General features: G+C 69.8%; 56 protein-coding genes (1 of these 56 cut by a window edge). 18 read left to right on the top strand and 38 right to left on the bottom strand.

Features of this window, described 5'->3' with window-relative positions:
• From AC1RU4_RS22585 to AC1RU4_RS22550, 8 genes are all read right to left on the bottom strand, one after another.
• Positions 1–812, bottom strand: the 5' portion of a protein-coding gene (locus AC1RU4_RS22585; RefSeq protein WP_492893441.1) for an ABC transporter substrate-binding protein. It extends 319 nt beyond the left edge of the window; only the first 812 of its 1131 coding nucleotides appear in the window; the start codon lies at positions 810–812; the stop codon falls past the left edge of the window.
• A 212-nt stretch (positions 813–1024) separates the two neighbouring features.
• Positions 1025–1474, bottom strand: a complete 450-nt coding sequence (locus tag AC1RU4_RS22580) for an Lrp/AsnC family transcriptional regulator (protein ID WP_492893439.1) — start codon at positions 1472–1474, stop codon at positions 1025–1027.
• 69 nt (positions 1475–1543) lie between these two features.
• Positions 1544–2404, bottom strand: a complete 861-nt coding sequence (locus AC1RU4_RS22575; protein ID WP_492893437.1) for a nitroreductase family protein — start codon at positions 2402–2404, stop codon at positions 1544–1546.
• Between the two features lie 20 nt (positions 2405–2424).
• The gene (locus tag AC1RU4_RS22570) at positions 2425–3927 is read right to left on the bottom strand and encodes an FAD/NAD(P)-binding protein (RefSeq protein ID WP_492893435.1); all 1503 of its coding nucleotides are present in this window, start codon (positions 3925–3927) and stop codon (positions 2425–2427) included.
• An 11-nt stretch (positions 3928–3938) separates the two neighbouring features.
• Positions 3939–5291, bottom strand: a complete 1353-nt coding sequence (locus tag AC1RU4_RS22565; protein WP_492893433.1) for an LLM class flavin-dependent oxidoreductase — start codon at positions 5289–5291, stop codon at positions 3939–3941.
• A 96-nt stretch (positions 5292–5387) separates the two neighbouring features.
• Entirely contained in the window at positions 5388–6485 is a 1098-nt protein-coding gene (locus AC1RU4_RS22560) for a cytochrome-c peroxidase (RefSeq protein ID WP_492893431.1), read from the bottom strand.
• Positions 6482–7042, bottom strand: coding sequence for an SCO family protein (locus tag AC1RU4_RS22555; RefSeq protein WP_492893429.1), 561 nt, complete (start codon positions 7040–7042; stop codon positions 6482–6484). The genes AC1RU4_RS22560 and AC1RU4_RS22555 overlap by 4 nt, the downstream gene beginning before the upstream one ends.
• On the bottom strand, positions 7039–7848 hold the full coding sequence (locus AC1RU4_RS22550; protein ID WP_492893427.1) for a type 2 periplasmic-binding domain-containing protein: 810 nt from the start codon (positions 7846–7848) through the stop codon (positions 7039–7041). Before AC1RU4_RS22550 ends, AC1RU4_RS22555 begins: the two co-directional genes overlap by 4 nt.
• Before the next feature lie 260 nt (positions 7849–8108).
• Here AC1RU4_RS22550 and AC1RU4_RS22545 point away from each other — a divergent pair, with 260 nt between their 5' ends.
• The gene (locus AC1RU4_RS22545) at positions 8109–9779 is read left to right on the top strand and encodes a rhodanese-like domain-containing protein (RefSeq protein WP_492893425.1); all 1671 of its coding nucleotides are present in this window, start codon (positions 8109–8111) and stop codon (positions 9777–9779) included.
• 70 nt (positions 9780–9849) lie between these two features.
• Here the strand turns inward: AC1RU4_RS22545 and AC1RU4_RS22540 are convergent, their stop codons facing one another.
• Entirely contained in the window at positions 9850–11064 is a 1215-nt protein-coding gene (locus AC1RU4_RS22540) for an MFS transporter (protein ID WP_492893423.1), read from the bottom strand.
• Between the two features lie 83 nt (positions 11065–11147).
• On the opposite strand from AC1RU4_RS22540, the gene AC1RU4_RS22535 reads away from it, so the two are divergent.
• Positions 11148–12176: an AraC family transcriptional regulator gene (locus AC1RU4_RS22535; RefSeq protein ID WP_492893421.1), complete on the top strand. Its 1029-nt coding sequence runs from the start codon at positions 11148–11150 to the stop codon at positions 12174–12176.
• Position 12177: 1 nt separating this feature from the next.
• Here AC1RU4_RS22535 and arsH read toward each other — a convergent pair whose 3' ends face one another.
• The 9 genes from arsH to AC1RU4_RS22490 all read right to left on the bottom strand — a co-directional run bounded on the left by arsH (position 12178) and on the right by AC1RU4_RS22490 (position 18453).
• Entirely contained in the window at positions 12178–12888 is a 711-nt protein-coding gene (gene arsH, locus AC1RU4_RS22530) for an arsenical resistance protein ArsH (RefSeq protein ID WP_492893419.1), read from the bottom strand.
• The gene (gene arsB, locus AC1RU4_RS22525; protein ID WP_492893417.1) at positions 12888–13943 is read right to left on the bottom strand and encodes an ACR3 family arsenite efflux transporter; all 1056 of its coding nucleotides are present in this window, start codon (positions 13941–13943) and stop codon (positions 12888–12890) included. The genes arsH and arsB overlap by 1 nt, the downstream gene beginning before the upstream one ends.
• A gap of 9 nt (positions 13944–13952) precedes the next feature.
• Positions 13953–14378, bottom strand: a complete 426-nt coding sequence (gene arsC / locus AC1RU4_RS22520; RefSeq protein WP_492893415.1) for an arsenate reductase (glutaredoxin) — start codon at positions 14376–14378, stop codon at positions 13953–13955.
• 26 nt (positions 14379–14404) lie between these two features.
• Positions 14405–14932: an arsenate reductase ArsC gene (locus AC1RU4_RS22515; protein ID WP_492893413.1), complete on the bottom strand. Its 528-nt coding sequence runs from the start codon at positions 14930–14932 to the stop codon at positions 14405–14407.
• The gene (locus tag AC1RU4_RS22510; RefSeq protein ID WP_492893411.1) at positions 14925–15296 is read right to left on the bottom strand and encodes an ArsR/SmtB family transcription factor; all 372 of its coding nucleotides are present in this window, start codon (positions 15294–15296) and stop codon (positions 14925–14927) included. The genes AC1RU4_RS22515 and AC1RU4_RS22510 overlap by 8 nt, the downstream gene beginning before the upstream one ends.
• 74 nt (positions 15297–15370) lie before the next feature.
• Positions 15371–16036 (bottom strand): amino acid ABC transporter permease, encoded by a 666-nt coding sequence (locus AC1RU4_RS22505; RefSeq protein ID WP_492893545.1) that lies wholly within the window; start codon positions 16034–16036, stop codon positions 15371–15373.
• A gap of 17 nt (positions 16037–16053) precedes the next feature.
• Positions 16054–16725 (bottom strand): amino acid ABC transporter permease, encoded by a 672-nt coding sequence (locus AC1RU4_RS22500; RefSeq protein WP_492893409.1) that lies wholly within the window; start codon positions 16723–16725, stop codon positions 16054–16056.
• A gap of 13 nt (positions 16726–16738) precedes the next feature.
• Positions 16739–17515, bottom strand: coding sequence for an amino acid ABC transporter ATP-binding protein (locus AC1RU4_RS22495; RefSeq protein WP_492893407.1), 777 nt, complete (start codon positions 17513–17515; stop codon positions 16739–16741).
• Positions 17516–17598: 83 nt separating this feature from the next.
• Positions 17599–18453 carry a substrate-binding periplasmic protein gene (locus AC1RU4_RS22490; RefSeq protein ID WP_492893405.1) on the bottom strand — a complete coding sequence of 285 codons (855 nt, stop codon included), beginning with the start codon at positions 18451–18453 and terminating at the stop codon, positions 17599–17601.
• 314 nt (positions 18454–18767) lie between these two features.
• Here AC1RU4_RS22490 and AC1RU4_RS22485 point away from each other — a divergent pair, with 314 nt between their 5' ends.
• From AC1RU4_RS22485 to AC1RU4_RS22475, 3 genes are read left to right on the top strand one after another with little or no spacing between them, the layout of a single operon-like run.
• Positions 18768–19538: an SDR family NAD(P)-dependent oxidoreductase gene (locus AC1RU4_RS22485; protein ID WP_492893403.1), complete on the top strand. Its 771-nt coding sequence runs from the start codon at positions 18768–18770 to the stop codon at positions 19536–19538.
• Positions 19539–19598: 60 nt separating this feature from the next.
• Positions 19599–19988, top strand: a complete 390-nt coding sequence (locus tag AC1RU4_RS22480) for a Rid family hydrolase (RefSeq protein ID WP_492893401.1) — start codon at positions 19599–19601, stop codon at positions 19986–19988.
• 10 nt (positions 19989–19998) lie between these two features.
• Positions 19999–20526, top strand: coding sequence for a hypothetical protein (locus AC1RU4_RS22475; RefSeq protein WP_492893399.1), 528 nt, complete (start codon positions 19999–20001; stop codon positions 20524–20526).
• A 75-nt stretch (positions 20527–20601) separates the two neighbouring features.
• On the opposite strand, the gene AC1RU4_RS22470 is transcribed toward AC1RU4_RS22475, so the two are convergent.
• The 9 genes from AC1RU4_RS22470 to AC1RU4_RS22430 form a co-directional block, all read right to left on the bottom strand.
• Entirely contained in the window at positions 20602–21489 is an 888-nt protein-coding gene (locus AC1RU4_RS22470; RefSeq protein WP_492893397.1) for a hypothetical protein, read from the bottom strand.
• A gap of 5 nt (positions 21490–21494) precedes the next feature.
• Positions 21495–22232, bottom strand: coding sequence for an SDR family oxidoreductase (locus AC1RU4_RS22465; protein ID WP_492893395.1), 738 nt, complete (start codon positions 22230–22232; stop codon positions 21495–21497).
• Between the two features lie 39 nt (positions 22233–22271).
• Complete coding sequence (locus AC1RU4_RS22460) at positions 22272–23573, bottom strand: acetoin dehydrogenase dihydrolipoyllysine-residue acetyltransferase subunit (protein ID WP_492893393.1); 1302 nt, start codon at positions 23571–23573, stop codon at positions 22272–22274.
• 30 nt (positions 23574–23603) lie between these two features.
• Positions 23604–24578 (bottom strand): alpha-ketoacid dehydrogenase subunit beta, encoded by a 975-nt coding sequence (locus AC1RU4_RS22455; protein ID WP_492893391.1) that lies wholly within the window; start codon positions 24576–24578, stop codon positions 23604–23606.
• A gap of 1 nt (position 24579) precedes the next feature.
• Positions 24580–25572 (bottom strand): thiamine pyrophosphate-dependent dehydrogenase E1 component subunit alpha, encoded by a 993-nt coding sequence (locus AC1RU4_RS22450; RefSeq protein ID WP_492893389.1) that lies wholly within the window; start codon positions 25570–25572, stop codon positions 24580–24582.
• Positions 25573–25666: 94 nt separating this feature from the next.
• A complete protein-coding gene (locus AC1RU4_RS22445) occupies positions 25667–26563 on the bottom strand; it encodes an ornithine cyclodeaminase family protein (RefSeq protein ID WP_492893387.1) in 897 nt (298 codons plus the stop codon).
• 8 nt (positions 26564–26571) lie between these two features.
• Positions 26572–27819: an NAD(P)/FAD-dependent oxidoreductase gene (locus AC1RU4_RS22440; protein WP_492893385.1), complete on the bottom strand. Its 1248-nt coding sequence runs from the start codon at positions 27817–27819 to the stop codon at positions 26572–26574.
• 36 nt (positions 27820–27855) lie between these two features.
• Complete coding sequence (locus AC1RU4_RS22435) at positions 27856–28608, bottom strand: SDR family oxidoreductase (RefSeq protein WP_492893383.1); 753 nt, start codon at positions 28606–28608, stop codon at positions 27856–27858.
• Between the two features lie 239 nt (positions 28609–28847).
• Positions 28848–29528: a GntR family transcriptional regulator gene (locus AC1RU4_RS22430; protein WP_492893381.1), complete on the bottom strand. Its 681-nt coding sequence runs from the start codon at positions 29526–29528 to the stop codon at positions 28848–28850.
• Positions 29529–29715: 187 nt separating this feature from the next.
• On the opposite strand from AC1RU4_RS22430, the gene AC1RU4_RS22425 reads away from it, so the two are divergent.
• The 4 genes from AC1RU4_RS22425 to AC1RU4_RS22410 are packed head-to-tail and all read left to right on the top strand — an operon-like array spanning position 29716 to position 34495.
• Positions 29716–30504, top strand: coding sequence for an aspartate/glutamate racemase family protein (locus tag AC1RU4_RS22425; protein WP_492893379.1), 789 nt, complete (start codon positions 29716–29718; stop codon positions 30502–30504).
• Between the two features lie 35 nt (positions 30505–30539).
• Entirely contained in the window at positions 30540–31862 is a 1323-nt protein-coding gene (locus AC1RU4_RS22420) for an NAD(P)/FAD-dependent oxidoreductase (RefSeq protein ID WP_492893377.1), read from the top strand.
• 36 nt (positions 31863–31898) lie between these two features.
• On the top strand, positions 31899–33944 hold the full coding sequence (locus tag AC1RU4_RS22415) for an oxidoreductase (RefSeq protein WP_492893375.1): 2046 nt from the start codon (positions 31899–31901) through the stop codon (positions 33942–33944).
• 14 nt (positions 33945–33958) lie between these two features.
• Positions 33959–34495 carry a hypothetical protein gene (locus AC1RU4_RS22410; protein WP_492893373.1) on the top strand — a complete coding sequence of 179 codons (537 nt, stop codon included), beginning with the start codon at positions 33959–33961 and terminating at the stop codon, positions 34493–34495.
• A 31-nt stretch (positions 34496–34526) separates the two neighbouring features.
• Here the strand turns inward: AC1RU4_RS22410 and AC1RU4_RS22405 are convergent, their stop codons facing one another.
• The 3 genes from AC1RU4_RS22405 to AC1RU4_RS22395 form a co-directional block, all read right to left on the bottom strand.
• Positions 34527–35456, bottom strand: a complete 930-nt coding sequence (locus tag AC1RU4_RS22405; protein WP_492893371.1) for a DMT family transporter — start codon at positions 35454–35456, stop codon at positions 34527–34529.
• Positions 35457–35549: 93 nt separating this feature from the next.
• The gene (proC, locus tag AC1RU4_RS22400; protein ID WP_492893369.1) at positions 35550–36389 is read right to left on the bottom strand and encodes a pyrroline-5-carboxylate reductase; all 840 of its coding nucleotides are present in this window, start codon (positions 36387–36389) and stop codon (positions 35550–35552) included.
• A 138-nt stretch (positions 36390–36527) separates the two neighbouring features.
• Positions 36528–37685 carry an ROK family protein gene (locus tag AC1RU4_RS22395; protein ID WP_492893367.1) on the bottom strand — a complete coding sequence of 386 codons (1158 nt, stop codon included), beginning with the start codon at positions 37683–37685 and terminating at the stop codon, positions 36528–36530.
• Positions 37686–37916: 231 nt separating this feature from the next.
• On the opposite strand from AC1RU4_RS22395, the gene AC1RU4_RS22390 reads away from it, so the two are divergent.
• Positions 37917–39152, top strand: coding sequence for an NAD(P)/FAD-dependent oxidoreductase (locus AC1RU4_RS22390; RefSeq protein ID WP_492893365.1), 1236 nt, complete (start codon positions 37917–37919; stop codon positions 39150–39152).
• 10 nt (positions 39153–39162) lie between these two features.
• Here the strand turns inward: AC1RU4_RS22390 and larB are convergent, their stop codons facing one another.
• From larB to AC1RU4_RS22350, 8 genes are all read right to left on the bottom strand, one after another.
• Positions 39163–39837 carry a nickel pincer cofactor biosynthesis protein LarB gene (gene larB / locus AC1RU4_RS22385; protein WP_492893364.1) on the bottom strand — a complete coding sequence of 225 codons (675 nt, stop codon included), beginning with the start codon at positions 39835–39837 and terminating at the stop codon, positions 39163–39165.
• Positions 39834–40649, bottom strand: a complete 816-nt coding sequence (gene larE, locus AC1RU4_RS22380; protein ID WP_492893363.1) for an ATP-dependent sacrificial sulfur transferase LarE — start codon at positions 40647–40649, stop codon at positions 39834–39836. The genes larB and larE overlap by 4 nt, the downstream gene beginning before the upstream one ends.
• The gene (larC, locus tag AC1RU4_RS22375) at positions 40650–41840 is read right to left on the bottom strand and encodes a nickel pincer cofactor biosynthesis protein LarC (RefSeq protein ID WP_492893362.1); all 1191 of its coding nucleotides are present in this window, start codon (positions 41838–41840) and stop codon (positions 40650–40652) included.
• Between the two features lie 12 nt (positions 41841–41852).
• The gene (locus AC1RU4_RS22370; protein ID WP_492893361.1) at positions 41853–43193 is read right to left on the bottom strand and encodes a nickel pincer cofactor-dependent isomerase, group 22; all 1341 of its coding nucleotides are present in this window, start codon (positions 43191–43193) and stop codon (positions 41853–41855) included.
• A 5-nt stretch (positions 43194–43198) separates the two neighbouring features.
• Positions 43199–44698, bottom strand: coding sequence for a tripartite tricarboxylate transporter permease (locus tag AC1RU4_RS22365; RefSeq protein WP_492893360.1), 1500 nt, complete (start codon positions 44696–44698; stop codon positions 43199–43201).
• Positions 44699–44750: 52 nt separating this feature from the next.
• Entirely contained in the window at positions 44751–45221 is a 471-nt protein-coding gene (locus tag AC1RU4_RS22360) for a tripartite tricarboxylate transporter TctB family protein (RefSeq protein ID WP_492893359.1), read from the bottom strand.
• A 127-nt stretch (positions 45222–45348) separates the two neighbouring features.
• The gene (locus AC1RU4_RS22355) at positions 45349–46335 is read right to left on the bottom strand and encodes a Bug family tripartite tricarboxylate transporter substrate binding protein (RefSeq protein WP_492893358.1); all 987 of its coding nucleotides are present in this window, start codon (positions 46333–46335) and stop codon (positions 45349–45351) included.
• A 207-nt stretch (positions 46336–46542) separates the two neighbouring features.
• Positions 46543–47337 carry a FadR/GntR family transcriptional regulator gene (locus tag AC1RU4_RS22350; RefSeq protein ID WP_492893357.1) on the bottom strand — a complete coding sequence of 265 codons (795 nt, stop codon included), beginning with the start codon at positions 47335–47337 and terminating at the stop codon, positions 46543–46545.
• Between the two features lie 354 nt (positions 47338–47691).
• On the opposite strand from AC1RU4_RS22350, the gene AC1RU4_RS22345 reads away from it, so the two are divergent.
• The 8 genes from AC1RU4_RS22345 to AC1RU4_RS22310 all read left to right on the top strand — a co-directional run bounded on the left by AC1RU4_RS22345 (position 47692) and on the right by AC1RU4_RS22310 (position 55460).
• Positions 47692–48849, top strand: coding sequence for a four-carbon acid sugar kinase family protein (locus AC1RU4_RS22345; RefSeq protein ID WP_492893356.1), 1158 nt, complete (start codon positions 47692–47694; stop codon positions 48847–48849).
• Entirely contained in the window at positions 48846–49904 is a 1059-nt protein-coding gene (gene pdxA, locus AC1RU4_RS22340; protein WP_492893355.1) for a 4-hydroxythreonine-4-phosphate dehydrogenase PdxA, read from the top strand. The genes AC1RU4_RS22345 and pdxA overlap by 4 nt, the downstream gene beginning before the upstream one ends.
• Positions 49905–49914: 10 nt before the next feature.
• Entirely contained in the window at positions 49915–51048 is a 1134-nt protein-coding gene (locus tag AC1RU4_RS22335) for an iron-containing alcohol dehydrogenase (RefSeq protein WP_492893354.1), read from the top strand.
• A 37-nt stretch (positions 51049–51085) separates the two neighbouring features.
• Positions 51086–52021, top strand: a complete 936-nt coding sequence (locus tag AC1RU4_RS22330; protein WP_492893353.1) for a dihydrodipicolinate synthase family protein — start codon at positions 51086–51088, stop codon at positions 52019–52021.
• Positions 52022–52031: 10 nt separating this feature from the next.
• Positions 52032–52997, top strand: coding sequence for a hydroxyacid dehydrogenase (locus AC1RU4_RS22325; RefSeq protein ID WP_492893352.1), 966 nt, complete (start codon positions 52032–52034; stop codon positions 52995–52997).
• Positions 52998–53132: 135 nt separating this feature from the next.
• The gene (locus AC1RU4_RS22320) at positions 53133–54071 is read left to right on the top strand and encodes an SMP-30/gluconolactonase/LRE family protein (protein WP_492893351.1); all 939 of its coding nucleotides are present in this window, start codon (positions 53133–53135) and stop codon (positions 54069–54071) included.
• Positions 54072–54111: 40 nt separating this feature from the next.
• A complete protein-coding gene (locus AC1RU4_RS22315; RefSeq protein WP_492893350.1) occupies positions 54112–54795 on the top strand; it encodes an amino acid ABC transporter permease in 684 nt (227 codons plus the stop codon).
• Positions 54796–54806: 11 nt separating this feature from the next.
• Positions 54807–55460 carry an amino acid ABC transporter permease gene (locus AC1RU4_RS22310; protein ID WP_492893349.1) on the top strand — a complete coding sequence of 218 codons (654 nt, stop codon included), beginning with the start codon at positions 54807–54809 and terminating at the stop codon, positions 55458–55460.
• The last annotated feature ends 47 nt before the right edge of the window (positions 55461–55507 follow it).

Raw genomic sequence — 55507 nt, 5'->3', positions numbered from 1 at the left:
GCTTCCGGGTAGGCCTCGGCGAAGTCGCGCATGGCGAAGAAGGAGACGCGGCCGGCGCCGTTCTCGTAGACGCCCTTCTCCACCGTGCGGCCGACGATCTTCACCTTGCCGGAGAGATAGAGCGCGGCGCCGGAATTGTTGCCGATATGGGTGGCGAGGCCGTCCACCGCGCCGCTCAGCAGCGCGGCGTTGCGCGCGCCGTTGTTCTCAACGCCCTGGTAGCGGATCTTGCCCTGCTTCAGGCGGGTGTCGAGCGGCAGGCCGGCGGAATCGAAGGACTCGAACACCGAAGTGTAGGAGCAGCCGATGCGGTTCGAGCCATAGACCTTGCCCTCCATGTCGGCGATGGTGTTGACCTTGTCGTTGTCGGCGCGGGCGAGCAGCGGCGTGCGGTACTTGTTGGAGGCTTCCGACACCCACACCACCACTGCGTCGAGCCCGTTCGCCTTATGGGCGGTGGCGGGATAGAGCATGCGCTGGGCGATGGCGATGGAGCCGCGGTTGAGGCCGGCCGACTCGGCGCCGGACAATTCGGCGGCGCCCGAGGCGATCAGGTTGACCTCCTTGACGCCGATCTTGTCGAATTCCTCCTTGAAGATCCCCTTCTCCTGGGCGACCACGGCCCAGGGATTGAGCTGCAGGTTGATGAAGGTCAGCGGCTCCTTCGCCGCCGCCGGCCCCGCCGGGCTCAGCACGGCCAGTGCCGCCGCCGCCAGCGCGGCCAGCACCGTCGCTTTGCCGAGGCGCGCGCCGCCTCGCAAGAAATGGCCTTGTGAGATCTTGCCGCCCTTGAAGTCCGCGGCTGAACCCAACCCGTTTTCCACGTCCGTCTCCCGTCATTTAACGTCGCAATAGAAATGATGCCACGACGTTACGGAGGAGAATGACGAACGGGAACGTTGCTTCATCCAATCTGTTCGGCGATTTCAGAAATTTATACTCAAGATCACCGAAAGCGGAGACACACTCTCCTCGAAAATGCCGTAGAGTTTCGACACGAATGGAGTGGAGGCAGCAGCGACGGCTAGAAGGGCAGCACGGTGCGCGAGGACAGCACTTCCATGGAGAAGCGCGACGTCACGTTCTTGGGCGAGGCGCCCTCGATGAGGCGGTTGTAGAACTCGTCATAGGCCTGCATGTCGGGCACCACGACGCGCAGCAGATAGTCGATGTCGCCGGCCATGCGGTAGGATTCCATCACCTCCGGCATGGACTGCACCAGGCGGCGGAAATTGGCCGCCCATTCGCGGGTGTGGTTGATCGCCTCCACCGCCACGAAGGCGGTGAGACCGAGGCCGACCTTGCGCGAATCCACCAGCGCCACCCGGCCCTTGATGATGCCCTCGGTCTCCATCTTGCGGATGCGGTTCCAGCACGGCGTCTGCGACAGGTTCACCAGCCGCGCGATCTCGGCGATCGGCTTGGAAGCATCCTCCTGCAGGATGCGAAGGATCTTCTGGTCGATCTTGTCCATGTTCCCTCCCCCGTCGCCTCCCGCCATCCCCGCCCCCTCGCCCACGCGGACGCGGGGGGCGGGTCACGCTCACCGGAACGGAAAGCCCAGCGTCTCGAGCTGGCGGCGCAGCACGTGGCGCCCCTTCAGCGACGCCACCGCGTGCAGCCGCTCCAGGGCGAGCCGCGTCCACGGCGTGGCGTCGAGCCCCTGCTCGGCGCGGAAGGCGAGCGCGTGCTGGTCCGCGCGAGCCAGCGCCTCGTCCTCGCCGGCGGTGGAATAGACGTCGCGGTGCAGGATCGCCGCCTGCGGGATGCGCGGCTTCACGTCGGTCGCCACCGCCGGGTCGGGCCGGCCGATGGCGAGGCCGACCACCGCATAGGCGCGCGGCGGCAGCTTCAGCGCCTCGGCGACCGCGGCGGCATCGTTGCGCAGCGCTCCGATATAGACCGCGCCGAGGCCGAGCGATTCCGCCGCCGCCAAGGCGTTCTGCGCCGCGAAGCCGGCGTCGAGCGAGGCGATGAGGAAGCTCTCGGTATAGTCGAGGCCGTCCGAGCTCAGCCCCTCGCGCTCGGCGAGCCGCTGCACCCGCGACAGGTCGGCGACGAACACCAGGAACAGGCTGGCCCGCTCGATATGCTTCTGCCCGCCGGCGATCCGCGCCAGCCTGGCCCGCAGCGCCTTGTCCTCCACCGCCACCACGCTCCAGGCCTGCACGTTGGACGAGCTCGGCGCCGATTGCGCCGCCGCCACCAGCACCTCCAGCGTGCCCTCGGCGAGCGGCTCGTCGGTGAAGGCGCGCACCGAACGGTGGTTCAGCAGCGTGGCGACGGTGCCGCTCCACGGCAGATCGCCTTCCGTCACCGGCTCGCGGTAGCGCCGCTCCAGCGCCGCCGGCGGCGAGGTGGCCTCGGCGTCGCGGAACTGGGCCGTGCTGGTGATCTCGTTCATGGTTCTGTCTCCGAAAGAGTTCAGGCGAATTGCGTTTCGGCAGGATCGGCCTCGGCAGGATCGGCCTCGGCAAGGTCCGCCTCGGCTGGGGCGGCGATGGACCGGACGGCCGGGCCGGCGAGGAAGGCGGCGAGCCGGCCGGCCTGGGCCAGTTGCTCGTTGATCGAGCTCGCCTCCCATGCCTGCCCGCGCAGCGGATGGCCGACGGCGAACAGCGCCTCGGACACCCGCCCGTCGGCACCGATCAGCGCCAGCGTATCGACATCGGCCCGCAGGCCGATGCCGGCCGGATGCGGCGCGACCAGCCCCCGCCGCAGCAGGTTGCGGGCCAGCGGATCGTCGAGGCGGGTCCAGTCGAATTCATAGCCGAGACTGCTCACCACCAGATCGGCGTCAATGGAGACCGTGGCGGATCCGCCCTTCGGCCGCAGGGTGGCGCGCAGCGCGGCGCCGTACGGCTCCAGCCGCGTCACCGTGCCGGCGAGGCTGCGCAGCCGCCCATCGCGTCGCACGCGGTCGAGGAAGCCATGCGAGGCCGGCGCGGCGCGGTGCATGGCGAGGTTCCAGAACGGCAGCAGCCGGCGCAGCAATCGCCGGCGCGCCCGGTCGTCGAGCCCCGCCCATATGGCCGGCGTGCGCTGGCGGAACAGCGGCGGCAGGCTTTGCCAGTCGCGCCCGGCGGCACGCACGGCGCGCCGCTCGCGCTGGATCCAGCGCAGCACTTCGGCGGCATCGCGCGGCAGGACCGCGCTCTCGGGGGGTCCCGGCCAAGGCTCGCCCGGCCAGGGCTCGGCCTCGCGGCGCGGCGCCACGGTGAGGCCGCTGCGCGAGACCACGGTGTAGTCGCCGCGAAAGCCGTGCTTCTCCAGGCCGATCACCGCATCCAGCATGGTGAGCCCGGCGCCGAGCAGCAGCACGTGCGAGGCCCGCTCCGCGCCGTCCAGCGCCCCCGGCGCGAACAGGTCGGACACATAAGCGGGATGCCCCCCGGCCGGAACGGCGAGCGGCGGCGCGCGGCGGAACAGGCCGATGGCGAGGACCAGCCGGCGCGCCGCCAGCCGGCCGCCGGAGGCGAGCGTCAGCGTCGCGCCGTCGAAATCGACCGCCCGGTCGCGCACATGCGCAAGGCGCACGCGGCCCGCCGCCTGCCGCACCGCCCGGTTCAGCTCCTCCTCGACATAGGCGCCGCACAGGGCGCGCGGCGGCGAGACCTGCGCAAGGTCGACGCCGTCCGGCGGCGTGTAACGGCCGGCCCGCACCTGCGCGCCCAGCCAGCCGAGGAAATGTCCCGGCCGGTCCGGGTGCAGCGCGAAGCCGCCGGCGAGGCCGTTGACGACATGGTCGGGATCGTCGGTGGCATAGGCGATGCCGCGGCCGAGCCGTTCGGCGGGCTCGACGATGGTCAGGTCGAACGGGCCGCCGCCGGCCTCGACGAGCCGCAGCGCCGTCACCGCACCGGCAAAGCCGCCGCCGACGATGGTGATGGCGCGGAGATCCTGGATCGGCATGTCGTGGATCGGCATGGCGGTCCCGCTCAGGCGCTGGCGCGCAGGCCGGCGCCCTCTCGGACGGCGAAGCGGCTCTCCGGGCGCGGCAGGCCGTAATGGTCGCGCAGGGTGGGGCCTGCATATTCGCTGCGGAACAGGCCGCGCGCGCGCAGCAGCGGCACCACCTCGTCGGCGAACACATCGAAGCCGCCCGGCAGCCAGGGCGGCATGATGTTGAAGCCGTCCGCCGCGCCGCCCTCGAACCACAGCTGGATTTCGTCGGCGATGCGCTCCGGCGTGCCGGCGACGACGAAATGGCCGCGCGCGCCGGCGAGCCGGTTGATCAGCTGGCGAATGGTCGGCTGCTCGCGGTCGACGATATCGAGCACCAGCTGGAAGCGGCTGGCGCTGGCCGCCGGGCCCCTCAGGTCCAGCAGGTGGCGCGGGAACGGACCGTCGAGGTCGTGGCCGCGCAGGTCGAGGCCGATGATGCGCTTGAGCTGGTCGAGCGAATATTCCGGCTGGACCAGTTCGTTGAACTCGTCCTCCAGAAGGTCGGCCTCCCGTTGCGTGCTGCCGATGAAGGGGCTCAGCCCCGGCAGCACCTTGATATGGTCGGGATGGCGGCCGAGACCGGCGGCGCGGCGCTTGATGTCGGCATAGAAGGCCTGCGCGCTCGCCAGCGTCTGGTGGGCGGTGAAGATCGCCTCGGCATGGAGCGCGGCGAAGGAGCGCCCGTCCTCGGAGGAGCCGGCCTGCACGTAGACCGGCCGGCCCTGCGGGGAGCGCGGCGTGTTCAGCGCGCCCTTCACCCGGAAATGCCGGCCGATATGCTCGATGGGGTGGATCTTCGCATCGTCGGCGAAGATGCCGCTCGCCGGATCGGCGAGCACGGCGTCGTCCTCCCAGCTGTCCCACAGCTTGGTGACCACCTCGACGAATTCGCGGGCGCGCTCATAGCGCTCGGCATGGACCGGGTGCTCGCTGAGCCCGAAATTCTGCGCCGCCTGCGCCACCGAGGTGGTGACGATGTTCCAGCCGGCGCGGCCATGGCTGAGATGATCGAGCGAGGCGAACAGGCGGGCGAGGTTGTAGGGCTCGAAATAGCTGGTCGAGGCGGTGGCGATCAGCCCGATATGCGAGGTCGCCGCCGCGATGGCGGACAGCCAGGTGATCGGCTCGACGCGGAAGCGCGAGGCGTAGCGGATATTGTCGGCGAGCGCCGGGCCGTCGGCGAAGAACAGCGCGTCGAAGCGCGCCGCCTCGGCGCGGCGGGCGAGGTCCTGGTAGAAGCCGATATCGAGCAGATCGCCGGCATCGCTGCCCTTGTAGCGCCAGCCGGCCTCGTGATGGCCGCCGGGATAGACGAACAGGTTGAGGGACAGCTGGCGGTGGCTCATGGCGCTTCACTCGTCGGAAAGGTCGGTGTCCGGTCGGACGGGCATCTAAGTCGCCATTGCCGGGATCGATTGTCAATAGTCTATCAATTTAATATATTATAGTGCCCGCAAAAAGGCGGCGAGCGCGGCACGCTCGGCGGCATCGAGCTCGCGCGGGCGCAGCAGCCCGTCGCGCCGCGCCGCCTCGCGGTAGAGCGGCCGGCGCGTCTCCGCCTCGTTGCGCGCCCACACCTCGCCGCCGCCGCGCGCATAGAAATTCACCACGCCCTCCAGCGTCGGGAACAGGCCGTCATGCATGTAGGGCGCGGTGCGCCCGACATGGCGCAGGCTCGGCGTGCGGAACCGGCCGGCATCGTCCGGGCGGCCGGTGACGCGATGGCGTCCGAGATCCTCGCGCGGCTCGCCGAAGGCCGAGAGCCCGAGATTGTGGATGCCGCCATCGGTGAGCGTCGGGCCGAAATGGCAATTGGCGCAGCCCGCCTTGGTGCGGAACAGGTGCAGGCCGCGGATCTCCTCGTCGTCGAGGCGGCCATGATCGCCACCGAGGAAGGCGTCGAACCGGGTCGGCTCGTCCAGCCCTTCGACATAGGCGGCAAGTGCAGCACCGATCTGCGCCGCGCCGATCTCCGCAGCGCCGAACGCGCGGTCCTCTCGTTTCGCCACCCGCGCGGCCACCGTCGCGAGATCCGCATTGGCCATCTCGTCGGGATGGGTGAGCGGGCGCAGCGACTGGGCGGCGAGCGAGGTGCCGGCGCCGTCCCAGCCGAGCGCCGGGCGGCGGCCGACCCCCAGCAGCGAGGGCGCGTCGCGCATCGGCCCGGCAAGGCCGCGGGCGGGCCGCTCGGGGCGGGCGTCGGCGAAGCCGTGCGCCGGCTGGTGGCAGCTAGCGCAGCTCATGGTGCCGGAGGCCGACAGCGAGGGATCCTCGAACAGCCGGGCGCCGAGCCGGGCGAGCGCCGGATCCGCCGCCGGCAGCGGTGCCGGCAGGCCCATCTCGACGAAGGCGACACCCGGCTCCAGCGCGGGCGGCGGCCATTGCGCCGGCGGGCGGGCATAGAGCGCGCGCAGCGCGGCGGCTTCGGTCGGCGCGCCGCCGTCATCCCCGTCATCCCCCCGGGCCATGGCGAGCGCGACGCCGAGCGCGAGGCCGAGCAGCAGGGCGACGGCCCACAGCCGATACGCGGTGCGGCTCACGGCGATGCCAGCAGGCGCCGCAGCTTCGCCACCTGCTCGTCATGCGGGGCGCGATAATCCACCCTGTCGGCGATCTCGCCCTGCCGGTCGACCAGGAACAGCACCGCGGTGTGCTCCATCGTGTAGTCGCCGTTCGGCTGCGGCACCCGACGATAGGTCGCCTTGAAGGCGCCGGCCGCCGCCGCGGTCTCCCCGGCGCTGCCGCGCAGGCCGACGATACGCGGATCGAAGCCGCCGAGATAGGCGGCGAGCTGCTCGGCCGTGTCGCGGTCCGGGTCGACGGTGACGAACAGCACCTTGAGCGCATCGGCCTGCGGCCCCAGCTCCGCCAGCACCAACGACAATTCATAGAGCGCGGTGGGACAGACTTCCGGGCATTGGGTGAAGCCGAAGAAGATCACATAGGGCCGGCCGCGCAGCTCGGCCTCGTCGAGCCGCCGCCCGTCCGGGGTGGCGAGGGCGAAGCGCCCCGGCGCCGGCTGGGCCAGAGCCGGGCCGGGACCGAGATCGGCGAGCGCGAGGAAGAAGGCGAGGACCATGGCGGCGATGCCGATCAATGGCAGTCCGGCGCGTCCTGTTCGAGATAGACTTCGAGCGCGACGTTCCTTGCCCATTCCCGGCTGCGCCGCTCCCAGAAGGCCGGCTCGGCGAGCGGGGCCAGCGCCGCGCGCGACACCGCGGCGCTCGCCGCCGCCGGCAGCGCCACCACGAGGCGCGCCGGATCGCGCGGCGGCAGGGTGGCGGAAAACTTCGTCCATTCGGCTTCTCCAAAAAGGCGCCGCAGCACGGCCTCGTCGTGGATGGCGGCGTCGCATTCGCCGGTGCGCACGCGCATCAGTGCCAGCGCCGGCACCGGCTGGATGACGGGATCGGCCCCGAGGGTCCGGGCGAGGACGCGCGCGCGCTCGTTGGACGCCACCACGCAGACGCGCCGGCCGGCGAGCGCCTCCCACGAGCGGATGTCGGTGTCCGAACGCATGGCGACCGTCAGGCCCGATTGATAGCCGCTCGGCACGATGTCGAGGCCCGCGACATCCGGCGCGCCGGCGTCGTCATGCGCCACCAGCGCGTCGATGCGGCCGGCGGCGAGCGCGGCGGCCCCCTCCTCGCGGCCAAGCTCGACCAGCGTCACCTTGCGGCCGAGGCGGCGCCCGATCTCGGCGGCAAGATCGAGCTCGAAGCCGTCCTGCGTATAGAGCCGCGCCGCCGGTATGTCCGCCGACGGCGGCAGGTGGGCGACGCCGATCCGCAGCGCCGCCGGATCGGTCCCGGCGGAGATCGGCGCCGGCGCCGCCACGCATGCGAGAACCACCGTCCCCAGAGCGAGGCGCCGGAGCCCTTCCACGATCGCTGATGGTTTCACGCACGCGCCTCCCGCCGGTCCGGTTTCGATGGGCACGAGCCTGCCCCGGCGGGCGGAGAAAAATCCTCTCTCTGCTTCGGCAAATTCAGCCGGCGCATCCAAATCGCGGGACCAAGAGCGAAATCTCACCCGCGGATTCTCCCTAGGCTGAAGGCTGAACCCCAGGGCGCGAACATGAGGCGCCCTGCCCGATCGACCTTGCCCGATCGACCCGGATTTCGACCCGGATTTCGACCCAGATTCCGACCCAGGAGACGACGATGACGGTCCATTCCTCCGCGAAAGGATTCACCCCCTCCGACGATGCCCTGCCTGACGATGCCCGGCCCGTCGTCGCCATTTCGCCGGCCGCTCTCCACGCGGCGGTGCGCGACGCGCGGGAGACCGGCCGGGAGATCGCCGTCGTCGACGTGCGCGAGGGCGGCCGGTATGAGGCCGGGCACATCTCCGTCGCCGTGCCGCTGCCGCTCAGCGAGATCGAGCTCAGGGTCGAGCCGCTGCTGCCGCGCAAGGCCATCCGGCTGGTGGTGAGCGATGCCGATGGCGGCGGCCTCGGGCGCCGCGCCGTGCGCCGCCTCGCCGCGCTGGGCTATTCCGACGTGTGGCTGCTGGAGGGCGGGGTGCAGGCCTGGGGCGCCGCCGGCTACGAGCTGATCACCGGCCAGTATTCGCTCAGCAAGGCGCTCGGCGAATTCGTCGAGCGCCGCTACCACACGCCGAAGATCGGCGTCGACGAGCTGCGGCAGCGGATCGAGGCCGGCGGCGACCTCGCGGTGTTCGACACCCGCCCGCTGGAGGAATACGCGCATGTCAGCATTCCCGGCGGCGTGGCGGCGCCGGGCGTGGAATTGATCTACCGCATCTTCGACGCCGTCCCCTCCCCCGACACGCCGGTGGTGATCAACTGCGCCGGCCGCACGCGGGCGATACTCGGCGCGCAGGTGCTCATCAATGCCGGCTTCCCCAACCCGGTGGTCTCGCTGGAGAACGGCACCGCGGCCTGGATCCTCGCCGGGCTGGAGCCCGCCCATGGCGCCTATGCCGTGCTGCCCGCGCCGAGCGAGCAGGGCCTCGCCCGCGCCAGGGCGGCGGCGGAGCGGATCGCCGCGCGCTTCGGCGTCCGGCGCATCGACGCCGAGGAACTGGCGAGGCTGCGGGCGCAGAGCGACCTCGACACGCTCTATCTGTTCGACGTGCGCTCTCCCGACGAATATCTCGCCGGCCATGTGCCGGGAGCCGTCTCGGCGCCCGGCGGCCAATTGGTGCAGACCACCGACAGCTTCATCGGCACGCGGGAGGGCGGGATCGTGCTCGTCGATGCCGAGGACGCGGTGCGCGCGACGCTCACGGCGTCGTGGCTGATCCAGCTCGGCTTCGACAACGTGTTCGTCTATGCGGCGCCGGCTTCGGCGCTCAGGGACAGCGGCCCGGCGCGCACGCGCATTGCCGGCGGCGACCCGGTGGTGGCGAAGGTGACGCCGGCGGAGGTGGAAGTCCTGATCCGCGACGGCGCCGTGGTGCTGGATCTCGAGCCCGCCCCGCCCTATTTCCGCCCGCGCCACACCCTGCCCGGCTCCTTCGTCGCCCGCCGCTCGACCCTGGACGCCAGCTTCGCCCATGTGCCGGGCACCGGGCCGATCGTGCTCACCTCGGCCGACGGCCGGCTCGCCGCCCTCGCCGCCGCCGAGCTCGACAAGCTCACCGCGCGGCGCGTGGTGGCGCTCGACGGCGGCACCGACGCCTGGGTGGAGGCCGGCCTGCCGCACCGCACCGGCCTCGACCAGCCGGCGCTGCTGCCGGACGAGGCGCTGCCGCCGGTGCCGACGCTGGAGGAGCGCCGGGCCTGGCTCGACGCCTATGTGCGCTGGGGCGACACCATCACCGCGCAGCTGGAGCGCGACGGCCTCGTGCGCTTCCGCGCCTTCGACTGAACGACGCCGCCTCCCCGGCCCGATGACGGCCGGGGAGGCGGCACCGGCCGGGGAGAACCCGGCCGCCGGCTCAGGCCATCGCCGTCCGCCGCGTGCGCACCCCGATCAGGATGATGAACGCGGCGATCAGCAACACCAGGCTGGCGGCGGAGAACACTCCCGCCGCCCCGTCGAGCGCGAAGACGAGGCCGCCGCCGGCCGCGCCGACCGAGATCGCCAGCTGGACGGCGGCGACGAGCAGGCCGCCGGCGGTCTCCGCCTGGTCGGGCACGGTGCGGGTGAGCCAGGTGGACCAGGCGACCGGCACGCCGCCGAAGGCGAAGCCCCACAGCGCGATCAGCGCCGCATGCCCCATCGGCGTGCCGTGCAGCGTGACGAGGCCGATGCCGAGCGCGCCCATCAGCAGCGGCATCACCAGCAGCGCGACCTTCAGGCTGCGCTCGATCAGCGGTCCGGCGACCAGCGTGCCGACGAAATTGGCAAGGCCGAAGCCGAGCAGCATGCCCGACACCGCGCTGATGCCGACGCCGGTGACCGTCTCCAGGAACGGCCGGATATAGGTGAAGACCGCGAAATGACCGGCGAAGGCCAGCATGGCGGCGAACATGCCGATGCCGATGCCGGGACGGCGCAGCACGTCGACCAGCGTGCGCAGCCGCGCCGACCCGGTCGGCGCCATGCGCGGCAGCGTGGCGAACTGGGCGACGATGGTGACGAGGCCGAGCACCGCCGCCAGCAGGAAGACGCTGCGCCAGCCGATCAGATGGCCGAGATAGCTGCCGACCGGCGCGGCGAAGATGGTCGCGGCCGAGACGCCGCTGAAGATCATCGACAGCGCGCGCGGCACCAGCGCCTCCGGCACCAGCCGCATGGCGAGCGCCGCCGACATCGCCCAGAAGCCGCCCAGCGCGATGCCGAGCAGCACGCGCCCGACGATCAGCACCGGCAGGCCCGGCGCGAAGGCGACCAGCAGGTTGGAGACCACCAGCAGGATCGAGAACGCGATCAGCAGGTGCCGCCGATCGATGTTCCGCGTCACCGCGGCGACCAGCAGGCTGGCGACCAGCGCCACCAGCGCGGTGGCGGTGACCGCCTGGCCGGCGGTGGCCTCGGTGATGCCGAGCTCGGCCGCCATCGGGGTGAGCAGGCTGGCCGGAAGGAATTCGGCCGTCACCAGCCCGAACACCCCCAGCGTCAGCGAGCCGACGGCGGCCCAGGCCGGCGCCTCGCGCGCCGCGTCCGCCCCGGCAGGCGCCGCCTCGTCGAGCGTGAGCGATTCAGTCATCCATCGAACCTTTCAAGGGAGTGATGTTGCATTGCACCACGCTAGGCTGGATTCCCCGGACGATCTATGACAGTCTGTCCGAAATGCTTGATCATTCGTCCTATACCGCATCTTCGCACCCCGCCGCGCCGGCCTCGTCCGACGTGGTAAGCGAACTGCTCGCCGGCATGCGGCTGGTCGGGCTGCGATATCGGCGCATCCAGATCTCGCCGCCGTTCGGGCTGCGCTTCGGCGGCGAGGAAGGCTGGGCGCAGTTCCATTTCGTGGCGCGCGGCACCGTCCATCTGCGGCGTCCGGGCGAGGCGGCGCAGAGGCTGGAGGCGGGATCGGCGGTGCTGCTGCCGCATGGCGGCCTGCACGACCTCGTCTCCGAGCCGGACATGCCGTGCCAGGAAGTGACGGCTTTCGACGCCGCCCCGCTCTGCGGCACCGTCGGCGACATCAAGGCCTGCGCCGACGGCATCCGCCGCAGCGAGGACGCGCTGATCTTCAGCGGCTGCATGGGCTTCGAGTTCGGCAGCATGAACCCGCTGGTGGCGCTGATGCCGGCGGTGATGTCGGTCGAGACCCTGCTCGACCGCTACCCCGAGATCCTGCCGATGCTGGAGGCGATGGAGCGCGAGACCCGCGGCGACCGCGCCGGCTTCGCCGGCATTCTCGCCCGGCTGGCGGAAGTGGTCTCGGCCTTCATCGTGCGGGCCTGGGTGGAATGCGGCTGCGGCGCGGCGACCGGCTGGGTGGCGGCGCTGCGCGATCCTCGCCTCGGCCGCGTCATCGCGGCGGTGCATCGCGATCCCGGACGCGACTGGACCGTCGCCGAACTGGCCGGCGAGATGGGCAGCTCCCGCTCGGTCTTCGCCGAGCGCTTCCTCGCGGTGACCGGCGTGACGCCGCTGCGCTACCTCACCGAGCTGCGCATGCGGCTCGCGGCGCAATGGATCGCGCAGGACCACGTGCCGATCGAGGCCGCCGCGCATCGGCTCGGCTACGGGTCGCAGGCAGCCTTCAGCCGGGCGTTCAAGCGCATCATGGGATATGCGCCAGGGGCGCTGGGGCGCGGCCGGGTCAAGGCGCCCGGCGTCGCGCACCCCGGCCTCGCGCACGACGACTGAATCAGATCGCCGCCAGCCTCACGCGCTCGGACAGCTTGTCGGCCGCTTCCTTGCGCTCGCTGTAGCGGTCGGTGAGATAGGCGGAGAGGTCGCGGGTGAGAAGGGTGAACTTGACCAGTTCCTCCATCACGTCCACCACCCGGTCGTAATAGGCGGACGGCTTCATCCGTCCCGCCTCGTCGAACTCCTCGTAAGCCTTGGCGACGGAGGACTGGTTGGGGATGGTCACCATCCGCATCCAGCGGCCGAGCACCCGCATCTGGTTGACGGCGTTGAAGCTCTGCGAGCCGCCCGACACCTGCATGACCGCCAGCGTGCGGCCCTGCGTCGGCCGCACCGCGCCGACCGAGAGCGGGATCCAGTCGATCTGCGCCTTCATCACCGCGCTCATCGCGCCGTGCCGCTCCGGGCTGGTCCAGACCTGGCCTTCCGACCAGAGCGACAGCTCCCGCAATTCCTGCACCTTCGGGTGATCGGCCGCCGCGCCATCCGGCAAGGGCAGGCCATGCGGATCGAAGACGCGGGTTTCGGCGCCGAAATGCCTGAGCAGGCGCGCGGCCTCCAGCGTCAGGAACCGGCTGTAGGAGCGCTCGCGCAGCGACCCGTAGAGCAGCAGGAGGCGCGGCGGATGCGTCGAGGGCGTCGCGCGCAGCCGCTCGATGGCCGGCACGTCGAGGCAGTCGGCGCTGACGTTCGGCAGGTCGTCCGGCATCAGCGGCTTGCCTCCGCGGCGGCCGCGGGCTTGTCGCGGCGCTCGTACCAGCCCCTGGAGCGGTTGACGATCCAGACGACGGTGAGCATGACCGGCACTTCGATCAGCACGCCGACCACGGTGGCGAGCGCCGCCCCCGAATGGAAGCCGAACAGGCTGATGGCGGCGGCTACCGCCAGCTCGAAGAAATTCGACGCGCCGATCAGCGCCGAGGGACCGGCGACGCAATGCTGCTCGCCCGCCATGCGGTTGAGGATATAGGCCAGCCCGGCATTGAAATAGACCTGGATCAGGATCGGCACCGCGAGCAGCCCGATCACCAGCGGCTGCGCGATGATCTCGCCGCCCTGGAAGCCGAACAGCAGCACCAGCGTCGCCAGCAGCGCCACCAGCGAGACCGGGCCGAGCCGGCCCAGCAGCCGGTCGAGCGCGGCCTGTCCGCCGGTCGCCAGCAGCCGGCGGCGCAGGAGCTGCGCGACGATCACCGGGATGACGATGTACAGCACCACCGACATCACCAGCGTGCCCCATGGCACGGTGATCGCCGAGAGCCCGAGCAGCAGGCCGACGATCGGCGCAAAGGCCACCACCATGATCGCATCGTTGAGCGCCACCTGGCTCAGGGTGAAATGCGGCTCGCCCCTGGTCAGGTTCGACCAGACGAACACCATCGCCGTGCACGGCGCCGCCGCGAGGATGATGAGCCCGGCGATGTAGCTGTCGATCTGGTCGGCCGGCAGCAGCGGCCGGAACAGCCAGCCGACGAACAGCCAGCCGAGCAGCGCCATCGAGAACGGCTTCACCGCCCAGTTGACGAACAGCGTCACGCCGATGCCGCGCCAGTGGCGGCCGACCTCGCCGAGCGCGGCGAAGTCGATCCTGAGCAGCATCGGGATCACCATCAGCCAGATCAGCACCGCGACCGGCAGATTGACCCTGGCGATCTCGGCGGCGCCAACCAGCTGGAACGCGCCCGGCATGACGTGCCCGAGCGCGATTCCGGCGACGATGCACAGGGCGACCCAGAGGGTGAGATAGCGTTCAAAGGCGGACATGGCTCTCCCTCACGCCGTCGCGACGCGGCGGCCGTGCTCGTCCACCACGCGCTCGCCGTCCTCCTTGGCGAACGCGCCCGATTGCGGCGGCAGCAGGTCGAGAACCTCTTCGGACGGCCGGCACAGCCGCACGCCCCTGGGGCTGACGACGATCGGGCGGTTGATCAGGATCGGATGCGCCAGCATGGCATCGAGAAGCTGATCGTCGGTGAGAGCGGGATCGCCGAGGCCGAGCTCGGCATAGGGCGTGCCCTTCTCGCGGACGAGGTCGCGGACGGCGATCCCCATCCGCGCCACCAGCCGGGCCAGCATGACGCGCGACGGCGGCGTCTTCAGATAGTCGATCACATGCGGCTCGACGCCGGCATTGCGGATCAGCGCCAGCGTGTTGCGCGAGGTGCCGCAATCGGGGTTGTGATAGATGACGACATCCATGACCTTACCTCATCCATGGCCTTGCCTCACGCCGCGCTGTTTCGGGGCGAGGTCGCCGCTTCGGATTGACCGATCTCCATGAGCCTGGCCCGGAGCGACACCCTGTCGAGGCTGGCGACCGGCAAGGCCGCGAAGACCGAAATCCGGTTCCTGAGATGACGGAAGGCGGCGACGAAGGCGGCCTGCTTCTGGATGTCGTTGCCGTCGACCGCGGCGGGATCCTCGATGCCCCAATGCGCGGTCATCGGCTGGCCCGGCCATACCGGGCAGGTCTCGCCGGCGGCGTTGTCGCAGACGGTGAACACGAAATCCATCACCGGGGCGTCAGGCCCCGCAAACTCTTCCCAGCTCTTCGAGCGCAAGCCCTCGGCCGGATAGTCGAAGCTCTGCAGCACCTTCAGCGCGAGCGGATTGACGGCGCCCTTCGGCTGGCTGCCGGCGGAGAAGGCGCGGAAGCGGCCCGCGCCGTCCTTGCCGAGAAGGCTCTCGGCCATGATCGAGCGGGCGGAATTGCCGGTGCAGAGGAAGAGCACGTTATCGATGCGGTCAACCATCGGCGCGTTCCTTGGCAGCGTCGTTCCGGGGCGTGCAGCAGGGCGAAAGCCCGGCGACCAGCGGCGCGCAGATTTCCGGCCGTCCGCCGCAGCAATCCTTGACGAGGTAGAAGGCGAGCTCCCGCACCGCGTCGAGCCTCGCGCGGTAGACGATCGACCGGCTGTGCCGCTCGGCTTCGATCAGCCCGGCGCGGGCGAGGACCGCGAGATGCGTCGACATGGTGTTGTGGGGCACCGCCATGTGCCGCGCGATGTCCCCGGCCGGCAGGCCGTCCGGCTCATGCGCGATCAATAGCCGGAACACGTCGAGCCGCGTCGACTGGGCAAGCGCCGCGAAGGCGAGGAGAGCCTGTTCTGATTCCATATGTCGAGAATAACCGACACATGGAAGGCCGTCAACGCCGCGCCGCCGCGGACGCCCTCGCCGACCGCCGCGGGCTAGAGACGCAGCCGGGCGAGATAGCTCTGCTCGTAGAAGGTGACGATGCGGGTCACCGAGAAGGCGATGACGAAATAGATCAGCGCCGTCGCGGTGAGGATCTCGATCGGGCGGGCGGTCGAGTCGGCGATCATCTGCCCCTGGTACATCAGGTCGGCCATGCCGACCGCCGAGACCAGCGCGCTTTCCTTGAACAGGGTGACGCAGTTGGACAGCAGCGTCGGCACCGCGCGCATCACCGTCTGCGGCAGGATGACATAGGGAACGCTGACCCGGCTCGGCAGGCCGAGCGCGACGCAGGCATCGCGCTGCTCGGAGCCGATGGACTTCAGCGCGGCGCGGAAGCTCTCGCTGGAGATCGCCCCCATATAGAGCGACAGCGTCATCACCGTGGAGGTGAAATTGCCGAGATCGACCCCGAGCAGCGCCGGCAGGCAGAAGAAGAACCAGAACAGCTGGATCAGCACCGGCGTGCCGCGGAAGATCTCGACATAGGCGGTGGCGATCATCTTCAGCACCGGATGCCCGGCATGCCGCACGACGCTGACGACGAAGCCGATCGTGAGGCCGATGGCGAGGCCGAGCGCGGTGAAGTACAGCGTGTTGCCGAGGCCGGTGAGCAGGGCCTGCCGGTAGTCGTACAGGAAGGCCAGCGACTTCATGATGTCCATCGGTCGCTTCCTCAGGCCAGCCGCGAGCGGAGACGCTTCTCGCACAGGCCGACAACCTGCGAGAGCGGCAGCGAGAACAGGAAATAGATGGCCGCCACCGTCGTGTAGATCTCGATCGGCCGGTAGGTCTGGGTGGCGAGGCTCTTGCCCTCGTACATGAGGTCGGCGATCGCCACGATGGCGACGAGCGAGGTCTGCTGCAGCAGGCCGATGGTGTTGGTGAGCAGTACCGGCGTCGCCATCAGCAGCGCCTGCGGCAGGATGACGAAGACCGTCTTCTTGAAGGGCGACAGGCCGAGCGCGGTGCTGGCATCGTAATGCGAGGAGGGTATCGCCTGGATCGCCGCCCGGTACGCCTCGGCGTTGAAGGCGGTGACGTTCATGCCCAGCGCCAGGATCGCCATCAGGAACGGATCGAGGAACACGCCGAAGAAGATCGGCACGCAGTAGAAGATCCAGATGATCTGCACCAGCGCCGGCGTGCAGCGGAACAGCTCGATGAAGGCGACGGCGACCCAGCGCAGCGGCGCGATGCGGCTCATCGCCATGAGGCAGACGAGGAACCCGCCGACGAGGCCGATGACCATGCAGATCGCCGTGAGTTCCAGCGTGACCGCGAGGCCCCGCGCGAGCTGCGGCCAGCTGCTCCAGATGACGGAGAAATCCCAGTTGTAAGCGCCCATCTCCCCGCCCCCCTCACGCGACCGTTTCGACGTGCAGGACCTTCTTGAGAAAGTCCGCCGTGCGCGGCTCCTTGGGATGCGAGAAGAGCTGCGCGGGCGGGCCGTCCTCGATGATGCGGCCCTCGGCGGAGAAGATCACCCGCGTAGCGATGCGCTTGGCGAACCACATGTCGTGGGTGACGATCATCATCGACATCTTCTGCTCCGCCAGTTCGAGCATGAGCCCCTCGACCTCGGCGACCAGCTCGGGGTCGAGCGCGGAGGTCACCTCGTCGAACAGCATGATCTTCGGATCGAGCAGCAGGGCGCGGGCGATGGCGACGCGCTGCTTCTGGCCGCCCGACAGCATGCCGGGATAGGCGTCGGCGCGATTGTCGAGGCCGAGCCGATGCAGCAGCTGCATGGCGCGCTCGGTGGCGACGGCGCGGCTTTCGCCGCGGGCGCGGATCGGCGCGAGAACGAGATTGCCGAGCACGGTCAGATGCGGGAACAGCGTGTAGTGCTGGAACACCATGCCGACCTTGTCGCGTACCCTTGTGTCGACGAGGTTGTCCTTGCGGCCGTTCGGGTGCGCCTCGATGTAGCGCGCGCCTTCGAATTCGATACGTCCGCTCTCGATCTTCTCCAGCCCCATCACGCAGCGCAGCAGGGTGCTCTTGCCGCTGCCGCTCGGACCGATGATGACCACGCGTTCGCCGGCATCCATCTTGAAATTGATGTCGCGCAGGACAACGACGTGCCCGCCATAGGATTTGCGCAGGTTCTGCACGCTCAAGAAGCAGGACGACATGCCGACACCTTCCTTTTGTTCACAAGGGCGGACATGGCATGAACCATATCCGCCCCGGCAGGGTTTGGCTCGCTCGAGCGCGGCTACTTGGCGCCGGCCAGATAGACCTCGCTCCAGTGCTTCAGGCTGGCATCCACCGCGCCGAGCGCCACTTTCTCCTCGATGAAGATGTTCAGCACGTCAATGTCGCGCTGGGCGATGGCCGGCGGCAGGCCGAAGCTGATGCCCTGCTTCATCAGCGCGGGATGCGCCTCGACGATGCCGACCTTGTCGGCATTGGCGGTCTGCAGCAGCAGGTTGGTGGTGGAATCGGCGCCGGCGACGTCGACGCGGCCCGAGAGCAGCGCCAGGTTGAGGCCGTTGGCGTCCGGCAGGCGCACGATCTGCGCCTGCTTGAAGCGCTCGGTGACCTTGTGGTCCTGCGCCGAGCCGGACATGACGCCGACGCGGATGCCGGGCTTGTCGAAGGTCGACAGATCGGTCGCCGGGTCCTTCACCTTGTCGTTGGCCAGCAGGTAGGCGAAGTTCATCTCGTCATAGCCGGCGATGGTCGAATAGTTGATCACCAGCGCGCGGGCCGGGGTGCGGTTGAGCGCGGGCGACATGTCCCACTTGCCTGCCTGCAGGCCGGCGACGATGTTGTCCCAGGTGGTGTCGACGAACTCGATCTTGACCTTGAGCACGTCGGCGAACTGCTTGCACAGGTCGAGATAGGCGCCGCCATATTCGCCGGTCTTCAGATCCTTCATCACATAGGGCGGCGAGATGGCGGCCGCGCAGCGCAGCACGCCGCGGCTCTGCACGTCCTTCCAGTAGCCGTCGGCATGGGCGGGCGTCGCCTGCATGCCGCCGGTGATGGCGAGGAGGCCAATCGCCCCCGCCCCGATGCCGCGGGCGCAGACCCGCGCGAGCTTGTTCCAAACGCGTGCGATGTTCATGTCGAAGTTCCCCACTTCCGGTGCCGAAATATGCGCATGGCTTCGCCGATGGCGCGGACAATCTGGTTAAGGTCGTTCTCTTTTTTGTTATATCGTATAAATATGTGACCGACTGTCAAATGAAGTTTTGGCGGAGCGCCCAGCCGATATCCAATATTCCATCAACATATTGATAAATATCGTATATTTATATCATTACCGGTAGCCGGCGGGGCGGAATGAGGCCCGGTATCGGGCCGATTCCAGCCCCGTGCCCTTTGCGTCTCAAATCGGATGTGTCATTTGTTATATAATCTGAAATGAGGGAGATCGCGATGAAGAGACATCAGGGTCGGCGTGTTCTGGTAACGGGCGCCGCCAACGGCATCGGCCTCGCGACGGCGCGGTTCTTCGCGCGCGAGGGCGCGCGGCTGTTTCTCATCGACCTCCCCGGCTCGGCGCTCGCGGACGCCGTCCGCACGCTCGGCGACGCCGAGGTGGCCATCTGCCAGGCCTCGGTGACGGATGCGCCGGCGATCGAGGCTGCCGTCGACGACATGGCGTCGCGTTTCGGCGGCGTCGACGCCGTGGTCAACTCGGCCGGCGTCGTGATGGTGGAGCCGGCGCTGGAGACCTCCATCGAATCGTTCCGCTCGGTGATCGACACCAACCTCACCGGCACCTGGATCGTCTGCCAGGCCGCCGGACGCCGCATGGCCGCGAGCGGCGGCGGCTCGATCGTCAATATCAGCTCCGTCTACGGCTTCCAGGGCGCGCCGAGCCGCACGGCCTATTGCGCGTCCAAGGGCGCGGTGATCGCGCTGACCAATTCGCTGGCGGTGGAATGGGGGCCGCTCGGCATCCGCGTCAATTCGGTCGCGCCGACCGGCACCCGCACCCCGATGGTGCAGTCGCTGATCGACCGCGGCATCTACGATGTCGACGCGGTGTCGCGCCGCACGCCGATGCGCCGCATCGCCGAGCCGGAGGAGATCGCCGCCGCCTGCGGCTTCCTCGTCGGCGACGAGGCCGGAATGATCACCGGCGATCATCTCAAGGTCGATGGCGGCTGGATCGCCAACGGCTATCTGATGGCGCCGAAATAGCGCGTCGTTTCCTAACAGGCGGCCTCGCGATCGAGGCCCAGGCACCGGATGGAGAACAAAGTGGTGAAGCGTCAGAACATCTCGTCGGGCTCCCAGTTCGAGAAGGCCTATGGCTATTCGCGGGCGGTGAAGGCCGGCGACACGCTGTATATTTCCGGCACCATCGGCATGGATTACGCCGCCGGCGCCATGCCGGAGGACGCCGTCGGCCAGTTGCGCCAGATCATCAGGAATTTCGAGCCGGCGCTGGCGGCGGCCGGCGGCTCGCTTAGGGATATCGTGCAGATCACCACCTATGTGAGCGCGCCGGAGGTGTTCAAGGAGGTCGGCCCGGAGCTTGGCGCCATCTTCGGGAATTCGCCGCCGACCAATGCCGCGCTGGTCGTCGCCTTCCCGGTGCCGGGCGTGCTGGTCGAGATCGCGGCGACCGCCGTGATCGGCTGCGAGTGAGGAGCCTGCCATGTGCCGGGCCTGCGAGACCGACGCCGCCTTCGCCTTCGAGGCGGTCGAGGAGAGCGACATCGTCGCGGCGGCAACCGCCGCGCATGAGCGCCGGGAGGCCTGGCACTTCCATGTGCTGGCGCCGACCTGCGCCTTCAGCCCGAACCGGGAGGGCTACACCTTCTTGCTGGAGCTGACGGCGCAGCAGCGCGCGCTCTGCGCCTTCTATGCCGACAAGCCGACCGCGGTGAACAAACAGCTGCTGCCGCTGCTGCACGGCGCCGACGCGCTCGCCGGCAAGCCGCATGGCGAGGCTGCGCTCGACGAGGCCGACCAGCGCCTCATCGGCAGCATCACCGGCGCGATCGAGGCCGGCCGGGCCTGGCATCACCACATGATGTTCCCGGCCTGCCGGCTCAACACATCCGAAGGCGCGTGGCGGCTGTTCGTCGAGATCGACGGCGAGGCGCCGGTCTGGCGCGACTATACGAGCGAGCCCTCCGTGATGCTCAACCGGATCGAGCGGCTGTATTTCGGCATCGCCTGACGCGGCGCGCCGGCGCATCCATGCGAAGGGCGGCGCCTCAATGGGAGGCGCCGCCCTTTTCGCAGGTAGACGCCGCTAGCGGATGCCGCGGCCGCCGAGGGCGTCGAGCGTCGCCCGGTTCAGCCTGTTCCACGGGATGAAGCCGTCGAGCCATGCGGCGGCGCGGCCGGTGAACAGCACCAGCTCGGCGATGACGTCGTCGACCAGCTCCGGCTGCCGCAGCAGTTCCTTGCCGGCGTCGAGCACCTTGCCGGTCTCGTGCAGGGCGCAGAATCCATCGATCCGGGCGTTGAAGGCATCGATGAGGAAGGACGCGGTCCGTGCGCGATCGGACAGCGCGATGCCATGGGCGTCGCTCCTGAGGCGCCAGAGCAGTTCATGCAGCTTGCGCAGCTCGCCCTCCGCCATGGCGAGCGGGCCATAGGGAAGCATCATGCCCTCGCGGCGCAGCAGCACCAGCATCTCCTCCGGCGGCGCCTGCCACATGGCCTTGCGGGCTTCGCGCAGGGCGAGCAGGCCGGCATCGGTGAACGGCTTCTCCGGGATGGCAAGCGCCCGCGCGTCCTCGCCGGCGGCCAGCGTGGCGACGAGCGGCTCGCTGCCATGGCTTTCCACCACATGGCGGCCGAACGCCTTCAGCCACGCGATGTCGCCGGTCAGCCGGCCGAGCACGGAGACCTGGGCCTTCTCGGCCTGCAGCTCGCCATAGATCAGTTCGAGGAACTGGCGTTCCGGCCAATAGAGAAACGTGCCGGCCGGCAGGGTCAGGATGTCCTGCGCCTTCTCGATGTCGGCCAGCACCGGCGCATGCCAGAAGATGTGCTGGCCGGCGATCTTGGCGCAATGGATGTCGATGGTCGCCGGCAGCGTCGAAACGAGCGTGCCGATGGTGACGGGCGCGAGATCGGGAAACAGCTCGATCTCGTGCGAGGCGCCGTCGAGGGTGAAATAAAGCGAAGCCATGGGGATCATTCCTTGGAAAAATCGGCACCGCCGATCACCTGGCGGGTTGGCAGCATCTCGATGCTGGCGAGGTCGACGAAATCGGGGCTGGTCAGCACGTGCAGCACCGTTGCCGCGACGTTCTCCGCCTCCAGGCATTCATAGCCGGCATAGAATTCTTCCGGCGAGCCGAGCTGGTCGTGGATGCCGGTGCGGACCCGGCCGAGCAGGATTTCGCTGACGCGGATCGGACTGCCGCGCAGGTCGACGCGCAGATTGGCGCACATGGCGTGCATGGCGGCCTTGGTGGCGCTGTAGAGCGAGGGGCCGGTGCCGGGCGCGGTGCCGCAGATCGACCCGAGCATGACGATGGTGCCGGCCTTCCCGGCGAGCAGGGTCGGGACCACGGCGCGCAGCACGTTCACCGTGCCGATGATGTTGACCGCCACTAGCTTGTCGGCCACCTCCGGCGGCGTCTCGTGCAGCGCCACCTGCGGCCCGAGCAGGCCGGCGGCGTGGATCAGCACGCCGGCCGGCTCCTCCGCCAGCGCGCGGGCGGTGGCGCCGGCGTCGCACAGGTCCAGCGCCAGCACCCGGCATCCGGTCTCCACCTGCAACGTCGCCAGGCTCCCGGCATTGGTGCCGAGGCCGAGCACCGGATAGCCCTCCTGCATCAGCCGGGCGACGATGGAGCGGCCGATGCCGCCGCTCGCCCCGGTCACAATGACCGCCGGTTTGGTCGCCGGTTTGGTCGCCGGTTTCATGCCGCCTCCCGTCTCGCGCCGTTCATGCGCCCCATCGGCCTAGGCGGCGCAGCGCGCGTTCTGCAGCACCAGCCGCGCCACCGTCGAGGGGTCCTCGACATGCGGCATATGGCCGATATCGGGGAGGAAGTGCACCGCCGCCGCTGCGCCCGCCTTCAGCGCATGGCGCATCGGGATGATGCGGTCGCGCTCGCCCCAGATGATCTTCTGCGGCGCCGTGATGCGCCGGAGCGCCTGGCGCAGGTCGGCGGCCTGGGTGCCATCGGGAAACAGCGCCGCGGCAAGATCGGCCTGAACCTGGCGCAAGCCGGCATCCGCGCGGGCCCGAAGCGCCGCCTGCACGTAGCCCGGCGTCACGATGGACGCATCGGCGAACAGTCGCAGCAGCCAGGGGCGCAGGCTCTCCGCGCAGCTGGCGCGGGTGTAGCCGGCAAGGAAATCGCCGTCGATCTCGGGGCCGAGACCGGCCGGCGCCAGCAACGTGAGCGAGCGCAGGGAGACCCGGCCGGTTTCCGCCAGCGCCAGCGCCAGCGCGCCGCCGAGGGAATGGCCGACGAGATGGATATCCTCGACGCCGGCGGCTTCGAGCGACGCCGCCACCTCCGCCGCCAGGCTTTCCACCGAGACCGGCCTCGGCCCGAGCGGCGAGCGCCCGTGGCCGGGCAGATCGACGAGGACGGCGTGGACGTCTCCGCCCATTGCCGCGACGAGCGGCTGCCAGGAGAACCCGTCCGCCCCGAAGCCGTGCAGGAAGACGAAAGCGGTGCCGTCCCTGGGGCCGCGGCGCGTCAGGTGCAGGCCATCCCCGCGCGGGGGTGCCACGCCAGTCGCCGGGCGTGAGGCCACGAAGGCCGGGCGCGGGCTCGTGCGGTCATGGGCCTCGACATCGCGCAGCTTGATCCGTCCCGACGGGCTGGAGGCGGTGAGCGCCGACAGGTCGATGCCGCGCTGCGCGGCGATTCGCCGGGCGAGCGGCGACGCCTTGGTCCGGACGGACGCGCTCGCGGGGGCCGGCCCGGCCGGCGGCGCCGGTGCGGCGGCCCGGGGCGGAGGCGCGGCGGCGGAAGCGGCCGGGGCTTCCGAACGCGGCACGGCGCCGTCTGAGGCGTCGGCGATCACGCCGAGCACGCCGCCCACCGCGATCTCCTGGCCTACCGGGGTGCGGATTTCCGCCAGCACGCCGGAAGACGGCGCCTCGATCTCGGTCGCGGCCTTGGCGGTCTCCACCGTGACGACGAGATCGCCCGCCTTGACCGTGTCGCCCGGCTGCTTGTGCCAGGAGACCACGACGACGGACTCCATGTACTCGCCGCCGGCGCCGACGACTGTGATGTCGGTCACGATGTGATCCTCCTCACTTCAGCGCCCCCTTCACGTCAGCGTCTTGCGGGCGGCGGCGGCGATGCGGGCGGCATTGGGCAGCACCGCCATCTCCAGCGGCTCGCTATAGGGCACCGGCATGTCCGGTAGCGTCACCCGCGCCACCGGGGCGTCGAGGTCGTCGAAGGCATGGTCCATGATGGTGGCGGACAATTCGGCGGCGTAGCCGCAGAAGCGCCAGCCCTCGTTCACCACCACCGCGTGGTGGGTTCTGGCGATCGAGGATGTGATGGCGTCGAGATCGAGCGGACGCAGGCTGCGCAGGTCGATCACCTCGGCGGAAATGCCCTCGGCCGCCAGCAGCTCGGCCGCCTTCTGGCTCTCGATCACCATGCGCGAGGTGGCGAAGATCGAGACGTCCGTCCCCTCGCGCACCGTCTTCGCCTTGCCGAGCGGCACGAGAATGTCCGGGTCGTCCGGCACCTCGTCGCGCAGATTGTAGAGCAGCTTGTGCTCGAGGAAGACCACCGGCTGCTCGTCGCGGATCGCCGCCTTCAGCAGGCCCTTGGCGTCGGCCGGGGTCACCGGGGCCACCACCTTGATGCCGGGGATATGCGCGACCAGCGAATCGAGGCTCTTGGAATGCTGCGCCCCGGCACCGGCGCCGCCGCCGCCCTGGGTGCGCAGCACGAAGGGCATCGACACGTTCTGCCAGAGATATTCGTAGATCGACGCCTGGTTGATCAGCGCGTCCAGCACCAGCGGCATGAAGTCGGCATACATGATCTCCAGCACCGGCCGGGTGCCGGTCATCGAGGCGGTCACCGCCATGGCGGCCAGCGTCTGCTCGGAGATCGGGGTGTCGCGGACCCGGCTCTCGCCGAACTCGTCCATCAGCCCGCGCGTGACCTTGAACACGCCGCCATAGCGGGCAATGTCCTCGCCGAAGAGGAAGACATTGGAATCACGCTGCATTTCCTCGCGGAGCGCCTGGTTCAGCGCCTCGGCATATCGCATCATCGCCATGTCAGTTGGCCTCCGCATAGGCGTAGGGAACGCTGGCGTAAGGAGCGCTGTTGGCGAACGGCTCGAAGCTGGGCAGCGGCGCCGCCAGCGCCTCCTCGATCGCCGCCTCCACCTCGGCAATCGCCTCGGCCTCGACCCGGTCGAGCGCGGCGCCGCCGACCGCGTCGACCAGCGCGGCGTAGCTGATGCGGATGGGATCGCGCGCGGCCCAGGCGGAGAGGTCCGCCTCGGCCTGGTAGCCGCCCATGTCGGAGGTCGAAAAGCCCTGCATGCGGTAGGTCTTGGCCTCGATCAGCGTCGGCCCCTCGCCGCGGCGGGCGCGCTCCACCGCGCGGGCGACGGCGCGGTAGACCGCCACCGCGTCATTGCCGTCGACGATCTCGCTGGCGATGGCATAGCCGGCGGCACGGATGCTCAGGTCCGGCACCGGCGACTGGACGGTGTGGTGCACGGTGAGCCCGAACTGATTGTGCTCCAGCAAGAAAACCACCGGCAGCTTCCACAGCCCGGCAATGTTCATCGATTCATGGCAGATGCCGGTCTGCGCGGCGCCGTCGCCGAAGAAACACATCGCCACGTCGGACGTGCCGCGCACCTGGATCGACAGCGCCATGCCGGTGGCGGCGGGGATCGAGCCGCCGACGATGGCATTGCCGCCGATCATGCCGTTCGCCTTGTCGCCGATCAGCATATGGCCGGCGCGGCCGCCACAGGTGCCGGTGACGCGGCCGAGGATCTCGGCCGCCACGCCCCGCACATCGACGCCCTTGCCGATATAATGCGCGTGGCCGCGATGGGTGCTGGTGACGAAATCGCTGGAGGCGAGCATGGCGGTGGCGCCGATGCCGACGGCCTCCTGGCCGTCGCAGCGATGGATGGGGCCGCGCGTCTTGCCGGCCTTGTGGAGATCGCCGAGACGCTCCTCCAGCCGACGCACGAGCACCATCTTGCGATGCATCTCGATCTGTTCCTCGATCGACGGCGAGTTCTTCATTCGGCGCACCTCCGATGCCAACGCAGCATCGTCATATGATACATGTTGTAACATTTCTACAGGCAAAGCGACGTCCGCCACCGCTGCAGGGGGATCATTCCTTCAGGGCGGACAGCACCAGGTCGGCGGCATAGGCATCCTCGGTGGCGATGCCGACCGAGATGAAGACGGTGGTCTTCGACACGTCCACGCCGACCCGGCCGGCCAGCACCTCGCCGAGCTCGGCATGGATGGCGGCGCCGGACACCAGGATATTGCCGGATTCCTGGCTGGCCGCCTCGCGGGATTCCACCAGCACCAGCGAACGCATCGTCGCATCGTCGAGCTCGCGCCCGTCGAGGCCGTTCCAGCCGACGGCGCTCACATGCGCGCCGGGCTTCAGCCACTCGCCCCTGACGATCGGCTCCCTGGCCGAGGTGGTGGTGGCGATCACGTCGGCGCCGCGCACCGCCTCCTCGCTGGTGGCGCAGAGCGTGGCGCCGATCTCCTGCGCGAAGGCGCGGGCATGATCGGGATTGCGGCTCCACACCCGCACCTCGTCGAAGGCGCGGATGCGGCGCATCGTCTGGTAGTGCCCGCGCGCCTGCGCGCCGCTGCCGAGGATCGCCAGCACCCTCGCATCGGGCGCGGCCAGGCGGCGCGCCGCCATCGCCGAGACGGCCGAGGTGCGCATCTGGGTGATGTAGGTGCCGTCGAGCACGGCGCGCGGCAGGCCGGTCCAGCGGTCGAACACCAGCAGCACGGCATTGTGGCTCGGAAGCCCGCGCCCATGGTTGCCCGGATAGTTGCCGACCAGCTTGACGGCAAAGATGTCGGTCACCGCCGGCATCAGGCACATGTCGCCGCCGGCCTCCGGGTCGACGACGCGCAGGCGCACCGGCTGGATCACCTGCCCGGTGGAGAAGGCGATCAGCGCGCGCTCCATCGCATCGATCAGCGCATCCAGATCCAGCACCGCGGCGATCCGTTGCTTGTCGTAGTAAGGCAGCATCGCTTCCCTCAGAACCGGCCGGATGAAAACGGGGAGATGTCGACGGGCGGGGTCTCGCCGGCGGCGATGGCGGCGACGATGCGCCCGGTGACGCAGCCGCTCGACATGCCGACATGGTGATGGCCGAAGGCGAGGATCACCTGCGGCGTGCGCGTGGAGCGGCCGATGACCGGCAGCGCGTCCGGCATGGACGGCCGGAACCCCATCCAGGTGGAGGACGGGCTCTCCGTCAGGTCGGGCAGGAAGCGCCGGGCGGTGCGCTCCAGATAGGCGTGGCAGGCCGGGTTGGGCGGCCGGTCGAGGCCGGCGAGCTCGACCATGCCGGCGCAGCGCAGCCCCTCGTTCATCGGCGTCATGGCGAAACCCGCCGTGGCGCTGGAACAGGGACGGCCGATGATGCCGCCATGATTGCCGAACACCACGTGATAGCCGCGCTCGGTCTCCAGCGGCAGCCGCTCGACGGCGCCGCCGAACAGCCGGCGCGCATGCGCGCCGGCGGCGAGCACGACCTGGTCGTAGATGCCGGCGGCATCGCCGCGCAGGATGACCTTGCCGTCCGGCCGCGCTTCCAGCGCGCGGACCTCGTCGCGGCGGAACGTGCCGCCCTCGGCGCAGAAATGCCGTACCAGGCTCGCGCAGACCTCGACCGGGCTCAGATAGTGCAGCGCCGAGCCGAAATAGAGCGCCCTGGCGAAGACCGGCGCCAGATGCGGCTCCATCCGCCGGATTTCGGCGGCGTCGATCTCGTGGACGTCGGCGGCGAACTCCTTGTAGAGCGCGATCTCGGTGGCGAGGCCGGCCATGTCGGCCTCGCGCTCATAGAGATGCAGGTAGCCGCCGGCCCGCATCAGCCGGTCGGCGCCGCTCTCGCGGAACAGCGGCACCGCGAATTCGAGGTTGCGCGACAGCAGCGCATGCAGCGCGTGGGCGATCCGCGCGACCTCCGCCGGCGTGCAATGCGAAAGGAACGAGACCAGCCACGGCAGCATCCGCGGCGCGTAGCTCCAGTTGATGCTGAGCGGGCTGCCGCCCGCGAACATCAGCGGCAGCAGGCGCCGCGGAATGGACGGACTGTTGACCGGCACGAAGGCATGCGGCGCCAGGGCGCCGGCATTGCCGAAGGAGGCGCCGTTGCCCGGCTCGGCGCGGTCGATCAGCGTGACCGCGAAGCCGGCCTTCTGCAGATACAGCGCCGAGGAAATGCCGACGATGCCGGCGCCGATGACGGCGATCTGCTGCTCTGCGGGTGCCGGCATGACGATATCCTCACGCGCGCGGGGACAGGCCCCGGCTCAGGCGCCAGCCTGGCGATTATACATGCGGGTGCCGCCGACCACCTGGTGAGTGGGCACGACCTCGATCTGCGACACGCAGACATGGGTCGGCGTCGACAGCACGTATTCGATCGCCCCGGCAATGTCGGCCGGCCGCAGGCATTCATAGGGGTCGTAGAGCAGCGCGTCCGACTTGGAATGGTCGCCGTCGAACATCTCCGCGTGCATGCCGGTGCGCACGCGGCCGGGACGGATCTCGGTGACCCGCACATTGGTGCCGAACAGCTCCATGCGCAGGTTGAAGCTCATATTGTGCACCGCCGCCTTGGAGGCGCTGTACATGGGCTGGCCGGCCGAGGCATACGGCCCCGCCAGCGAGCCGATATTGACGATGTGCCCGCGGTCGCGCTCCACCATGCCCGGCACCACCGCCGAGAGGGCATTGTGAATGCCGATGACATTGACGTCGAGGATGCGCTGCGCCGACGCGGTCGGCACCGAGTAGAGCGTGCCGGTGACGCCGAGAACGCCGGCCGCGTTGACGAGAATGTCGATCTGCCGGCCGGAGAAGGCGGCCTTCAGCGCGTCGGCGTCGGTCACGTCCATGAAGACGGTCTCGACATTCTCGACACCCTTCAGGGCATCGAGCTTCGGCTGGTCGTTCGACAGCGCGACGGTATGTACGCCGTGGCCGGCGAGCATCCGCACCAGCGCGGCGCCGAGCCCGCCGCTGCCGCCGGTGACGAGAGCCCGCATTCCCTTCTCAAGCATGATCCGTTCCCTTCCGGGGCCTTGATGATGCCGAGATGTTATTTGTTATATCAATCGCTCGTCAAGCGGAGATTGGCGGCTGCCCGCGCTCGACCGAACGAGGGCGCCGCGCAAAGCGAAAGGCCCGGAATCGGGCCTCCGCATGCGGCAGCGACGGCGGCGCGGCACCGAATCGCCCGCCCGACGGATCGAGGGCATCCTGCTGTCGATCGGATGGTCCCACCGGACCGGAAAGCGCTCTAGTCGTCTTCGCGGACCGCCTCGAAGAAGGCCTGCGACGAATACTCGATGTCATGCGCGATGGTCCGGGCCACCTCGCCGGCATCGCCCTCGCGGATCGCGCGGATGATGGCGATGTGGTTGAGGATGCCGTCATCGGTCTTGGCGAAGGCCGGATAGATGATCTTGGTGTAGGAGCCCGTGCGCAGCCAGCAGCTTTCGATCATCCGCACGAGGAAGGGCATCCGCGCCGCCTCGTAGATGCGGAAATGGAAGCTCCAGTTGAGTTCGGTCAGCAGAATGTAGTTCTTCTGTTGATTCGCCTCGATGAGCCGGTCGTTCAGGGCACTGATCGCGATGATATCGTCGCGCGTCAGGTTTGGCGTCGCCTCGCGCGCGGCGAGACTTTCCAGCGAGCAGCGGATCTTGATGAGCTCGTGCAACTTCTCGGTATCGAGCAGCGGAATGTAGATCGAGCCGTTGCTGCCGAGTTCGAGCACGCCTTCCGCCGCGAGATTGAAAAGCGCCTCGCGCGCCGGCGTCAGGCTAACCCCGAGCGAGGCGGCGACCGCCCTCAGGGTGAGCTTTTCGCCCGGCTTGAACGACCCCGCCATGATGGCGTGGCGCAGCTGGTCGCGCACGCGCACGCCCAGCGTCTCGGTCCTCTGGAAGGGAGAGAAATTCGCCAGCGCCTCAACCATCGGCCCGCCCCGCCTTTTGCTTGTGATCCGTTATGATATGCATCGCCGCGACGACTTTGGTAAACATCTCGACACGGCTTCGACATTTGTTTTGGTGATTTTTCGGCACTGTCCATCTCACGCTGTTGCAAAAATTTTATAACATATTACATTTCTCCGCAATCCGATGGAAGCGGGGAGCGGGATTGTGAGAATCTGCTGGATCCACCCGACGACGGCGAACGACGCGCTGGGTGCGTTGTGGGACAAGCTCGACGCGACGGTCCGGCCGGTGCTTCAGCCGGGAACCGAGCTCGATTTCCGCTTCCTGCCCCGGAGCGGCAATTTCGTCCGCTCGCTCTATGCCGAGCACATCAATTCGGTGCACATCGTCGAGGCGGCGCTGCAGGCCGAGCGCGACGGCTATGACGGCATCTTCCTCGGCTGCTGGAACGACCCGCTCTGGGAGGCGCGCGAGGTGCTCTCGGTGCCGGTCGGCTCGGTGAGCGAGCAGTCGATGCTGGCGGCCTTGTCGATGGGCAAGCGCTTCGCCGTGGTGACGGTGTCGCAGAAGACCACCATCGCCATCGAGAACGACCTTCTCGCCTATGGGCTGCGCGACCGGGCGATCGTGCGGCCGGTGCGCACCATCCTGCCGGAATCCGAGGCCGGCCTGCTGCTCGGTGCGGTGGAGGATCCGTACAAGGCCTTCATTCCGCGCGTCGAGGAAGTGGCGAAGGAGTGCATCCGCGACGGCGCCGACGTCATCCTGATCGGCTGCGCCTATTACGGCCCGCTGCTGCGCGCCGCCGGCTATGTCGAGGTGCCCGGCACCGGCGTGCCGGTGGTGGATTCCTCGACGGTGGCGCTCAAATATCTCGAGACCATGACCGACATCGCGCTGAAGACCGGCATGGTGAAGAGCACCCGCCTGCAATTGCGCCCGCCGCCGGCCGAGGCGCTCGACGGCGCCCGCCGCAGCCTCGGCCTGGTTTGAGCCTCCCTTTCCCCATCGCAAACGAGAACGTCGCCATGTCGCTCGCCAGTCCGATCGATGCCAAGCTTCAGGGCGTGGTGTGGAAGCGCACGCTGAAGGAGCCGGTCACCACCTATCCCGCGCTCGCCGGCGAGGAGACCGCCGACCTCGCGGTGGTCGGCGCCGGCTTCTGCGGGCTGAACGTCGCGCTGCAGGCCGCCAAGGCCGGGCTGAGCGTGGCGCTGATCGAGGCCGGCATCGTCGGCAACGGCGCCTCCGGCCGCAATGGCGGCTACAACGTCCCGCATTTCCCCGGCCCGATCACCCCCTCGGCGGTCGAGGCGATGATCGGCGCCCGCAAGGCGCGCGACCTCTCGGAACTGGTGCTCACCGGCGCCGACACCGTGTTCCGCCAGATCGACGCCTACCAGATCAACTGCTCGGCCAAGCAGAACGGCTGGATCCAGCCGGCACATTCGGACGCCTCGCTCGCCAGGGTCCGCAAGGTCTATGACGAGTGGAAGGCCTGGGGCGCCGACGTTTCCTGGCTGTCGGCGGCGGACCTGTCCGACCGGCTCGGCGCCGCCGGCTACATCGGCGGCTGGCAGAATCCGACCGGCGGCACCATCAATCCCTATGGGCTGACGCTCGGCCTCGCCCGTGCCGCCACCCAGCACGGGGCGCGCATCTTCGAGAGGAGCCCGGTCGACGGCATCGAGGAGGATGCCGGCGGCGTCATCGTGCGCAGCGGGCCGAACCGCGTGCGCGCCCGCCGCGTCATCGTCGCTACCAATGCCTATACCGGCGATTTCCTGCCGCAGGTGCAGCGCTCGGTGGTGCCGGTCTATCTCTATCATGCCGCGACCCGGCCGCTGAGCGCGGCGCTGCGCCGGCAGATCCTGCCCACCGACCTGTGCTTCACCGACCTGCGCAAATCCGGCGGCTTCGGGCGGCTGGACGACGAAGGCCGGCTGATTTCCGGCGGCGCGGTGTTCGCCTTCGGCGACAGGCAGGCCTATGGCATCGCCCATGCGAAGAACCGCATGCGCCAGCTGTTCCCGCAGCTCACCGATGCCGACATGGTGTTCGAGGACTATTGGGAAGGCTATTGCGCCGTCACCGAGAACTACCTGCCGCAGGTGCAGCGCCTCGGCAGGGAAGTGTTCTCGGTGGTCGGCTTTTCCACCCGCGGCGTCAACCTGGCGCAGAATCTCGGCCGGGTGATCGGCGAATTCGCCGCCGGCACGCGCGATCTCGCCGATGTGCCGGTCGAGGTGGTCGAGCAGCGCCGCGATATCGGCCTGTGGCCGCTCAAGGTGCGCGCCGCGCGCCTCGTCTTCCCCCTCTATCAGGCCAAGGATCGGCTCGGCCTGAGCTGATCCGCGCCTGCCACCACGGTCGTCCGGGAGCGCACCATGGCCGCCTATGACGTGCTTTTCCAGCCGCTGCAGATCCGCAACCTGACGATCCGCAACCGCTTCCTCTCCACCAGCCACGAACCGGGCTACGTGCTGGCCGGCGACATCACCGACCGCTACATCGCCTACCAAGCGGAAAAGGCCAAGGGCGGCATCGGGCTGACGCAGTTCGGCGGGGCGACCGCGGTCTCGGCGGAGAACTCGTTCTATTACGGCCAGATCAACGGTTCGGTCGACAAGGTGATCCCGCAATTCCGCCGGATGGCGGCGGCGATCCACGAACACGGCGCGCTGTGCACGGTGCAGCTGACCCATGGCGGGCGGCGCGAGCGCTGGGACCTGACCAACTGGCTGCCGACCTTCTCGGCCTCGCCGCTGCGCGAGATCATCCACGGCACCTTCCCGGCGACCATGGAAGACCACGACATACGCCGCACCATCGAGAACTATGTCGCCGCCGCCACGCGGGTGCGCGAGGGCGATGTCGACGGGGTCGAGGTCTCCTGCCAGGCCGGCACGCTGATCGAGCAGTTCTGGTCGCCGGCGATGAACCAGCGCACCGACGGCTATGGCGGACCGCTCGCCAACCGCATGCGCTTCGGCCTCGAAATCCTGGAGGCTATGCGCCGCCGGCTGGGCGACGACTATGTCATCGGCATCCGCATGCCCGGCGACGAGATGCTGAAGGGCGGCCTGACGCAGGAGGACTGCCTCACCATCGCCAAGACCTATGCCGGCTCGGGCCTGATCGACTTCATCTCCGTGGTGGGGGCGCAGGCCAGCGACTACAAGTCGGAAGCCAGGATCTGGCCGACCATGTGGGTGCCCTCGGCCGCCTATCTGCCGCTCGCCAAGGCGATCCGCGACGAGGTGCAGGGGCAGGTGAAGATCTTCCATGCCGCCCGCATGACCGACGCCGCCACCGCCGAGCACGCGCTGAAGAGCGGCGCGGTGGACATGGTCGGCATGACCCGCGTGTTCATCGCCGATCCGCATTACGCCAACAAGCTGAAGGCCGGCGACGAGGAGAACATCCGCCCCTGCGTCGGCGTCGGCTATTGCGTCGACCGCGCCATTCGCGGCATCGATGCGCTCTGCGCCCATAATGTCGCCACCTCGCGCGAGGCGACCATCCCGCAGATCGTGCGGCCGGCGCCGGCGCGCAAGAAGGTGGTGGTGGTCGGCGGCGGCCCGGCCGGCATGGAAGCGGCGCGGGTCAGCGCCCGGCGCGGCCACGAGGTGGTGCTGTTCGAGGCGGCGGGCGAGCTCGGCGGGCAGCTGCTGCTCGCCTCCCGCGCCACCTGGCGGCGCGACCTCTCCGGCATCACCACCTGGCTGGCCCGGCAGATGGAGATCCTGAAGGTCGACGTGCGGCTCGACACCTATGCCGAGGCCGGTGACATCCTCGCCGAAGAGCCGGACGCGGTGATCGTCGCCACCGGCGGGCTGCCCAATGTCGGCCCGTTCGAGGGCGCGCAACATGCCGCCTCGGTCTGGGACGTGCTGTCCGGCCAGACCGCCATCACCGGCGACGTGCTGCTCGCCGACGAGAACGGCACCGCCTCCTCCGCCTCCTGCGCCGAGTTCATGGCCAGTCGCGGCGCCAGGGTGCGCATCGTCACCCCGGACCGCGAATTCGGCCGCGAGATCGGCGGCACCAATCTCGGCGCCCACATGACCGAGCTCTATTCGCATGACGTGGTGATCGAGACCGACACGCGGCTGGTCTGCGTGCGGCGGCAGGGCAACACGTTCCTCGCCACGGTGCAGAACACCTATAGCGAGAAGACGCGGGAGCTGGAGGTCGACCACGTGGTGGGCGACAACGGCACGCTGCCGAATGACGACGTCTATTTCGCGCTGAAGCCGCTCTCCCGCAATCTCGGCGAGGTCGACCTGCGCGCGCTCGCCGACGCGCGCGAGCAGACCATCGCCACCAACCCGGAGGGCCGCTTCATGCTCTACAAGGTCGGCGACGCCTGGTCCTGCCGCAATCTGCACGCGGCGATGCTCGATGCCGCGCGCCTCACCCATCCGCTGTGAGACAGGAGCCCATCATGACCACGAAGACCCTGTCCCACGGCGACGTCGCCTACCGGGTGATCGCGCTCGAGGACTGCCTGCCGCTGGTCGAGGGCTTCATCGCCGCCGGCAGGAAATGGCACTCGCATGTGCTCTCGCCCGGCTGCGCCTTCAATCCCTATCCGGCGCTCTATGCCATCGTCGTCGAGGACGACGTCGAGCACGCCGCCTATATCGCCCCTTCCGAGGGCTTCCCGGAGGTCGACAAGGCGTTCGTGAAGATGCTGCATGGCGACGACATTCTCGACGCGGCGGCCGCGGCGGCGGAAGACCCGGCGCTATGGCAAGGCTCGGAACTGCTCGGCAAGGTGCGGGCGATCGACGCGCAGGGCGTGCATTGGCACCACCACATGAACTTCCCCGACTGCGCGCTCAACCCGCATCGCGGCCGCTGGGCGATCACGGTGGAGAGCGATGCCGGCACCTTCTCCGAGAGCTATGACGACGAGCCGAAGGCGGTGCTGCGCGAGATCGAGGTGATGTATTTCCGCAACCTCGACAAAGCGGGCTGAACGATATCCGAGGGCGGGCCGCCGGCCCCTCTCAGGGGAATTCCTTGATCATCGCCTCGCTTTGCACCCGTCCGCGGGCGCGCGATTCGCTGTAGAGCAGGAACAGCCCGGCCACGACGATGATGCCGGCGCCGATGAGCATCTGGTGGTTCGGCACGTCGCCGAACACCAGGATGCCGAACACGATCCCCCACAGCAGCAGCGAGTACTGGAACGGCGCCAGCACGCTGACCGGGGCGAGCTTGACCGAGCGGGTGATCAGCAGATGCGCCAGGCAGGCCACGACGCCGAGCCCCATCATCATGCCGATATCGGCGACGCTCGGCGTGGTCCATTGGAACAGGGCGACCGCGCCGCCGCCCACCAGCGCGCCGACCGCCTGCAGCGTGCCGAGCACGGTGTCGCTGGTCTTCGACAGCACCTTGTTCAGCATCAGCGCGCCGGCATAGCAAAGGCTGCCGAGCAGCGCATAGACGATGGCGGGGGAGAACACGGCGAAGGACGGCCCGAGCGCGATCACCACGCCGACGAACCCGCTGAGCACGGCCAGCCAGCGGCGCCAGCCGACGCTGCCGCCGGGCAGGAAAGACGACATGGCGGCGACATAGATCGGCCCGGCCATGTAGAAGGTGATGACGTCGGCCAGCGGCAGATAGGCGGCGGCGGCGTAGAACAGCGCCGAATCGGCGGTCACGATCACCACCCGCAGCAGCTGCAGCCACGGCCGGTCGAGCCGCCACCTGCCGGGGGCGGCCTTGGCGCCGAGCATCGGGCCCAGCACGATGAAGGCGCCGATGGCGCGCAGCGCCAGCAACTGGCCGACCGCGAAGGTCCCCAGCAGGATCTTGCCGATGACGTCGTTGAGCGCGAAGCAGAAATTGCCGAGCACCATGAAGGCGATGCCGATCCACAGGGCATTCGCGCCGGCCGGGCTGATCAGGCGGTTGAAGACGGACAGCATGACACCCCGGCACGACGATTTTCACTGGCAGGCGTGGGCACGAAGACGCGGCGTGGGCACGAAGACGCGGCCTGGAAACGAGGCCGGCGCCGGTCAGCAACGGCCGAGTTCGATCGATCGCGCCCGCGCCGCCGCGACGGCGTCGGCAATGACCGAATCGATGCCGGATTCGCCCATCAATACCGCAAGTGCGGCGGCCGTGGTGCCGTTTGGGCTGGTGACCTGCCGGCGCAGTGTCGCAGGGTCGTCGGCGCTCTCGCGGGCGAGGCGGCCGGCGCCATAGACGGTCTGCAGCGCCAGCTCGCGGGCCAGCGCGGGCGGCAGGCCCTCCCTGAGGCCGGCCCGCTCCAGGCAGTCGACGACATGGAACACATAGGCGGGGCCCGAGCCGGACAGCGCCGTCACCGCGTCCATCAGCGCCTCGTCCTCGACGAAGCGCACGATGCCGCCGGCCGTGAGCAGCCGCTCCGCCAGCGCCCGTTGCCCTGTCGAGGCCCGCGCATTGGCGACGCAGACCAGCATGCCGGCGCCGATGGCGGCGGGGGTGTTGGGCATGCAGCGGATGATCGGCGCCTCGACGCCGAGCGCCGCCTGCATGGCGGGGAGCCCGACGCCGGCCGCCACCGACAGCAGGAAGGCGCCGGATTCGACGAAGCGCCGGCAGGCCGCCGTCACCGCCGCGATGTGCTGCGGCTTGACCGCGAGCACCACGACGTCCGGCCGGTAGGCGGCCGGCACCGCCTCGATGTCGCGCGAGGTCGAGGCGCCGAGCCGCGCAGCCCTCTCGCGCAGGGCGTCGACCGGCTCCACGACATGCACATGAACGCCGCCGGCGCCGGAAAGCCACCCGGAGACCAGCGCATGTCCCATATTGCCGCAGCCCACGACCAGGACATCGATCGAAGCGGGCGTTTCAGTGTGTTGACCGGCCATGGGAGATCACCTCGCGTCCTTTATGTCATAACGAATTTGTTATGACAATTGCCGCGAGATGTACATCCTTGCGACGGGCGACCTGGCTCCGGCGCCCTGCCGGGCCGCCGGCGCATGTCCGGCGGGTGGGCCGGCCGGTCAATCCTTCGCGGGCTTGCCGTTGCTCCTGTCCCTGCCCTTGTCCTTGCCCTCTCCGCGCTTGTGTGCGGCCTTCTGCTCGGCATTCGGGCGGGCGCGATTGGTGAAATGCGCATTGCCGAGGCCGGTGCCGATGGTGAGCACGCCCCAGCGTTCGACGTCCTGCATGAAGGGGACTTCGCTCAGTCCCTGGACGACGGCGTCGTTGTGCATGGTCACCGCCGTCTCGTGCCCGCCGATGGAGGGGATCGCCTCCCACAGGGCGGCCGGCAGGTTGAAGCGCGTGCTCTGCCAGTTGCCGGGCAGGTTCTGCGCGCCGGCCTCGATGGAGCCGTCCGGGGCAATGGAGCCGGGACAGCCGACGCCGATGAAGGGAGCGAGGCGAAGCTCGTCCTTCCCGGCCTGGCGGATCAGCGTCTCCAGCATGTCGACCAGGCGCCTGACGGCGTCGTCGCGGCTGATCTTCTCGTCGCCGTGGTGCCACAGATCCATGGTGCGCACCCGCGCCTTGGAAAGGTCGTCCGCCTTGTCGAGGTTGAGCGTGACGATGCCGCAGCGGATATTGGTGCCGCCGATGTCGATGGCGAGGATGTCGTCGAAACTCGCGAACATCCAGCTCGGGGCCAGATGGACCGCGCCGATCAGGCCGGCTTCGTCCGGGTGGTTGCGAATGGGGCGCAGCTGGATGTCGATGCCGTCGGCGCGGGCGAGCAGTTCGGTGCGGGCGACGGCAATCTCGGCGAAGCGGCTTTCCTTCAACCCGCCGCCGATGGCGATGCGCTCGGTGTCGCGCCACTCGCGGGTGCGCAGTAGGCGGCGGATGACGGCGAGCAGTTCGTGGGCATAGTCCTCGATGGCGCTATGGACGAGCGCCTGCTCGCGCGCCTTGCCCTCCTTCAGGGCTTCGTCGATCCGGGACTTCGAGAGCTCCGCCGTCGGGGTGTCGGCGAGCAGCGGCTGCTTGCCCACGCCAAGGTCCCGCCAGCGTTCGAGGATCTCGAAGAAGACCGCGCGGCGGGCGCGGTCGCCGACGAAGCCGTCCTCGTCGCGCAGCTGGGCGTTGAAGCCGTCGACCGTCACCGCGGCGAGCGTCGACGCGCCGTGGACCGCGACGTCGGGCGGGGTTTCATTCGGCGTCCTGGCCTCGCTCGTCGTCATTTTTTGCCCCCGTCGGACGGTTCGCGACGCGCCCGGCCGCGCTTACCCCTGTGGCTGTCGACTAGGAACGGCCCGGCTCCCCGCGGAGTTCCGGCCGGAGGCGACGATTGTCCGGGCGCCGACCATCGGGGCGGCACGGAAGCGTCGGGGAATCGTCGTGCAACCATAAGGCACGTCGGAGGTTCACAGAGGGCTCCGGCACCCGGAGCGCCGACACGAGGACCTCGACCGATGTTCGATCCGGACACCACCGAGCAGAGCGACCTGCGCGAGGGAACGCCGCCCTGGCGCAGCGGCCTGCAGGTGCCGGCATGTCCGCCGCTCCAGGAAAGCCTGCGCTGCGACATCCTGATCGTAGGCGCCGGCATCAGCGGCGCGCTCATGGCCGAACATCTCACCGCGCTCGGCCACCGGGTCTGCGTGATCGACCGGGAACGCCCCGGCTTTGGCAGCACGCTCGCCAGCACCGCCATGCTGCTGTGGGAAATCGACTGCCCGCTGGACGAACTCGCCGACATCTACGGCTTCGAGCGCGCGGCGAACATCTACCGCCACAGCGAGAAGGCGGTCTCGGGGCTGGCCGGCCTGGTCGAGGCGCTCGCCCTGCCCTGCACTTTCCGCAGCCGCCCGTCGCTCTATCTCGCGGCCTGCGATATCGGGGCCGCGCGGCTGCGCACCGAACATGAGCTGCGCCAGCGCGCCGGCCTGCCCGGCCTCTATCTCGACCATGCGACGCTGCTGCGTGAATTCGGCTTCGATCGCGAAGCCGCCATCGTGTCGCCGGGAAGCGCCGACGCCGACCCACTAAGGCTCGCCCACGCCCTGTGCACGGTGGCGGCGCGCCGCGGCGCGACCTTCTTCACCGCCGAGGCGGCGAGCTATTCCAGCTTCGGCCACGGCGTCATCGTCGGCCTGGACAATGGCCGCGAGATCGAAGCCGGCACGGTCGTGCTGGCGACCGGCTATGTCATGCCCGACATCGTGACGTCGGATCTGCACAGGGCCGGCGCCAGCTGGGCACTGGCGACGCCGCCGCAACCGCCCGGCGTGCTGTGGCGCGACGAGGCGCTGGTGTGGGAAGCCTCGGAAAACTATCTCTATGCCCGCACCACCGCCGATCGTCGCATCGTCATCGGCGGCGAGGACGAGGACGGCATGTCGGAGCGCGAGGCGCGCGCCGCGTGTGCCCCGGCGAAGGCCGCCGCGATCCTCGGCAAGCTGCGGGCGCTGTATCCGCGCGCGGATGCGCGGGCGGAGATGATATGGTCCGGCGCCTTCGGCAGGACCGAAGACGGCCTGCCGCTCATCGGCGAGGTTCCCGGCCATCCCCGGATTTACGCCGCCTACGGCTATGGCGGCAACGGCATCACCTTCAGCTATCTCGCCTCCCGCGTCATCGGCCGCATGCTCGGCGGCCGGCGCGAAGGCTGGTTCGACGACCTCGCCATCGATCGCCCGCGGCCGTGAGCATCGAACCTCAGGCGACGGAGGATCCGGCGGCCAGCATGCGCAGGGCCGCCTGCGCGGCGCCGAAGCCATTGTCGATATTCACCACGACGAGGCCCGGCGCGCAGCTGGCCAGCGCCGAATTCAGCGCCGCATGCCCGCCCTCGGCAACGCCGCGGCCGACGGAGGTCGGCACCGCGATGACCGGGGCGGCGACGAGGCCGGCGAGCACGCTGAACAGCGCCCCCTCCATCCCGGCCACCGCGATGACGACACGGGCGCGGCGGATCTCGGCCAGCCGCTCCATCAGCCGCCACAGGCCGGCGACGCCGACATCGGCGACGATGTCCGCCCGCACCCCGGAAAAGGCCAGCGTGCGCGCCGCCTCGCCGACCACCGGCAGGTCGGCGAGGCCGGCGGCGACGATGACGACCTCGGGCGCCATGCCGGCGCGCTCGGGCATGGGCGGCAGCGGCCCGAGCAGCGCGGTGCGCGAGAGCGGGTCATAATCCAGCCGCGCCGCGAGCGCGGGCGGCAGCGCGTCGAGATGCGCGCCCGGCAGGCGGGTGACCAGCAGCGCGCGGCCGGCGGCCAGCGCCTGCTCGAGGATGGCCGCGAGCTGGCCGGGGGTCTTGCCCTCGCCATAGACCGCCTCCGGCAGGCCGGTGCGGGCCACGCGGTCCCAGTCCATCCGGGCGCCGGTCATGCCGCCGGCTCGCGCCGGAACGCGGCGCCCATCCGGTAGGGCTCGACGGCGGCGAAACGGCGCCCCTCCTGCGCGCAGGCGTGCTGCATCAGGCGGGCGACGTCCTCGGCATCGGCCGGATCGAGCGGACGGCCGATTTCGAGATGCACCCCGCTGCGGCGCAGGCGCACCCGCACCGTCTCGCCGGCGCCGAGGCACGCGCGCACCGCCCATTCCATGCGGTCGATAAAGGCGAGATCGCGCGGATCGATGGCGATGCCGGTCTCGACGCGGCTGGCGAGGCAGGGCTGGGCCGGCAAGTCGGCGAATTCGGTGAAGCCGAGCCGGCGGGCGATGGCGCGGATCGTCGCCTTGTCGATGCCGGCCAGCACGAAGGGATGGATCACCGCATGCTCGCGGGCGGCGGCGAGGCCGGGCCGATGGTCGGACAGGTCGTCGAGATTGGTGCCGGAGGCGATGAGGCGGTCGGTGGCGCCGCTGATGGCGGCATAGAGATTGGTCTTGCAGAAATAGCAGCGGTCGAACGGGTTGGCGCGGTAGCGCGGGTCCTGCTGCTCGCCGGCGTCGAGGATGACCAGCGCCCACCCCTCCACCGTCGCATGCGCGTCGATGAGCGCGCGGGCGGCGGCCGGCACCGCCGGCGAGGCGGCATGCACCATGAGCGGCGGCGGGGCGGCCCGCTCGCGCGCCCGGCGATGGGCCAGCGAGGCCAGCGTCATGCTGTCGACGCCGCCGCTCACCGCGATGGCGAGGGGCTTCCGGTCGTCGAGCAGCGCGCTCAGGCGCAGGACGGCGGCGTCGATCGCATCCATCTAGTCGGCGGCCTTCTGCAGGTGCCGCCGCGCCGCCAGCGTGTCGGCCGCCCGAAGCGCGTCGCTCTCGACCTTGGCGGTGACGGTGCCGTCCGGGCGGCGCGCACGCTTCATGGCGAGGCCGTCGCCGGCGAGGCCGCATGCGCGCGGCAGCACCCGCCGGCGCACCTCGTGCCAGCGCAGGCCGAGCGTCGAGGTCTGCAGAAAAACCTGCTCGGCCAGGGCGTCGAAGGCGGCCGGCTCGGCCAGCAGCACGAAGCCGGTGAGTGGGCGCGCCTTCTTGCCGATGGCGCTCGTCAGATGCAGGTCGCGCACGCCGGGCACGACGCGCAGCCGCTCGGCCGCCACCGCGATCTCCTCGCCCGTCATGTCGTCGATGTCGAAGGCGACGGACAGCAGCGCGTCCTCCCCGGCGCCCTTGTCCGCGACGAACAGGCTCGCCCGCAGCACGTTCGGCATGCCCGGCAAAGAACGGGTGCCGGCGCCGTAGCCGATGCCGGACAGACGCGCCTGCGACGGGCGCGGCGCCGGGGCCGCGCCGACCAGGAAGCGCAGGATCGCCGCGCCGGTGGGGGTGACGCGCTCGCCGGCAATGCCGTCGTCGCGCCAGTCGAACCCCTTCAGGATCTCCGCCGTCGCCGGCGCCGGCACCGGCAGCAGGCCATGCGCGGTCATCACCATGCCGCCGCCGAGCGGCAGCGGCGCCACGCTCCATGCCGCTCCCGCCAGCGCGGCGGCGATGCTGCCGGCGGCGACCACGTCCATCAGCGAATCCCAGTCGCCGATCTCGTGGAAATGCACGTCCTCGACCGGCACGCGGTGCATGCGCGCCTCCGCCTCGGCGAGGATGGCGAGGATGCCTGTGGCCGCCTCTGCCGTGCCGGCGCTCAGCCCGGCGTCTGCGATGAGCGCGCGCATGCCGGCGAAAGTGCCGTGCGGCGCGTGACGATGGTGGTGGCGGTGGCGGGAAGCGTCGGGCATCTCCGCCGCCAGCGAAAAATGCAGCGCCGCGAGCCCGCCGGAGACGACCTCGGCCAGCCGCGCCGTCCCCGCCGCTTCCGGCAGCACGGCGGCGACGTCCGCCAGCACCCGCGGCGCGAGGTCCGGCCGCGCCTGCAGCATCGCGGCGACGAACATGTCGCCGGCAATGCCGCCGACCGGGTCGAGATGGACATGCAGGGGATCGCGCATCGCCTCGCCGCCCTAGTGGTCGCCCGGCCAGGGATCGAGCAGCCGGCCGCCGGCATCGAACGCCATCGGCGCCGGCTCGCCCAGCACCTCGACGCCCGGACGGGAGGCGATCTGCGGCAGCAGCGCCTCGGAGGCATAGAGATGGTCGAGATGCAGCGTGTTGGGGATGCGGATCATGGTGATGGCATCCGGCGTATGCGACTCGCAGGTCTTCACCGCCGCCTGAATCGCGGTCCTGTCGTCCGGCATCGCCATCGGCAGCGAGGCGGCGATCAGCACGCCGGAGGTCAGCGAATTGGCATAGACCGACTCGCGGTCGAAGCGGTCGAACAGCCGCTCGGTGATGACGTCGGCGCGGGCGACGCCGTTGGCATTGCCCTGGCTCTTGTCGGTGACGTCGAGCACCACGATGCGCGACACCGACGGTCCGCCCTTGATGGCGGTGGTGGAGGGCCGGCCGGTGATGTTCGGGTCCATGCCGCTGCCGGAGAATTCCTTGCCGACATAATCGACCAGCAGCACGTCGAGCGGCCCGGAGGCGAGCGGCTGGTCGGGCGGGCCGAGCGGTAGGCGCGGCATGTTGCGCATCGCCTGCGCGAGATAGTCGCGCTCGCGCTCGATCATGCCCTCGGGCGGCAGCACCACCACCCTCGACAGCCGGTCATAGGCGTTCTCGATGGTGCCGATGCCGAACAGCACCTTGCAGGTGGCGAGCTTGACCCGCGCCATCTCGATGATGAACCGCCCGACGAAGTTGAAGCCCCAGGCGTGGCAATTATCGGCGCCGGACTGCTTGCCGAGGCCGATGGACAGCATCTTGACGAGGCCGCTCTCGTTCTGCGCCCGGAAGGCGCTGTGCGGCTTGATGCGGTTGAACAGCACGATGCCGTCCGCCTCATGGGCGAGCCTGTCGATGCGCACCGACATGCCGTTCTCCAGCACGCCGAGCTCCACCGTCTCCATGCTGGAGCGGATCGGGCAGCCGGCACTCGCTTCCGTCACCCCGAGATGGGCGAGCACCTTGACCTGCCCCTCGGCGGTGGCGCCGCCATGGCTGCCCATGGACGGCACGATGAAGGGCTCGGCGCCGAGCGCGCGCAGTTCGCCGACGATGGCGCGCACCAGTTCCGGCAGGCTGGCAAGGCCGCGGCTGCCGACGGTGAGCGCCACCGACATGCCGGGGCGGATGCTCGCGCGCACCACTTCGGCGCCTGCCAGCGCATCATGCACCGCCTTGGCCGGGTCCGGTGCGTCCTCGGCGTCGAAATGCTGGCGCACCAGCGCCATGCGCGGCAGCTTCACGTTCTCGACCAGCTTCACATAGCCGGGTCGGCGCGGGGACGTTCCGGCCATCGGGCCTACTCCTTGAACACCACCTCGCGCTTGCGCGAGATGGTGGGCAGCAGCACCACGACCAGCGACAGCATCGCCAGCGCGAGCAGCGAGGCGGTGAGCGGGCGGACGAAGAACTGCATCGGGTCGCCGCGGAACAGCAGCATGGAGCGGCGCAGGTTCTCCTCCAGCATCGGCCCGAGGATGAAGCCGAGCAGCAGCGGCGCCGGCTCGCAATTCAGCTTGTGCAGCACATAGCCGAACACGCCCATGCCGGCCATCACCAGCACGTCGGCGGCGCTGTTGTTGACGCTGTACACGCCGATCGCCGAGAACACGATGATCGCCGGGAACAGGTAATTATAGGGCACGGTGAGCAGGCGCACCCAGATGCCGATCAGCGGCAGGTTGAGGATCACCAGCATCAGGTTGCCGACCCACATCGAGGCGATCAGCCCCCAGAACAGCTCCGGCTTGTCGGTGACGAAGGACGGTCCGGGGGTGATGCCGTGGATGATCAGCGCCCCGACCATCAGCGCCATCACCGGGTTGGACGGGATGCCGAGCGTCAGCATCGGGATGAAGGAGGATTGCGCGCCGGCATTGTTGGCGCTCTCCGGGCCGGCGACGCCCTCGATGGCACCCTTGCCGAACTCGCGCGGATCGCGGGCGAACTTCTTCTCCACCGCATAGGAGGCGAAGGAGGACAACAGCGCGCCCCCGCCCGGCAGGATGCCGAGCACCGAACCGAGCAGCGTGCCGCGCACCACCGGCGGGCCGATGCGGCGGAACTCCTCCTTCGTCAGCATCAGCCGGCCGACATCGGTCACCGCGCTGGAGCGGGTCTCGGGCGCCTCCAGATTCTTCACGATCTCGCCGACACCGTAGATGCCCATCGCCAGGGCAACGAATTGCAGGCCGTCGCTGAGATTGGAGAGGTCGAAGGTGAAGCGCGCCTCGGTAGTGTAGATGTCGCGGCCGACCAGGCCGAGCAGCAGGCCGAGCACGATCATGGCGAGCGCCTTCATCAGCGAGCCCGAGGCCAGCGTGATCGAGGCGATGAGGCCGAGCACCATCAGCGCGAAATATTCCGGCGGCCCGAATTGCAGCGCCAGGCGCGCCAGCGGCGGCGCGAACAGCGCGATGAACACCGTCGCCATGGTGCCGGCGAAGAAGGAGCCGAGCGCGGCGGTGGCGAGCGCCGCCCCGGCACGCCCCTGCCGGGCCATCTGGTGGCCGTCCAGCGCGGTGACCACCGAGGTGCTCTCGCCGGGCAGGTTGATGAGGATCGCCGTGGTCGAGCCGCCATACTGGGCGCCGTAATAGATGCCGGCGAGCATGATCAGCGCCGATACCGGCTCCAGCCCGAAGGTGAGCGGCAGCAGCATGGCGATGGTCGCCACCGGCCCCAGCCCCGGCAGCACGCCGATCAGCGTGCCGAACAGCGCGCCGATGAAGCAGTAGAACAGGTTGTAGAGGCTGAGGGTGGTGGCGAAGCCCAGCGCCAGATTGCCGAATATGTCCACAGCGCGGTTCCTTGGATGCCGTTCCCCGGAATCGGGACGGCCAGCCTTGGGATCAGGACAGCCAGGAGCCGATCAGGGCGATCGGCAGGCCAAGCCCGAGAATGAAGACGACCCAGGTGAACGCCACCAGCGCGGCCGACAGGATGATCGCGCCGCGCCAGCCGACCTGCCCGCTCGCCAGCGTGGCGAGCATGGTGCCGATCGCCACCGTCGGGCCGAGCCCGAGGCCGTCGAGGCCGAAGCCGAACACCAGCACCGCGGCGGTGACGAGGAGGAAGCCGCGCCAGGCGACCGGCGTCATCTCGCCGCCGTCGCCGAGCAGGCCGCGCACGAAGATGGCGAGGCCGATCAGCCCCAGGAGACCCGACAGCAGCAGCGGGAAATAGCCTGCGCCCATGCGCAGCGCCGTGCCCAGCGACAGGTCCCGCGCGAAATAGGCGAAGGCGGCGGCGAAGGCCATGAACAATAGGCCGGACAGGGCGTCCTGGCTGAACACGGCCTTCAGGGAGGGTTTGCCGGTCATGGGATGATGTCCGTTCGCGCGGAAGCGGCGGGGGCGGGGGCGGCGGGAGGGCGGCGCGGAGATGATCGGCGGCGCGGCGGGAGCCGGCCGCGTCGCCCGCCTTCCCGCGCGCCGCCTCGCGACCCGTTCACTGCGGCTTGATGTTGCCCTTCTCGATGACCTCTTTCCACTGCGCGGTCATCGCCTTGATCAGGTCGGTGAACTGCGCCGGGGTGGAGGCCACCGGGGTGATGCCGAGCTCCTGCAGCTTCCCGACCGTCTCCGGCTGCTTCATGAAGGCCTGGATCTGGCTCGCCAGCTTGTCGGTGACGGCATCCGGCGTGCCGGCGGGGGCGAGGAAGCCGTGCCAGGCGGTCGCCTCGAAGCCAGGGACGAACTCGGCCACGGTCGGCAGGTTCTTGTCGAAATCCTGCCGCTCGGGCGTCGCCACGGCGAGCGCCACCAGCTTGCCGGATTTCACATGCGGCAGCAGCAGCGGCACGTTGTCGAAGGCGAGCTCGACATTGCCGGAGAGCAGGTCCGGCAGCATGGCGCTGGAGCCCTTGTAGGGGATGTGCACCATCTGCGTGCCGGTGCGCTGCATGAACAGCTCGCCGGCCAGGTGCTGGGTGGTGCCGGTACCCGAGGAGCCGAAGCTCACCTTGTCCGGGTTGGCCTTCAGATAGGCGATGAGGTCGGGGACGCTGCGGGCCGGGATCTTGTCCGGGTTGATCACCAGCACGTTGGGCACCACGCTGACCTGGGTGATGGGCTTGAGGTCGCGCAGGGTCTGGTAGGGAAACTTGGCGCCGTAGAGCGTCGGGTGGACCGCGAGGTTCGAGGTGGAGGCGAGCACCAGCGTGTAGCCGTCCGGCGCCGCCTTCACCACCTTCTCGACGCCCGACACGCCACCGCCGCCGCCGATATTCTCGACCACGAAGGGCTGGCCCAGCGTCTTCTGCAGATTCTCGGCCACCATGCGGGCGATGATGTCGGCGGTGCCGCCGGCCGAGAACGGCGCGACCACGGTCACCGGCTTGGAGGGATAGGCGGCATCGGCCGCGGCGGGCGTCGCCAAGGTCGGCGTCGCGAGGGCGAAGGCCAGGCAGGCGGCGGCGATTGATCTGAGCTTCACAGCTTCCTCCGTGAGTGTCGTTGAGTGCGGCCTGTTGTCCGGCGCTGTCTCATGGCCGCCGAGACGATCGGCGGTTCCGGCAAGCGCGAGGGGTGGCGCTTTTCCGAACGGCAAGCTGATGAGTTGTCCACTATTTGTCAAGATGTAAATTCGCGGCCCCGCCGAGCCCGGACGAAACGCGCCGGGCGGTCGCGGCCGAAGCGTCGCTCAGAGCGAGAGATCGAGGGTGCGGCCCTCGAAGATGCGGTCGCGCGAGCCTTCCAGATGCCGGCGCATGACCTCGCGCGCGGCGGTGGCGTCGCGCCGGCGAATGGCGTCGAAGATCGCCTGGTGCTCCTGGAACACGCCGACGAGGCCGGAATGCGGCCCCATCAGCGAGGCGCCGTGGAACTTCATGCCGACGGCGATATGGTCCTTCAGCGCCTGCATCGAGGAGATGTAGTAGTGGTTGTTCGTCGCCTGGGCGACGGCGCAGTGGAAGGCGAAATCGGCATCCTCGCGGTGGCGGCGGGCCTGGGTGGCGTCGCGCATCAGGTCGAGCGCGGCGGCGATCGCCGCCAGCGCCGGCTCGTTCCAGCGCAGCGCCGCGTAATAGGCGTGATGCGGCTCGATGGTGAGCCGGAACTCATAGCAACGCTGAATATCCGCAATGGTTTCCACCGGCGCGTAGCCCAGCACCCGCGCCTCTTCCACCCGCGTGGTCACGAAGCTGCCCGCCCCCTGCCGCGAATAGATCATCCCCTCGTCGCGCAGGCGCTTCAGCGCCTCGCGGATGATCGGCCGCGAGACCAGGTACTGCGCCGCCAGCTCGTGCTCGCCGGGCAGCTTCTGGTCCGGCTCGTATTCGCCGGTGCTGATCTTGGTATGGAGCAGCTTGTAGACGCGCTGCACCAGCGGCATGCGGGGAGCCCTGTCGGCCATGGGGTCCGCGCCGTCGCGCCCCGGCCCGTCCGCGACAGCGGCGCCCTCCGGCTCGTCGGCGAGGTTGTTGCGCTCAGTCATGACCTGTTTCCAAATATCTGCCCCGCCCGCGGGCGGCTGTCCCTCGGCGCGCAACCGGGACACGGCTCCGAAGGACTCTCGACTTGTAATAATCTGGACCAGCGCCGCAAACATGCAAGGCCCCGTCCCACGAGATTCCGGCTTTTCCTGCTTGTTCAACATTACAACATATTGACATGTGAGCAAGCCGCGCCTAGGACATGCCGCCAATGAGCGGCGGGCCAACCGCCGGACAATGGAGGATGGCGTGGTGACCAGGAAGGATGTCCGCAGCGGACGCGCGCGCCGCGCCATGCCGTCGCGGGCCGACATCCGCACCGCCGCCGGCACGGGACGGCAGGGAGCCGGCCGGCCATGACCGTCCTGCGCCTCATCGCCGACGACCTGACCGGCGCGCTCGACGCCGCCATCGCCTTCGCCGCCGCCGGCTCCGCCATCCCGGTGGTGTGGTCGCCCGGCGCGACGCCGGCCGTCGATGCCAGCCTCGCCATCGACAGCGCGACCCGCGAAGCCGGGCGCGAAGCCGCCCGCACGCGGGTGGCGGCGCTGGCCGGCACGCTGGCGAACGGCACGCCGGCGAGGCGCTCCCCGGCAGCGACGGCGTCCGTGCAGCCGGCGCCGGACATCCTGTTCTATGCCAAGCTGGACAGCCTGCTGCGCGGCAATGCCGCCGCCGAAATCGCCGGCTGGGTCGACGCGCTCGGGCCCGACCGCTGCCTTGTCGCGCCGGCCTTCCCGCATCACGGCCGCATCACCCGCGACGGCGTGCAATATCTGCGCGACGACCGGGGCTGCCGGCCGGTCGGAGCCCGGCTTGCCGACGATCTCGCCCGCGAGGGCCTGTCCGTCGCCCTGTGCCGGCCGCAGGACCGGGTGCCCGACGGCATCAGCCTGTGGGATTGCGAGAGCGACGCCGACCTCGCCGCCATCGCGGCACGCGGCCGGGCCCTGCCCGGCACCACGCTGTGGTGCGGCAGCGGCGGCCTCGCCGCGGCGCTTGCCGGCGGCAGCCGGCCGGCGGCGGTGGCGCCGGAGCGGCTGCCGCGCCCGATCCTCGGCCTGTTCGGCACCGACCATGAAGTGACGCGAGGCCAGCTTGCCGCCGCCGGCGAGGCGGTCGTCACCCTCGCCGACGGCGGCGCCGCAAGCGCCGAAAAAGTGGCCGCGCGCCTCGCCGCCGACGGCGCGGCGCTGGTGCGCCTGGCCCTGCCCGACGGCACGGCGCGCGGCGAGGCCGCCGCCCGCATCGCCGGCGCCTTCGCCGACCTCGCCGGTGCGCTGCCGGTGCCCGGCACCCTGCTGGTCGCCGGCGGGGAGACCCTGCGCGACCTCTGCCAGGCGCTGGGGGCGGAAAGGCTCGACCTCTATGGCGAGGTCGAGCCCGGCATTCCCTGCTCGATCCTGCGCGGCGGCCGTTTCGACGGCACCCATGTCGTGTCGAAATCCGGGGCCTTCGGCGGCCCCGACCTCATCAAGCGGCTGACATTGCCATTCCAAGGAGACCACGCATGACGCCGCATCTGGCAATCACCATGGGCGATCCGGCCGGCATCGGCCCCGAGATCATCGTGAAGGCCTGCGAACGTCTGAAGGACCGGCTGGCGGCCGGCGATCTGCGCCTGCTGGTGGTCGGCAGCAACCCGGCGCTGCGCGGGGCGCAGGCGGCGCTCGGCAGCGCGCTCGAGATTGCCGAGGTGTCGGCGGACGACAATGAATGGCCGGCGCTGGCCTGCCTGCAGGCCGGCCCCGAGGGCGAGCCGATCCGGCCGGGCGTGCTGTCGGTGGATGGCGGGCGCTTCGCCTATCTGGCGGTGGAGCGCGCGGTGCGCCTCGCCCAGGCGGGACGCATCGGCGGCATCGTCACCGGCCCGCTCAACAAGGAATCGCTGAACAGGGCCGGCTATCACTATGCCGGCCACACCGAGATGCTCGCCGAACTGACCGGCGCCCGCGGCTCGGTGATGATGCTGGCGCATGGCAACATGCGGGTGAGCCACGTCACCACCCATGTCGCCCTGCAGGACGTGCCGAAGCGGCTCACCCCGCAGCGGCTGCGCTATGTGCTCGACCTCACCGACCAGGCGCTGGCCGGCCTCGGGCTGGAGCGCCGGCGCATCGCGGTGGCGGCGCTGAACCCGCATGCCGGCGAGGGCGGGCTGTTCGGCCGCGAGGATATCGACGTCAGCGAGCCGACCATCGCCCAGGCGGTCGCCGACGGGCTCGACGTGGTCGGCCCGGTGCCGGGCGACACGGTGTTCGTCAAGCTGCGCGCCGGCCAGTTCGACGCCGTGGTCGCGATGTATCACGACCAGGGCCACATCCCGGTGAAGCTGCTGGGCTTCAACGTCAATCCCGAGACCGGCAACTGGGACGCGCTGTCCGGGGTGAACATCACCCTCGGCCTGCCGATCATCCGCACCTCGGTGGACCACGGCACCGCCTTCGACATCGCCGGCAAGGGCATCGCCAACGAGCTCAGCCTGATCGAGGCGATCGACTATGCCGAAAAGCTGGCGGCGACCCGGACCCTCGCCGCCGACGCCCCCGCCATTCCTGCCGCTCGCTGAGGGACGGATCATGACCAGCGCGCTGTCGCTTCCCATCGAACTGGTGCGCCCGCCGCGCATCGCCTTCGGCTCCGGCACGCTGCCGGCGGTCGGCCGCTGGATCGGCGAGCGCGGCTATCGCCGCATCCTCGTCGTCGCCGACGCCTTCAACGCCGCCCGCGTCCATCTCCTCGGCCTGTCCGGCGAGGTGACCTTGTTCGCCGGCGTGAAGCCCGAGCCCGACCTGCCGAACCTCGAAGCGCTGCTGGCAGTTGCCGGGACCGCGCAGGCGGAAGTGGTGATCGGCTTCGGCGGCGGCAGCGCCATGGACCTCGCCAAGCTGGCCGCGGTGCTGCCCGGCAGCGGCCAGAGCCTGCACGACGTCGTCGGCCCGGAGAAGGTCGCCGGCAAGCGGGCGGCGCTGATCCAGGTGCCGACCACCGCCGGCACCGGCAGCGAGGCCGGCACCCGCGCGCTGGTCACCGATCCGGCGACGCAGAACAAGCTGGCGGTGCAGAGCCTGCACATGCTGGCCGACCTCGCGGTGATCGACCCCGATCTCACCCTCACGGTGCCGCCGGCGGTGACCGCCGCCACCGGGGTCGACGCGCTGGCCCATTGCGTCGAGGCCTTCACCAGCCGCAGGGCGCATCCGGCCATCGACATCTACGCGCTGGAGGGGGCGCGGCTGACCGGCCGCTTCCTCGCCCGCGCCATCGCCGACGGCGGCGACCGCGAGGCGCGGGCCGGCATGGCGCTGGCCTCGCTCTATGGCGGCTTCTGCCTCGGCCCGGTGAACACCACCGCCGGCCATGCGGTGGCCTATCCGCTCGGCACCCGCCATCATATCGCCCACGGCGCCGCCAATGCACTGATCTTCCCGCATGTGCTGGCGTTCAACGCGCCGGCGGTGCCGTCGAAGACCGCGCTGGTGCTGGAGGCGCTCGGCCTGCCGGGATCGAGCGACCCCGCCACCGTGCTGGAAGCGGCGCGAGGCTGGTGCCGGTCGCTCGGCTGCGAGATGCGGCTGTCCGCCCACAAGGTGCCGCAGGACGACCTGCCGGCGATGGCGGGCGAGGCGCACGCCATCCGCCGGCTGCTCGACAACAACCCGCGCGACATCAGCCGCGAGGAGATTCTGGCGATCTATCAGGCCGCCTTCTGACGCCACCCGACAACCGATCAACGCCAAGGTTCAGGACATGACCAAGATCACCGGCCCCAAGATCACCGGCTCCAAGATCACCGGCCCCTTCGTCGCCATCGTCACCCCGTTCGACAAGGACGAGGCCGTCGACGCCGCCGCCCTCGCCCGCCAGGTGCGCCGCCAGGCCGCCGCCGGAAACGGCATCTTCTGCGCCGGCACCAATGGCGAGTTCTACGCGCTGTCCTTCGATGAGAAGATCGAGGTCGCCCGGGTCTGCGTCGAGGCCGCCGCCGGCAAGGTGCCGGTGCTGGCGCATATCGGCGAGATATCGACCCACCAGACCATCGCGCTGGGCAAGGCCGTCGAGACGCTGGACGTGAAGGCGGTCTCGGTCATCACCCCCTCCTTCATCGCCTGCTCGCAGGCCGAGCTGGTCGACCACTACCGCAAGGTCGCCGACGCGCTCTCGGTGCCGGTATACCTCTACAACATCCCCGCCCGCACCGGTAACATCATCGAGCCGGCCACCGCCCGTATCCTCGCCGACCACCCGAACATCATCGGCATCAAGGACAGCGCCGGCTCGCAGGAGAGCCTCGACGGCTTCCTCGCCATCGCCCGCGAGCGCGACGACTTCGACGTGCTGGTCGGCCCGGACTCGCTGGTGCTGCACGGGCTGCGCAACGGCGCGGCCGGCTGCATCTCCGGCCTCGGCAATGTCAGCCCGCTGACGCTGAACGCCATCCACACCGCCTTCGTCAACGGCGACGAGGCGGCGGCCGATGCGGCGCAGACCCGCTTCAGCACCCTGCGCAAGGACCTCTACGCCTTCGGCTTCCCGCCGGCGCTGGTCAAGCGCGCCCTGCGCCATGCCATGCCGGAGGTCGGCGCCAGCCGCGCCCCGGTGCTGATCGCCGAGGATGTCGACGCCAAGGTGGCGGCGATCTCGGCGGCCCATGCCGAAGCGGTTCCCGCCGAAGCGACCGCGTGAGGGCGGGCAGATGAGCTTCACCGTCGTCAGCCTCGGCGGGCCGGTCGCACCGGAAGGCGAGGCGATGCTGCACGCGGCGGGCATCGCCTCGCTCGCCACCGGCCCCTATCCGTCCAAGCCGGAGGTCGTCGAGCTTCTGTCCTCCCGCCTGGCCGACGCGATCGTCGTGCGCCTCGTCGAGCGGATCGACGAGGAGATCATGCGCGCCTCCCCGCGCCTGAAGCTGGTCGCCAAGCACGGCGCCGGCACCAACGACATCGACGTCGCGGCGGCGAGCGCCATCGGCATGCCGGTGCTGGCGGCGGTGGGCGCCAACGCCCCCTCGGTGGCCGAGCATGCGCTGGCGCTGATGTTCGCGCTCATCAAGGACATGCGCCGGCAGGACGCCTTCGTGCGCGGCGGCGGCTGGGCCAAGAAGGCCTATCAGGGCCACGAGCTGCGCGGGCGCCGGCTCGGCCTCGTCGGCATGGGCCTGATCGGCCGCAACCTCGCACGCATGGCGAGTGCCATCGGCATGGAGGTGCTCGCCTACGACCCCTTCGCGCCGGACGAGGCCTTCGGGCCGGATTGCCGCCGCGCCGCCGATCTCGACGCCCTGCTGGCGAGCGCCGACGTGATCAGCCTGCACTGCCCGCTCACCGACGCGACGCGCGGCCTGATCAATGCCCGCACCCTCGGGCTGATGAAGCCGGGCGCCCTGCTGGTCAATACCGCGCGCGGCGAGGTGGTGGACGAGCCGGCGCTCGTCGAGGCGCTGAAGGCCGGCATGATCGGCGGAGCCGGGCTCGACACCTTCTCGCCGGAGCCGCCGGCGCCCGACAACCCGCTCTGGGGGCTGGATAACGTCATCCTGTCGCCGCATATCGGCGGCGTGACGGAAGAGGCCCGCCGCGAGGTGTCGCTGATCACCTGCGGCAACGTGATCGCCCTGCTGAAGGGCGAGACGGTGCATCCCCGCTTCTTCGTGCGGGGCTAGCGACGGGCGCCGGCACGGCTTGCCCGTGCCGGCGGCCCCCATCGGGCCCGCCCCTCCGGGCGGGGCGGCGCCTCAACGAAGGCGCCGGCTCTCCCGCAACGACGACGACGAGACCGATAGAGGAAATGCCGGCCCATGTGGCAGCCCAGCGAACGCTATCCCGATCCCGCGGTGCAGGTGCTCGACCCGCGCTTCGCCCGCCATGTCCTCAACAGCGCCGCCGTCGAGCGCCTGGCGACCGGCATGCGATGGTGCGAGGGACCGGTCTGGTTCGGCGACGGCCGCTACCTGCTGTGGAGCGACATTCCCAACGACCGGATCATGAAGTGGGAGGAGGAGACCGGCACGGTCAGCGTGTTCCGCAAGCCCTCCAGCTTCGCCAATGGCCACACCCGCGACCGCCATGGCCGGCTGATCTCCTGCGAGCATGGCGGACGGCGGGTGGTGCGCACCGAATATGATGGAAGCCTCACCGTGCTGGCCGACCGTTTCGACGGCAAGCGGCTGAATTCGCCCAATGACGTGGTGGTGAAAAGCGACGGCAGCATCTGGTTCACCGATCCGCCCTTCGGCATCCTCGGCCATTACGAGGGCCACAAGGCCGAGCCCGAGCTGCCGACCAGCCTCTATCGCATCGACGGCGCGACCGGCCGCATCGACCTCCTGTGCGACACCATGGCCCGGCCGAACGGCCTGTGCTTCTCGCCCGACGAGACCCGGCTCTACGTGGTGGAATCCGGCAGCGCGCCCAAGCGCATACGGATGTTCGAGGTCGTCACCGACGGCACCCGCATCGCCGATGGCCGCGTCTTCGCCGATGCCGGGCCGCAGGGCTCGCCGGACGGCTTCCGCTGCGACGTCGACGGCAATCTCTGGGCCGGCTGGGGCACCGGCGAGGGGCTCGACGGGGTGCGGGTGTTCGATCCCGACGGCTCCGCCATCGGCCATATCCACCTGCCGGAGCGCTGCGCCAACCTGTGCTTCGGCGGGCGCGCCCGCAACCGGCTGTTCATGGCCGCCAGCAAGTCGCTCTACGCGCTTTATGTGAACACCCAGGGCGTGGCGACATGCTGAACCTCCCCCCGCCCCCTATGCCGGCCCGCCGGAGGGCGCCATGAATTACAGCTTCGATTTCGAGAGCCTGCTGCCCTATTGGCGCGACTTCCTCGACGGCGCCTGGCTGACCTTGCAGCTCTCCGCCCTGTCGACGGTGCTGGGCTGCGTGATCGGCACGCTCTGCGCCATCGGCCGCTCCAGGGGCCCGGCCTGGCTGCGCCCGCTGCTCGGCGCCTATGTCGAGACCATGCGCAACACCCCGCTGCTGGTGCAGGTGTTCATCGTCTATTTCGGCATCGCCACTTTCGGCCTGCGGCTGCCGGCGACGATGGCGGCGGTGATCGCGCTGGTGCTCAACGTCTCGGCCTACACGTCGGAAATCGTGCGCGCCGGCCTCGAATCGATCCACGATTCGCAGGTGGAGGCGGCGGAATGCCTCGGCCTCAGCCGCATCCAGATCTACTGGCATGTCATCATCCGCCCGGCGATCGAGCGGGTCTACCCGGCACTGACCAGCCAATACATCATGCTGATGCTGGCCTCCTCGATCACCTCGCAGATCTCGGCGGAAGAACTGACCGCGGTCGCCAACCGCATCCAGTCCGACACCTTCCGCTCCTTCGAGACCTATATCGCGGTCGGCCTCATCTATCTCGCCCTCTCCTTCATCGTGCGGTTCGGCTTCTGGCTGTTCGGGCAGGTCGTGTTCGTGCGCCGCCGCAAGCTCGGCACCCCGCTCTAGAGGCCGCACCGATGCCCACATTCAACATCCACCACTTCCTGTTCCTGCTGGAGAGCGCGGTCTGGACCGTGGTGCTGTCGCTGATCGCCTTTGCCGGCGGCGGCCTGCTCGGCTTCGCGGTGGCATTGGCGCGCATCTCGCCGAACCGCTGGCTGCGCTATGCCGCCCTCACCTATGTGCAGATCGTGCAGGGCATTCCGCTGCTGATCCTGATGTTCGTGGTGTATTTCGGCGCCACCATCTCCGGGCTGCGCGACATGCCGGTGCTGGCGGCGGCCAGCCTGGCGATCATCGTCTATGCCTCGGCCTTTCTCGGCGAGATCTGGCGCGGCTGCCTGGAATCGGTGGCCCGGACCCAGTGGGAGGCCGCCGAATGCCTCGGCCTCACCCGCTGGCAGCGGATGACGCGGGTGATCCTGCCGCAGGCGGCGCGCATCGCCACCGCCCCGACGGTCGGCTTCCTCGTGCAGATCATCAAGAACACCTCGCTGGCCTCGGTGATCGGGGTGGTGGAACTCGCGCAGGCCGGCAAGCTCATCAACAATTCCACCTTCCAGCCCTTCATCGTCTTCGTATTGGTGGCGGCGATCTACTTCGCCCTTTGCTATCCGCTATCGCTGTGGAGCCGTTCCCTCGAAAGGAAGCTCAATGTCGGCCGTCGTTAAACTCTCCAACGTTCACAAGAGCTTCGGCACCGTGAAGGTGCTGGACG

It is taken from the genome of Ancylobacter sp. GW821-FHT10E12, assembly GCF_058809335.1.
Note: the sequence above shows the minus strand (reverse complement) of the source record. Positions and strands in the feature narration are given on the sequence as shown.

What these genes read in the sequence shown, in the direction of transcription:
- AC1RU4_RS22580 (WP_492893439.1), bottom strand. Translation starts at nt 1,474, where the DNA reads ATGGACAAGATCGACCAGAAGATCCTTCGCATCCTGCAGGAGGATGCT.
- AC1RU4_RS22575 (WP_492893437.1), bottom strand. Translation starts at nt 2,404, where the DNA reads ATGAACGAGATCACCAGCACGGCCCAGTTCCGCGACGCCGAGGCCACC.
- AC1RU4_RS22570 (WP_492893435.1), bottom strand. Translation starts at nt 3,927, where the DNA reads ATGCCGATCCACGACATGCCGATCCAGGATCTCCGCGCCATCACCATC.
- AC1RU4_RS22565 (WP_492893433.1), bottom strand. Translation starts at nt 5,291, where the DNA reads ATGAGCCACCGCCAGCTGTCCCTCAACCTGTTCGTCTATCCCGGCGGC.
- AC1RU4_RS22545 (WP_492893425.1), top strand. Translation starts at nt 8,109, where the DNA reads ATGACGGTCCATTCCTCCGCGAAAGGATTCACCCCCTCCGACGATGCC.
- AC1RU4_RS22540 (WP_492893423.1), bottom strand. Translation starts at nt 11,064, where the DNA reads ATGACTGAATCGCTCACGCTCGACGAGGCGGCGCCTGCCGGGGCGGAC.
- AC1RU4_RS22535 (WP_492893421.1), top strand. Translation starts at nt 11,148, where the DNA reads ATGCTTGATCATTCGTCCTATACCGCATCTTCGCACCCCGCCGCGCCG.
- arsH (WP_492893419.1), bottom strand. Translation starts at nt 12,888, where the DNA reads ATGCCGGACGACCTGCCGAACGTCAGCGCCGACTGCCTCGACGTGCCG.
- arsB (WP_492893417.1), bottom strand. Translation starts at nt 13,943, where the DNA reads ATGTCCGCCTTTGAACGCTATCTCACCCTCTGGGTCGCCCTGTGCATC.
- arsC (WP_492893415.1), bottom strand. Translation starts at nt 14,378, where the DNA reads ATGGATGTCGTCATCTATCACAACCCCGATTGCGGCACCTCGCGCAAC.
- AC1RU4_RS22515 (WP_492893413.1), bottom strand. Translation starts at nt 14,932, where the DNA reads ATGGTTGACCGCATCGATAACGTGCTCTTCCTCTGCACCGGCAATTCC.
- AC1RU4_RS22510 (WP_492893411.1), bottom strand. Translation starts at nt 15,296, where the DNA reads ATGGAATCAGAACAGGCTCTCCTCGCCTTCGCGGCGCTTGCCCAGTCG.
- AC1RU4_RS22500 (WP_492893409.1), bottom strand. Translation starts at nt 16,725, where the DNA reads ATGGGCGCTTACAACTGGGATTTCTCCGTCATCTGGAGCAGCTGGCCG.
- AC1RU4_RS22495 (WP_492893407.1), bottom strand. Translation starts at nt 17,515, where the DNA reads ATGTCGTCCTGCTTCTTGAGCGTGCAGAACCTGCGCAAATCCTATGGC.
- AC1RU4_RS22490 (WP_492893405.1), bottom strand. Translation starts at nt 18,453, where the DNA reads ATGAACATCGCACGCGTTTGGAACAAGCTCGCGCGGGTCTGCGCCCGC.
- AC1RU4_RS22485 (WP_492893403.1), top strand. Translation starts at nt 18,768, where the DNA reads ATGAAGAGACATCAGGGTCGGCGTGTTCTGGTAACGGGCGCCGCCAAC.
- AC1RU4_RS22475 (WP_492893399.1), top strand. Translation starts at nt 19,999, where the DNA reads ATGTGCCGGGCCTGCGAGACCGACGCCGCCTTCGCCTTCGAGGCGGTC.
- AC1RU4_RS22470 (WP_492893397.1), bottom strand. Translation starts at nt 21,489, where the DNA reads ATGGCTTCGCTTTATTTCACCCTCGACGGCGCCTCGCACGAGATCGAG.
- AC1RU4_RS22465 (WP_492893395.1), bottom strand. Translation starts at nt 22,232, where the DNA reads ATGAAACCGGCGACCAAACCGGCGACCAAACCGGCGGTCATTGTGACC.
- AC1RU4_RS22455 (WP_492893391.1), bottom strand. Translation starts at nt 24,578, where the DNA reads ATGGCGATGATGCGATATGCCGAGGCGCTGAACCAGGCGCTCCGCGAG.
- AC1RU4_RS22450 (WP_492893389.1), bottom strand. Translation starts at nt 25,572, where the DNA reads ATGAAGAACTCGCCGTCGATCGAGGAACAGATCGAGATGCATCGCAAG.
- AC1RU4_RS22445 (WP_492893387.1), bottom strand. Translation starts at nt 26,563, where the DNA reads ATGCTGCCTTACTACGACAAGCAACGGATCGCCGCGGTGCTGGATCTG.
- AC1RU4_RS22440 (WP_492893385.1), bottom strand. Translation starts at nt 27,819, where the DNA reads ATGCCGGCACCCGCAGAGCAGCAGATCGCCGTCATCGGCGCCGGCATC.
- AC1RU4_RS22435 (WP_492893383.1), bottom strand. Translation starts at nt 28,608, where the DNA reads ATGCTTGAGAAGGGAATGCGGGCTCTCGTCACCGGCGGCAGCGGCGGG.
- AC1RU4_RS22430 (WP_492893381.1), bottom strand. Translation starts at nt 29,528, where the DNA reads ATGGTTGAGGCGCTGGCGAATTTCTCTCCCTTCCAGAGGACCGAGACG.
- AC1RU4_RS22420 (WP_492893377.1), top strand. Translation starts at nt 30,540, where the DNA reads ATGTCGCTCGCCAGTCCGATCGATGCCAAGCTTCAGGGCGTGGTGTGG.
- AC1RU4_RS22415 (WP_492893375.1), top strand. Translation starts at nt 31,899, where the DNA reads ATGGCCGCCTATGACGTGCTTTTCCAGCCGCTGCAGATCCGCAACCTG.
- AC1RU4_RS22410 (WP_492893373.1), top strand. Translation starts at nt 33,959, where the DNA reads ATGACCACGAAGACCCTGTCCCACGGCGACGTCGCCTACCGGGTGATC.
- AC1RU4_RS22405 (WP_492893371.1), bottom strand. Translation starts at nt 35,456, where the DNA reads ATGCTGTCCGTCTTCAACCGCCTGATCAGCCCGGCCGGCGCGAATGCC.
- proC (WP_492893369.1), bottom strand. Translation starts at nt 36,389, where the DNA reads ATGGCCGGTCAACACACTGAAACGCCCGCTTCGATCGATGTCCTGGTC.
- AC1RU4_RS22395 (WP_492893367.1), bottom strand. Translation starts at nt 37,685, where the DNA reads ATGACGACGAGCGAGGCCAGGACGCCGAATGAAACCCCGCCCGACGTC.
- AC1RU4_RS22390 (WP_492893365.1), top strand. Translation starts at nt 37,917, where the DNA reads ATGTTCGATCCGGACACCACCGAGCAGAGCGACCTGCGCGAGGGAACG.
- larB (WP_492893364.1), bottom strand. Translation starts at nt 39,837, where the DNA reads ATGACCGGCGCCCGGATGGACTGGGACCGCGTGGCCCGCACCGGCCTG.
- larE (WP_492893363.1), bottom strand. Translation starts at nt 40,649, where the DNA reads ATGGATGCGATCGACGCCGCCGTCCTGCGCCTGAGCGCGCTGCTCGAC.
- larC (WP_492893362.1), bottom strand. Translation starts at nt 41,840, where the DNA reads ATGCGCGATCCCCTGCATGTCCATCTCGACCCGGTCGGCGGCATTGCC.
- AC1RU4_RS22370 (WP_492893361.1), bottom strand. Translation starts at nt 43,193, where the DNA reads ATGGCCGGAACGTCCCCGCGCCGACCCGGCTATGTGAAGCTGGTCGAG.
- AC1RU4_RS22360 (WP_492893359.1), bottom strand. Translation starts at nt 45,221, where the DNA reads ATGACCGGCAAACCCTCCCTGAAGGCCGTGTTCAGCCAGGACGCCCTG.
- AC1RU4_RS22350 (WP_492893357.1), bottom strand. Translation starts at nt 47,337, where the DNA reads ATGACTGAGCGCAACAACCTCGCCGACGAGCCGGAGGGCGCCGCTGTC.
- AC1RU4_RS22345 (WP_492893356.1), top strand. Translation starts at nt 47,692, where the DNA reads ATGACCGTCCTGCGCCTCATCGCCGACGACCTGACCGGCGCGCTCGAC.
- pdxA (WP_492893355.1), top strand. Translation starts at nt 48,846, where the DNA reads ATGACGCCGCATCTGGCAATCACCATGGGCGATCCGGCCGGCATCGGC.
- AC1RU4_RS22335 (WP_492893354.1), top strand. Translation starts at nt 49,915, where the DNA reads ATGACCAGCGCGCTGTCGCTTCCCATCGAACTGGTGCGCCCGCCGCGC.
- AC1RU4_RS22330 (WP_492893353.1), top strand. Translation starts at nt 51,086, where the DNA reads ATGACCAAGATCACCGGCCCCAAGATCACCGGCTCCAAGATCACCGGC.
- AC1RU4_RS22325 (WP_492893352.1), top strand. Translation starts at nt 52,032, where the DNA reads ATGAGCTTCACCGTCGTCAGCCTCGGCGGGCCGGTCGCACCGGAAGGC.
- AC1RU4_RS22320 (WP_492893351.1), top strand. Translation starts at nt 53,133, where the DNA reads ATGTGGCAGCCCAGCGAACGCTATCCCGATCCCGCGGTGCAGGTGCTC.
- AC1RU4_RS22315 (WP_492893350.1), top strand. Translation starts at nt 54,112, where the DNA reads ATGAATTACAGCTTCGATTTCGAGAGCCTGCTGCCCTATTGGCGCGAC.
- AC1RU4_RS22310 (WP_492893349.1), top strand. Translation starts at nt 54,807, where the DNA reads ATGCCCACATTCAACATCCACCACTTCCTGTTCCTGCTGGAGAGCGCG.